At 75.6% G+C, this 56,447-nt stretch carries 49 protein-coding genes and 3 pseudogenes (2 of these 52 only partly in view); 23 read left to right on the top strand and 29 right to left on the bottom strand.

Annotated elements, in window-relative coordinates; genetic code table 11:
• Nucleotides 1–1,250, top strand: the 3' portion of a protein-coding gene (locus OG946_RS35145; protein WP_326799976.1) for a discoidin domain-containing protein. Its footprint begins 814 nt before the window's first position; 1,250 of the gene's 2,064 nt are visible here — the last part of the coding sequence; its start codon lies beyond the left edge, outside the window; it ends in the stop codon at nt 1,248–1,250.
• A gap of 22 nt (nt 1,251–1,272) precedes the next feature.
• Nucleotides 1,273–1,812, top strand: a complete 540-nt coding sequence (locus tag OG946_RS35140; RefSeq protein ID WP_326799975.1) for an NUDIX hydrolase family protein — start codon at nt 1,273–1,275, stop codon at nt 1,810–1,812.
• 49 nt (nt 1,813–1,861) lie between these two features.
• Here the strand turns inward: OG946_RS35140 and OG946_RS36290 are convergent.
• A pseudogene (locus tag OG946_RS36290) lies at nt 1,862–2,808 on the bottom strand (LuxR C-terminal-related transcriptional regulator); the annotation flags it as partial.
• A 34-nt stretch (nt 2,809–2,842) separates the two neighbouring features.
• Between OG946_RS36290 and OG946_RS35125 the strand changes: the two are divergent.
• On the top strand, nt 2,843–3,433 hold the full coding sequence (locus OG946_RS35125) for an MFS transporter (protein ID WP_326799972.1): 591 nt from the start codon (nt 2,843–2,845) through the stop codon (nt 3,431–3,433).
• A gap of 120 nt (nt 3,434–3,553) precedes the next feature.
• On the opposite strand, the gene OG946_RS35120 is transcribed toward OG946_RS35125, so the two are convergent.
• The 3 genes from OG946_RS35120 to OG946_RS35110 all read right to left on the bottom strand — a co-directional run bounded on the left by OG946_RS35120 (nt 3,554) and on the right by OG946_RS35110 (nt 8,535).
• On the bottom strand, nt 3,554–6,475 hold the full coding sequence (locus OG946_RS35120) for a hypothetical protein (protein WP_326799971.1): 2,922 nt from the start codon (nt 6,473–6,475) through the stop codon (nt 3,554–3,556).
• A gap of 96 nt (nt 6,476–6,571) precedes the next feature.
• The gene (locus tag OG946_RS35115; protein ID WP_326799970.1) at nt 6,572–7,606 is read right to left on the bottom strand and encodes a glutathione S-transferase family protein; all 1,035 of its coding nucleotides are present in this window, start codon (nt 7,604–7,606) and stop codon (nt 6,572–6,574) included.
• A 110-nt stretch (nt 7,607–7,716) separates the two neighbouring features.
• Entirely contained in the window at nt 7,717–8,535 is an 819-nt protein-coding gene (locus OG946_RS35110) for a GNAT family N-acetyltransferase (RefSeq protein ID WP_326799969.1), read from the bottom strand.
• Between the two features lie 78 nt (nt 8,536–8,613).
• Between OG946_RS35110 and OG946_RS35105 the strand changes: the two genes are divergently transcribed.
• A complete protein-coding gene (locus tag OG946_RS35105; protein ID WP_326799968.1) occupies nt 8,614–9,687 on the top strand; it encodes a DUF4037 domain-containing protein in 1,074 nt (357 codons plus the stop codon).
• On the opposite strand, the gene OG946_RS35100 is transcribed toward OG946_RS35105, so the two are convergent.
• Nucleotides 9,680–9,952, bottom strand: coding sequence for a hypothetical protein (locus OG946_RS35100; RefSeq protein WP_326799967.1), 273 nt, complete (start codon nt 9,950–9,952; stop codon nt 9,680–9,682). The two genes, OG946_RS35105 and OG946_RS35100, sit on opposite strands and share 8 nt — an antisense overlap.
• A gap of 3 nt (nt 9,953–9,955) precedes the next feature.
• On the bottom strand, nt 9,956–10,432 hold the full coding sequence (locus OG946_RS35095) for a hypothetical protein (RefSeq protein WP_326799966.1): 477 nt from the start codon (nt 10,430–10,432) through the stop codon (nt 9,956–9,958).
• Nucleotides 10,433–10,506: 74 nt separating this feature from the next.
• Here OG946_RS35095 and OG946_RS35090 point away from each other — a divergent pair, with 74 nt between their 5' ends.
• Nucleotides 10,507–10,848, top strand: a complete 342-nt coding sequence (locus OG946_RS35090; protein ID WP_027742643.1) for a PadR family transcriptional regulator — start codon at nt 10,507–10,509, stop codon at nt 10,846–10,848.
• Nucleotides 10,845–11,549: a permease prefix domain 1-containing protein gene (locus tag OG946_RS35085; RefSeq protein ID WP_326799965.1), complete on the top strand. Its 705-nt coding sequence runs from the start codon at nt 10,845–10,847 to the stop codon at nt 11,547–11,549. Before OG946_RS35090 ends, OG946_RS35085 begins: the two co-directional genes overlap by 4 nt.
• A gap of 169 nt (nt 11,550–11,718) precedes the next feature.
• Here OG946_RS35085 and OG946_RS35080 read toward each other — a convergent pair.
• From OG946_RS35080 to OG946_RS35070, 3 genes and pseudogenes are all read right to left on the bottom strand, one after another.
• Nucleotides 11,719–12,043 (bottom strand): annotated as a pseudogene (locus OG946_RS35080) (glycosyl hydrolase family 18 protein); the annotation flags it as partial.
• A gap of 81 nt (nt 12,044–12,124) precedes the next feature.
• Nucleotides 12,125–12,727, bottom strand: a complete 603-nt coding sequence (locus tag OG946_RS35075; protein ID WP_326799964.1) for a response regulator transcription factor — start codon at nt 12,725–12,727, stop codon at nt 12,125–12,127.
• Complete coding sequence (locus tag OG946_RS35070) at nt 12,724–13,935, bottom strand: sensor histidine kinase (protein WP_442814660.1); 1,212 nt, start codon at nt 13,933–13,935, stop codon at nt 12,724–12,726. The genes OG946_RS35075 and OG946_RS35070 overlap by 4 nt, the downstream gene beginning before the upstream one ends.
• Nucleotides 13,936–14,126: 191 nt before the next feature.
• Here OG946_RS35070 and OG946_RS35065 point away from each other — a divergent pair, with 191 nt between their 5' ends.
• Nucleotides 14,127–14,558: a hypothetical protein gene (locus OG946_RS35065; RefSeq protein ID WP_326799962.1), complete on the top strand. Its 432-nt coding sequence runs from the start codon at nt 14,127–14,129 to the stop codon at nt 14,556–14,558.
• A 45-nt stretch (nt 14,559–14,603) separates the two neighbouring features.
• Here OG946_RS35065 and OG946_RS35060 read toward each other — a convergent pair whose 3' ends face one another.
• Nucleotides 14,604–15,806, bottom strand: coding sequence for an IS110 family transposase (locus OG946_RS35060; RefSeq protein ID WP_326799961.1), 1,203 nt, complete (start codon nt 15,804–15,806; stop codon nt 14,604–14,606).
• 212 nt (nt 15,807–16,018) lie between these two features.
• Here OG946_RS35060 and OG946_RS35055 point away from each other — a divergent pair, with 212 nt between their 5' ends.
• On the top strand, nt 16,019–16,636 hold the full coding sequence (locus tag OG946_RS35055; protein WP_326799960.1) for a hypothetical protein: 618 nt from the start codon (nt 16,019–16,021) through the stop codon (nt 16,634–16,636).
• A gap of 744 nt (nt 16,637–17,380) precedes the next feature.
• Nucleotides 17,381–18,415, top strand: a complete 1,035-nt coding sequence (locus OG946_RS35050) for a P1 family peptidase (RefSeq protein ID WP_326799959.1) — start codon at nt 17,381–17,383, stop codon at nt 18,413–18,415.
• A 24-nt stretch (nt 18,416–18,439) separates the two neighbouring features.
• Here OG946_RS35050 and OG946_RS35045 read toward each other — a convergent pair whose 3' ends face one another.
• Complete coding sequence (locus OG946_RS35045; protein ID WP_326799958.1) at nt 18,440–19,720, bottom strand: MFS transporter; 1,281 nt, start codon at nt 19,718–19,720, stop codon at nt 18,440–18,442.
• 301 nt (nt 19,721–20,021) lie between these two features.
• Between OG946_RS35045 and OG946_RS35040 the strand changes: the two genes are divergently transcribed.
• From OG946_RS35040 to OG946_RS35025, 4 genes are read left to right on the top strand one after another with little or no spacing between them, the layout of a single operon-like run.
• Nucleotides 20,022–21,203, top strand: coding sequence for an ATP-grasp domain-containing protein (locus OG946_RS35040; RefSeq protein ID WP_326799957.1), 1,182 nt, complete (start codon nt 20,022–20,024; stop codon nt 21,201–21,203).
• Entirely contained in the window at nt 21,200–23,068 is a 1,869-nt protein-coding gene (locus OG946_RS35035) for an IucA/IucC family protein (RefSeq protein ID WP_326799956.1), read from the top strand. The genes OG946_RS35040 and OG946_RS35035 overlap by 4 nt, the downstream gene beginning before the upstream one ends.
• Nucleotides 23,068–24,813: an IucA/IucC family protein gene (locus OG946_RS35030; protein WP_326799955.1), complete on the top strand. Its 1,746-nt coding sequence runs from the start codon at nt 23,068–23,070 to the stop codon at nt 24,811–24,813. Before OG946_RS35035 ends, OG946_RS35030 begins: the two co-directional genes overlap by 1 nt.
• Complete coding sequence (locus OG946_RS35025; RefSeq protein ID WP_326799954.1) at nt 24,810–26,030, top strand: type III PLP-dependent enzyme; 1,221 nt, start codon at nt 24,810–24,812, stop codon at nt 26,028–26,030. The genes OG946_RS35030 and OG946_RS35025 overlap by 4 nt, the downstream gene beginning before the upstream one ends.
• Nucleotides 26,031–26,034: 4 nt before the next feature.
• On the opposite strand, the gene OG946_RS35020 is transcribed toward OG946_RS35025, so the two are convergent.
• The gene (locus OG946_RS35020; protein ID WP_326799953.1) at nt 26,035–27,018 is read right to left on the bottom strand and encodes an ArsR/SmtB family transcription factor; all 984 of its coding nucleotides are present in this window, start codon (nt 27,016–27,018) and stop codon (nt 26,035–26,037) included.
• Nucleotides 27,019–27,196: 178 nt separating this feature from the next.
• Here OG946_RS35020 and OG946_RS35015 point away from each other — a divergent pair, with 178 nt between their 5' ends.
• A complete protein-coding gene (locus OG946_RS35015) occupies nt 27,197–28,189 on the top strand; it encodes an alpha/beta hydrolase (protein ID WP_326799952.1) in 993 nt (330 codons plus the stop codon).
• Between the two features lie 67 nt (nt 28,190–28,256).
• On the top strand, nt 28,257–29,012 hold the full coding sequence (locus tag OG946_RS35010; RefSeq protein WP_326799951.1) for a C39 family peptidase: 756 nt from the start codon (nt 28,257–28,259) through the stop codon (nt 29,010–29,012).
• 54 nt (nt 29,013–29,066) lie between these two features.
• On the opposite strand, the gene OG946_RS35005 is transcribed toward OG946_RS35010, so the two are convergent.
• Nucleotides 29,067–30,530, bottom strand: coding sequence for a glycoside hydrolase family 47 protein (locus OG946_RS35005; RefSeq protein ID WP_326799950.1), 1,464 nt, complete (start codon nt 30,528–30,530; stop codon nt 29,067–29,069).
• A gap of 252 nt (nt 30,531–30,782) precedes the next feature.
• On the opposite strand from OG946_RS35005, the gene OG946_RS35000 reads away from it, so the two are divergent.
• Nucleotides 30,783–32,069, top strand: a complete 1,287-nt coding sequence (locus OG946_RS35000; RefSeq protein WP_326799949.1) for a low temperature requirement protein A — start codon at nt 30,783–30,785, stop codon at nt 32,067–32,069.
• On the opposite strand, the gene OG946_RS34995 is transcribed toward OG946_RS35000, so the two are convergent.
• Both OG946_RS34995 and murA read right to left on the bottom strand, forming a co-directional pair.
• Nucleotides 32,044–32,262, bottom strand: coding sequence for a hypothetical protein (locus OG946_RS34995; RefSeq protein ID WP_047019472.1), 219 nt, complete (start codon nt 32,260–32,262; stop codon nt 32,044–32,046). The two genes, OG946_RS35000 and OG946_RS34995, sit on opposite strands and share 26 nt — an antisense overlap.
• Before the next feature lie 151 nt (nt 32,263–32,413).
• Nucleotides 32,414–33,721 (bottom strand): UDP-N-acetylglucosamine 1-carboxyvinyltransferase, encoded by a 1,308-nt coding sequence (murA, locus tag OG946_RS34990; RefSeq protein WP_326799948.1) that lies wholly within the window; start codon nt 33,719–33,721, stop codon nt 32,414–32,416.
• A gap of 189 nt (nt 33,722–33,910) precedes the next feature.
• On the opposite strand from murA, the gene OG946_RS34985 reads away from it, so the two are divergent.
• The 3 genes from OG946_RS34985 (at nt 33,911) to OG946_RS34975 (ending at nt 37,688) form a co-directional block, all read left to right on the top strand.
• Entirely contained in the window at nt 33,911–36,214 is a 2,304-nt protein-coding gene (locus tag OG946_RS34985; protein ID WP_326799947.1) for an ATP-binding protein, read from the top strand.
• A gap of 102 nt (nt 36,215–36,316) precedes the next feature.
• The gene (locus OG946_RS34980; protein ID WP_326799946.1) at nt 36,317–36,727 is read left to right on the top strand and encodes a GNAT family N-acetyltransferase; all 411 of its coding nucleotides are present in this window, start codon (nt 36,317–36,319) and stop codon (nt 36,725–36,727) included.
• Between the two features lie 181 nt (nt 36,728–36,908).
• Nucleotides 36,909–37,688 carry an NPP1 family protein gene (locus OG946_RS34975; RefSeq protein ID WP_326799945.1) on the top strand — a complete coding sequence of 260 codons (780 nt, stop codon included), beginning with the start codon at nt 36,909–36,911 and terminating at the stop codon, nt 37,686–37,688.
• Nucleotides 37,689–37,710: 22 nt separating this feature from the next.
• Here the strand turns inward: OG946_RS34975 and OG946_RS34970 are convergent, their stop codons facing one another.
• The 3 genes from OG946_RS34970 to OG946_RS34960 form a co-directional block, all read right to left on the bottom strand.
• The gene (locus tag OG946_RS34970; protein WP_326799944.1) at nt 37,711–38,499 is read right to left on the bottom strand and encodes a hypothetical protein; all 789 of its coding nucleotides are present in this window, start codon (nt 38,497–38,499) and stop codon (nt 37,711–37,713) included.
• 77 nt (nt 38,500–38,576) lie between these two features.
• Complete coding sequence (locus OG946_RS34965; RefSeq protein WP_326799943.1) at nt 38,577–39,938, bottom strand: serine/threonine-protein kinase; 1,362 nt, start codon at nt 39,936–39,938, stop codon at nt 38,577–38,579.
• Nucleotides 39,925–42,102 (bottom strand): protein kinase domain-containing protein, encoded by a 2,178-nt coding sequence (locus tag OG946_RS34960; RefSeq protein ID WP_326799942.1) that lies wholly within the window; start codon nt 42,100–42,102, stop codon nt 39,925–39,927. Before OG946_RS34960 ends, OG946_RS34965 begins: the two co-directional genes overlap by 14 nt.
• 157 nt (nt 42,103–42,259) lie before the next feature.
• On the opposite strand from OG946_RS34960, the gene OG946_RS34955 reads away from it, so the two are divergent.
• Together OG946_RS34955 and OG946_RS34950 are read left to right on the top strand one after the other, a co-directional pair.
• Nucleotides 42,260–42,748 carry a glutathione peroxidase gene (locus OG946_RS34955; RefSeq protein ID WP_326799941.1) on the top strand — a complete coding sequence of 163 codons (489 nt, stop codon included), beginning with the start codon at nt 42,260–42,262 and terminating at the stop codon, nt 42,746–42,748.
• Between the two features lie 99 nt (nt 42,749–42,847).
• Nucleotides 42,848–44,305, top strand: coding sequence for a hypothetical protein (locus tag OG946_RS34950; RefSeq protein WP_326799940.1), 1,458 nt, complete (start codon nt 42,848–42,850; stop codon nt 44,303–44,305).
• A gap of 14 nt (nt 44,306–44,319) precedes the next feature.
• Here the strand turns inward: OG946_RS34950 and OG946_RS34945 are convergent, their stop codons facing one another.
• Nucleotides 44,320–45,537 (bottom strand): MFS transporter, encoded by a 1,218-nt coding sequence (locus OG946_RS34945; RefSeq protein WP_326799939.1) that lies wholly within the window; start codon nt 45,535–45,537, stop codon nt 44,320–44,322.
• Entirely contained in the window at nt 45,534–46,793 is a 1,260-nt protein-coding gene (locus OG946_RS34940; RefSeq protein ID WP_326799938.1) for an ATP-grasp domain-containing protein, read from the bottom strand. Before OG946_RS34940 ends, OG946_RS34945 begins: the two co-directional genes overlap by 4 nt.
• 100 nt (nt 46,794–46,893) lie before the next feature.
• Between OG946_RS34940 and OG946_RS34935 the strand changes: the two are divergent.
• A pseudogene (locus tag OG946_RS34935) lies at nt 46,894–47,839 on the top strand (helix-turn-helix transcriptional regulator).
• Nucleotides 47,840–48,093: 254 nt separating this feature from the next.
• Here OG946_RS34935 and OG946_RS34930 read toward each other — a convergent pair.
• The 5 genes from OG946_RS34930 to OG946_RS34910 form a co-directional block, all read right to left on the bottom strand.
• Nucleotides 48,094–49,137 carry a serine hydrolase domain-containing protein gene (locus OG946_RS34930; RefSeq protein ID WP_326799937.1) on the bottom strand — a complete coding sequence of 348 codons (1,044 nt, stop codon included), beginning with the start codon at nt 49,135–49,137 and terminating at the stop codon, nt 48,094–48,096.
• A 15-nt stretch (nt 49,138–49,152) separates the two neighbouring features.
• A complete protein-coding gene (locus OG946_RS34925) occupies nt 49,153–50,073 on the bottom strand; it encodes a DUF6895 family protein (RefSeq protein WP_326799936.1) in 921 nt (306 codons plus the stop codon).
• Entirely contained in the window at nt 50,070–50,831 is a 762-nt protein-coding gene (locus OG946_RS34920) for a hypothetical protein (protein WP_326799935.1), read from the bottom strand. Before OG946_RS34920 ends, OG946_RS34925 begins: the two co-directional genes overlap by 4 nt.
• A 63-nt stretch (nt 50,832–50,894) precedes the next feature.
• Complete coding sequence (locus OG946_RS34915; protein ID WP_326799934.1) at nt 50,895–51,077, bottom strand: hypothetical protein; 183 nt, start codon at nt 51,075–51,077, stop codon at nt 50,895–50,897.
• Nucleotides 51,078–51,309: 232 nt separating this feature from the next.
• On the bottom strand, nt 51,310–51,963 hold the full coding sequence (locus OG946_RS34910) for a class I SAM-dependent methyltransferase (protein WP_326799933.1): 654 nt from the start codon (nt 51,961–51,963) through the stop codon (nt 51,310–51,312).
• Between the two features lie 579 nt (nt 51,964–52,542).
• Between OG946_RS34910 and OG946_RS34905 the strand changes: the two genes are divergently transcribed.
• Entirely contained in the window at nt 52,543–53,136 is a 594-nt protein-coding gene (locus tag OG946_RS34905; protein WP_326799932.1) for a VOC family protein, read from the top strand.
• 170 nt (nt 53,137–53,306) lie between these two features.
• On the opposite strand, the gene OG946_RS34900 is transcribed toward OG946_RS34905, so the two are convergent.
• The 4 genes in view from OG946_RS34900 to OG946_RS34885 are tightly spaced (at most 41 nt apart) and all read right to left on the bottom strand, a layout consistent with a single transcriptional unit that may run on beyond the window.
• On the bottom strand, nt 53,307–54,395 hold the full coding sequence (locus OG946_RS34900) for an acyl-CoA dehydrogenase family protein (protein ID WP_326799931.1): 1,089 nt from the start codon (nt 54,393–54,395) through the stop codon (nt 53,307–53,309).
• Nucleotides 54,395–55,330: a VOC family protein gene (locus OG946_RS34895; protein WP_326799930.1), complete on the bottom strand. Its 936-nt coding sequence runs from the start codon at nt 55,328–55,330 to the stop codon at nt 54,395–54,397. Before OG946_RS34895 ends, OG946_RS34900 begins: the two co-directional genes overlap by 1 nt.
• Before the next feature lie 41 nt (nt 55,331–55,371).
• A complete protein-coding gene (locus OG946_RS34890; protein WP_326799929.1) occupies nt 55,372–56,115 on the bottom strand; it encodes an enoyl-CoA hydratase/isomerase family protein in 744 nt (247 codons plus the stop codon).
• 22 nt (nt 56,116–56,137) lie between these two features.
• Nucleotides 56,138–56,447: the 3' portion of an acyl-CoA dehydrogenase family protein gene (locus OG946_RS34885; protein ID WP_326799928.1), read on the bottom strand. 944 nt of this gene lie beyond the right edge of the window; 310 of the gene's 1,254 nt are visible here — the last part of the coding sequence; its start codon lies off the right edge, out of view; it ends in the stop codon at nt 56,138–56,140.

Raw genomic sequence — 56,447 nt, 5'->3', positions numbered from 1 at the left:
AGCTGTACGGCATGGGCGTGCGCAGCATGTTCCTCTGCCACAAGTTCGACAACGCGCTGTGCGGCGTGCGCTTCGACTCCGGCACGATCGGCGCGGCGGTCAACATCGGGCAGTTCCTCTCCACCGGCACGTTCTGGACCACGGAGAAGTGCACCGGCCGGCAGCAGGACAACCCCATCGGCCTGGCGGACCCGCCCGCCGAGGCGGCGAAGCTGCTGCCCGCGGGGGTGTCCGTCCCGTCGTACGACCAGGAGGCCCGGTGCAACACCCGCGGGCTGAGCGAGCTCGGCGAGTACGCGGTGCGCGGGATGATGGAACGCAACATGATGCTGGAGCTGGACCACATGAGCGTCAAGGCCGCCGGCCGGGCGCTGGACATCCTGGAGTCGGAGTCGTATCCGGGCGTGCTGTCCAGCCACAGTTGGATGGACCTGGACTGGACCGAGCGGCTCTACCGCCTCGGCGGCTTCTCCGCCCAGTACATGAACGCGGCCGAGGACTTCGTGGAGCAGGGCCGGCGCGGCGCGGAGCTGCGCGACAAGTACGGCGCCGGATACGGCTACGGCACGGACATGAACGGCGTCGGCGGCTGGCCCGCGCCCCGCGGCGCCGACGCCCCGGACAAGGTCGCGTACCCCTTCAGGAGCGCCGACGGCGGCTCGGTCCTCGACCGGCAGGTCACCGGCGAGCGCACCTGGGACTTCAACACCGACGGCGGCGCGCACGCGGGCCTCGTACCGGACTGGATCGAGCAGATGCGGCTGCACGGCGGCGGCGACGTGGTCGAGGACCTGATGGCGGGCGCCGAGTCGTACCTGACGACCTGGGGCGCCACCCAGAGCCACGAGCGGCCGGCGAACCTCGCCGCGGGCGCCGCCGCGACGGCCAGCTCCACCGAGTTCAGCCTGCTGACGAGCTACGCGCCCGGCCGCGCCGTCGACGGCGACCGCGGCACCCGCTGGGCCAGCCACTGGAACGACGACCAGTGGCTGCGCCTCGACCTCGGCGAGAGCCGCCGGATCGGCCGGGTCACGCTCGACTGGGAGCGGGCCTACGCCAGGGCGTACCGCATCGAGGTCTCCGCGGACGGGAACGCCTGGCGCACGGTGTGGGTCACGGACAGCGGTGACGGCGGACTCGACACCGCGGTGTTCGACCCCACAGACGCCCGCTATGTCCGCGTCGTCGGCGTGCAGCGGGGCACCGCGCACGGCTATTCGCTCTACGAGGTCGGCGTCCACGCCCGCTGACGGTTCGGCGTAAGATCGGCCAATGGCTGACTTGACCGAAACCACACCCGGCTGGCTGGCTCCCGAGGAGCTGGAGTCGGCGCGCGCCCGGATGCCGGTCCTCTACGTCGACGCGGTGCCCGTCCGCGTCGACGACCGGGGTGAGGTCACCCACGTCGGCCTGCTGCTGCGGATCGGCCCGGACGGTGCGGTGAGCCGGGCCCTGGTCTCCGGCCGGGTGCTGCACCACGAGCGGGTCAGGGACGCGCTGCTGCGGCATCTGGAGAAGGACCTCGGCCCGGTGGCGCTGCCGCGGGTGCCGTCGTCGCCGCAGCCGTTCACGATCGCCGAGTACTTCCCGACGCAGGGCATCACCCCGTACCACGACCCGCGGCAGCACGCGGTGTCGCTGGCCTACATCGTGCCGGTGGCGGGCGACTGCCGGCCGCGGCAGGACGCGCTGGACTTCGTCTGGTTCACGCCCCAGGAGGCGGTCTCTCCCGTCGTCCAGCAGGAGATGCCCGGCGGCCAGGGCCACCTGCTCAAGCAGGCACTCGCGCACGTCGGATACGTCTCTTCCTGAACGCCCCTCCTCCTTAAGCCCCTCCTCCTTAAGCCCCCGGGCCGCCGCCTCAGCCGTCCCCCGGCCCGGCCAGCTCCACCCGGGCCAGCTCGGCCCGGGACGCCACACCCAGCTTGGGGTACGCCTGGTACAGGTGGTGCTCGACGGTGCGCGGGCTCAGGAAGAGCCGCGCGCCGATCTGCCGGCTGCTCAGCCCCTGCGCCGCCAGCCGGGCCACCTGCAGCTCCTGCGGGGTGAGCCGGTCGGCGGGCCGGGCGCGGGCGGCGTAGGCGGTACGGCGCCGGGCGCGCTCCGCCGCCGCCGCGATCTCGGCGGCGGCGCCCGCGTCCGGGGCCGTGGTGGCGACCGCGAGGTGGTGTGCGCGGCAGTCGGGGTCGCCGGTGGCCCCGGCCAGCGCGCGGTGGGCGGCGATCCGGGCCGCCAGCGGCGCGCCCCGGTACGCGGCGGTGGCGATCAGCGGGTGCCGGAAGGCGACCGCGGTGCCGGTGGTGTGCAGCAGCCCGGAGCGGTCGAGTTCGTCGAGTCCGGTGCCGAGCGCCTCCGCGGCGCGCAGCAGCGGCAGGTCGCCGCGGGCCTCGGCGGCGGCGAGCACCGCCATCAGCCGGGCCCGCTCGGGCAGGCCGTCGAGCCGGGCCCGGAACCCGGCGAGCACCCGGTCGGCGACGGCAGCGGCTCCCGCGCCCCGGGGGCGGCGCCCGGCCAGGACCCGGCCGCGGCGGCGAACTCCAGCAGCGCCAGCGGGTTCCCCGCCGACTCGGCGACGATCCGGTCGCGCAGCTCCGCCGCGAACCCGCGGTCCGCGATCAGGTCCGCGGCGTCCCGGGCGCCGAGCCGCGGCAGCGGCAGCTCCGCCAGGCCGTGGCCGGCCAGCCCTTCGTCCCGTACCGCGAACACCATCGCGACGCCCTCGGCGGCCAGCCGCCGCGCGGCGAACAGCAGCGCCTCCGCGGACGACCGGTCGACCCACTGGGCGTCGTCGACGAGACAGAGCAGCGGCCTGCCGTACTTCCTGACGATCCACTTCCAGAGCGTGCTGGGCTTCAGCGCGCTGGAGACCGGGCTCGCCTTCCTCGGCCCCACCCTGGCCATCACGGCGGGCAACTTCCTGAGCGAAAAGCTGGTCCACCGCTTCGGCAACCGCGCCTCGCTCACGGGCGGCACCCTGCTCAACGCCGCGGGCGCGGCGCTGCTTGCGCGGGGCTTCCGGGCGGACGGGTCGTTCCTCACCGTGCTGGCCGGGATCGTGGTGGTCGGGCTGGGCATGGGCGTCACGTACGAGTGCATGTGGATCGCCGCGGGCACCGGGGAGGCGGAGGAGGAGCAGGGCCTGGCCTCCGGGGTGGCGTCCACGGCGCTGCAGATCGGCACGGCCACGGGGATCGCCGTGCTCGTCGCCGTCGCGAACCGGGGCGTCGACGGGCGGGCCGGGCAGGCGCTGCGGGAGGCGACGGCCGCCGGGATGCGGGACGCGACGTTCGTGCTGGCGGTCGCCCTGCTGCCGGCGGTCCTGGCGGCGCTGGCCCTGCCGCGCGGGAAGGCCCGCCTGGTCGCGGCGGGCGCGCCGGAATCCCGGGAGCAGTCGGAGGAGGAGGCGGCGCGCGGGGCGGGGCAGGTGTCGTGAGCGGCGGCCGCGGTCCTACGGGCCGGGCCGGCGGGTCCGTGGCGCGTGAGGGCTCACGGCCGGGAGTCGGGGCCGCCGGGTGGCCGGGTGCCCGGGGGCCAGTGGATCGGGAGCGCTGGGTCAGCGGTGGGCGCGGGCCCAGAGGGCGGGCCAGCCGGCGGCGGCGAGCCAGGACGCGGGGGCCCGCAGGCCGTCGGCCGCGACGCCGTCCCAGAACGCCGCGGTGTCCGCGCCCAGTTCGCGGGCCGCGGGGAAGGCGCGCTGCCAGGGGCCCTCCGGGTCGTCGAGGCTGGTCGCCGGGAAGCCCGGCACGGTGACGGCGCGCGGCTCCGCGACGACTGCCAGGGATATCGCGGGCGCGCGGCTGGTGACGGCGACGGCCGCCGCGCACAGCAGCGCGGCCGGCGGGCGCCGCGAGACCGCGCGGGCCAGCGCGGCGTCGTCCTCGTGCAGCAGGTGCCCGAGCGCCTCCCGGACCCGCAGGCCCATGAGCCCGATCGCGTACGCGGGCGCCACCGCGGGGCGCCGGACCAGGCCGCGCAGTGCCTTGGGCAACGGCCCGGCGCCGTCGAGGAGTTCGAGCTGCTCGAAGCGGTCGCGCAGCGCCGGGTCCAGCGCCGCCACGGCGGCGGCCAGCGGGCGGACGCCGGTGGCGGCCCACAGGTCCGCCGGGCGCACCGTCCCGTCGTCCAGGGCACGGCGGCAGGCGTGGGCCAGCGACGCGGGGCCGAGGCGGCGCAGCCGGGTCAGGGCTGCCGCGGGGGCGGCGGCCGCGGTGCCGGTACGGGCGCCGCGTACGGCACCGGCGGGGGCGGCCGGCACGGTGGCGGCCAGCGCGGCGTAAACCGCCGCCGTCCGGTCCGTGACCTGCTCCGCCCACGCCGCCTCCGCGAGCCGGGCCAGCTCGGGCCCGGCGTCCGCCACCAGCCGCGGCGCCGCCCGCCCGCGGCGCACGGGCGCGGCCGGTGTCTCGTCGCCCGGCGCGGGCGCCTGCTCCGGCGGCTCGGCGCCGGGCAGGGTGGCGACCCAGCGCCGGAAGCGCTCCTCCAGCGTCTGGTCGGCGGCGTCGTTGAAGCGGCCGGCGAATTCGCCGACGAGCCAGCCGCGTTCTGCGGGGCGGGCCGGGCGCAGCTCGGCGTTGACGAGGATGCGGCCCTTGTCGTCGTGGAGCGCGGCCAGCGCGCTGCGGCCCTTCAGCGCGGCGTCGACGTAGTACGGGGTGGCGATGCAGTTGCCCATGTAGTCCGCCCACTCGGCGAGGGTGCGGGCGCTGCGGGCGAGCCGGAAGCGGGCGCGGGTGCCGGGCACGAGGGTGGCGTCGACCGCGGCCAGCGGCGGCGGCACGGGGAACTCGCCGCTCAGCGCCTCCGCCACGTCGACGTCCGCGCGCAGGCTGTCGACCAGCCCCGCCCAGGTCTTCACGCCCTTGCCCAGGGTGCCGCCGAGGGCGACGAGCTGTGCGGCGCCGGAGACCGCGAGGCTCACCGAGTCCAGCCGGGGCACCAGCGGCTCGGCGGCCGGCGGCGGATCGTGGTCCAGACCGAGCGGGCCGCCGTGCGGGGTGACGGCGGCGGCCTCGTGGCCGTACAACTGCGCGAGCGCGTCGGCGAGTTCCGCGTACCACAGCAGGTCGCCCAGCACCTCGGCGTCGCGGGGCGCCGCAGGCTCGCCCTGCGCGCGCCGGGCGCGCAGCCGGGCGGCGAGGGTGTCGCGGGTGCCGAGGCGGCCGAGCACCCACGGCGGGCTCTCGGCCCACTCCTCGGGCGGGCGGACGGGGCTGTAGCCGGTCGTGCGCCGCCAGCCGCGGAGGTCGCCCGCCGCCCAGTCGTGCAGCACCTCCTCGGGCACCGGCAGCTCACCGCGGAGCAGCCGGTCGACCTCCTCGGCGGCGACCAGCGCGTAGTCGCGGGCGCGCGCCAGGCGCGGGCGCACCTGCGTCTCGTACGGCACCTTGGCCGGGCCGTGCTTGAGCACCTGCCGGTGCAACTCGCGGGCGTGGCTCGCGGGCCGGGCGGGCAGGCCGGTCAGCCCCGGGACGCGGCGGGCGGCGCGGGCCGCGGCGTCGTCGCCGGTGGCCGCCACGGCGGCGGCCAACTGCGCCTCCATGTGCGCGAGTCCGACGGCCGGGCCGTGGTCGGTGACGGCGACGGCGGTGCGCAGCAGCACGGTTGCGGCCTGGGCGTCCTGCACGATCCGGTGCAGCAGGGCGTGCCAGTAGGCGTCGCTGGGCGTCCACCACGCCGCCGCGAGCAGCGGTGTCCCGCCGGGCGGCCCGTCGTGCGGCGCCCACCGGAACACCAGCTCCTCCTCGAACTTCGCCCGCCGCGTGCGCAGTTCCGCCACCCGGTCCTGGCGGCCCTGGGTGGCGAGCAGCCGCTCGCGGCGGGCCTGCCGGGCGCGGCCGTCGAGTACCCGGTCCCACAGGTCGGTCAGCACCGCCGGGCGGCGGGGCCGCGGCAGCGGCGCGAGCACGCGGCCCAGATGCTCCGCGAGTACGGAGGGGGCGCCGCCGTCGACGGGGTCGACGCCCGCGGGTGCGTCGAGGGCGAGGACCTGCTCGACCTGTTCGGGGCCCAGCACGTCGCTGGCGGCGGCCGCGAGCCGGACGGCACCCCAGCGCTCCTCCGCCACGGCCCGCGCGGCGGCGGCGCCGACGCGCTTGGTCGCGGCGGGGCCGAAGAGCGCCACCATGGCCGCGGCCCGGTCGCCGAGCCGCCCGGCGTCCTCGCGGTCCAGCGCGCGCAGCGCGGCGAGGACGGCGTCGCGCTTGTCGCCGCGGGCGCCCGCGAGCCGCGCGGAGCGGAAGCCGCCGCCGAGGTCGACGCCCGCGCCGGCGGCGACCGCGCCGCCCGCCGCGACCAGCCGCTCCAGCGCGGCGACGGCGGCCCCGGCGGGCTCCTCCCCCGCCTCCGGCGGACCGAGCGCGACGGGTGTGCCAGCGGGGGCGTCGGCCTGCTCCGCCAGCCGTACGGGCACGCCGGAGCGGGCGGCCCACGCCGCCTGTCCCGTGGTCACCACGCCGTCCGCCAGCCGGAATCTCATCCGACACAGGATGGCGGAGGCAGCCCCGCGCCGCCAACGTCATTTCCCGGGCGGGCGGATGGCGCGGCGGCCGGTGCGGGCCGGGCGGCCGCCGAGTCAGGGGCGGCCGGCTGCGGGGACGAGCTCCCCCTCGGGCGGCGGGGCCGGCGGGGTGCCTTCGCCGAAGGGGTACCCGCCCAACTGCTCGCGGTGGTGCGGGGTCAGCCAGCCGGAGAGGTCGGGCCCTGCGGGGACGACGCCGGTGGGGTTGATGCCCGTGTGGACCTCGTAGTAGTGGCGCTTGATGTGGTCGAAGTCGACCGTGTCGCCGAAGCCCGGCGTCTGGTAGAGGTCGCGGGCGTACGCCCACAGCACCCGGTCTTCCGCGATCTTGTTGCGGTTGCACTTGAAGTGGCCCTGGTAGACGGGGTCGAAGCGGACCAGGGTGGTGAACAGCCGGATGTCGGCTTCCGTGATGGTGTCGCCGACCAGGTAGCGGCGGCCGGACAGCCGCGCGGACAGCTCGTCCAGTTGCCGGAACACGTCGTGGTACGCGACCTCGTACTCGTCCTGGGTGGTGGCGAAGCCGGCCCGGTAGACGCCGTTGTTGACGTTCCGGTAGACGCCGTCCATCACCTCGTCGATCTCGTCGCGGAGCGCCTCGGGGTAGAGGTCGGGCGCGCCCTCGCGGTGCAGGGCGGTCCACTCGGTGGCGAAGTCCAGGGTGATCTGCTGGAAGTCGTTGGTGACGAGCTTGCCGCTGGGCACGTCGACGATCGCGGGCACGCTGACGCCGCCCGGGTAGCCGGTCTCGCGCGCGTCGTACGCCTCGCTGAGGAAGCGGATGCCCAGCACCGGGTCGCGGTCGCCGGGGTCGAGGGTGAAGCGCCAGCTCCGGTCGTCCTGGATCGGGTCGGTGACCCCGATGGAGATCGCGGGCTCCAGGCCGAGCAGCCGCCGGGAGATCAGGGTGCGGTTGGCCCAGGGGCAGGCGCGGTTGACGACGAGGCGGTAGCGCCCGGCCTCGACGGGCCAGCCGTCCTCGCCGGCCGCGGTGATCCGGTCGGCGAAGTGGCTGCGGGAGCGCTTGAAGCGCTTCCTGCCGTACTCCGTGTTCCCCTGACCTGCCCCGTCGCTCGGGCTGCTGCTCATCACCGGCTCCTTCGTCGACCTGCCTGACACCACCGGCCCCATTGTCCAGTGCGGCCCCGCCCGCTGTCAGGCGATGGGGTGCCCGCCGGGCGCGTCGCCACACGGCCGGATCAGGGCTTTGCTCCGGCGGTGCGGTAGTGGTACGTGCACAGCTCGCGGAACCCGGCGCGTGCGTAGAGCCGCAGGGCCGCCGGGTTGCCGCGCTCCACCTGGAGGTACAGATGCGCCGCGCCGTGCGCCCCGGCCCAGTCCGCCAGCGCGCCGAGCACCCGTCCGCCGGCGCCCCTCCCCCGCGCGGCGGGCAGGGTGGCCATGGCGAAGACGCCGGCCCAGCCGGAGTCGGCGACCGCGCGGCCCACGGCCACCGTCTCGTCGCCGTCCAGGAGGCGGGCGTACGCGGACGGTCCCGCGACCCGGTCGAGGAGCCCCCACGCGGCGGCCCCCGCGCCCCCGCCGCGGACGGCGTGCCAGACGCCGAACCACGCGTCGCCCGGGCGGTCTTCGATACGTACCCGAAGCGGGCCCCCGGCCCGCTGCCCCGGCACCTCGGCGACCGCGGCGGCCTGGAGGGACACCGGGTGCGCGCGGCCGTAGCCGCGCCCGGCGAGCAGGCCGTCGAGCCCAGCGGGGCAGGCGGCCGGGGTGATCTGGAACCGCGCCGTGCCCCCGTGCCGGGCGTAGAACTCCTCGGCGCGCGCCACCCGGCGCGTCAGCTCCGTGGCGACAGACGCATCAGAACCGTCGAGCCCGTCGGGTCCGTGCGGCAGCACCGAGGCCACCCACCACGAACTGCCCGAGTCGTGCCGCAGCCACCAGCCGTCCGCGTGCTCGACGAACTCCGCGGGCAGCGCCCGCGCCGCCCGCTCCTGCAGCCCGCGTACGGTCTCGGCCAGGGCGGCGCCCGTGCCGGGGGACTCCGAGGGGATCATCCGGGCACTCTAGGGCGGCCGGTGCGGCCGAAGAAACACGGTGGCAGCGGGCCGCCGCGGTCTGCGAGGGTGACGGCGATGAACGCCGCATTCCGTCCCGGTCTCGCGCTGGCCCGGGACTTCCACGCCGAGGCCGTCGCCCCTCTCCTGGACCGGGTGCTCGCCGGGACGCCGTACGCGGCCGCGCTGCTGGGCTGGGGCTCGGAGGTGCAGGGCTTCGACTCCCCGCGCTCGACGGACCACGCCTGGGGCCCGCGGCTGCAGGTGTTCCTCGCCCCGGCCGACCACCGGACGCACGCCGCGGCGCTGACCGCGCTGCTCGACCGGGAGCTGCCCGAGCGGTTCGGCGGCCACCCGGTGCGCTTCGCGTTCCCCGGCGGCACGGCGCCGCGGCACTGGGTCGACGTGCTCGACACCGGCGCGTACTTCGCGGAGCAGCTCGGCGAGGTGCCGGACGGCGGGCTGTCGGTGGCCGGTTGGCTGGCGGCGCCGTGGCAGGTGCTGCGGGAGCTGACGGGCGGCGCGGTGTTCCACGACGGCGCCGGGGTGCTCACCGCGTACCGGGAGCACCTCGGCTGGTACCCGGACCCGGTGTGGCGCTATGTGCTGGCGTGCCAGTGGCAGCGGCTGCACCAGGAGGAGCCGTTCGTCGGGCGCTGCGGTGAGGTCGGGGACGACCTGGGGTCCGCGGTGACCGCCGCCCGGCAGGCGCGGGAGCTGATGCGGCTGTGCCTGCTGATGCGCCGGGTCTACCCGCCGTACGGCAAGTGGCTCGGCTCCGCCTTCGCCGCGCTCCCGGAGGCGGCGGAGTTGGCGCCGCTGCTCTCCGGGACGCTGGCGGCGCGCGGCTGGCGGGAGCGCGAGCGGCAGTTGTCGCCCGCGTACGAGCGGGTGGCGCGGCTGCACAACGAGCTGGGCCTCACGGAGCCGCTGGCGCCGGAGGTGCGCCCGTTCTACGAGCGGCCGTTCCTCGTCCTGGGCGCCGAGCGCTTCTGCGCCGCGCTGCTGGCCACGGTCGGCGACCCGGAGCTGGCGGCGCTGCCGCCGGTGGGGTCCGTGGACCAGTACGCCGACAGCACCGACCTCACGGCGCACGGCTTCGCCGCCCGCCGCCGCCGCTACCTCGCCCGGCTCGGCGGACCCGTCAACTGACGGGCGGGGCCGGCGGTCGCCCGCCGCGCAGCCGGCGCAGCACCAGCAGTCCGCCGACGCCCGGGACGACCGCCCGCGGCCGGGTGCCGGGGGTGGTGTGCGCCGGGGTCGTCGCCCAGGTGAGGGCGATGACCGCGAGGTAGGCGGTGCCGTGCACGGGGCCGCCGAGGGCGGTGACGGCGTCGGTGTGCACGGTGACCAGGTTGACCAGCAGGGCCGCGAGCGTGACCAGTTCGACGGCGGCGGCGATCCGCAGCGCGCGCACGGCTCAGGCCCCCGTGGTGGAGCCGGGGCGGACGATCATCAGCACGACGACGACCGCCCACAGCAGGTTGAAGACCCCGGTGAGCATGGCCAGCCGGCCCGCCGCGGGTCGCAGCCCGTCACCCTCCACGGCGGGGGCGTCGCCGCTCACCCGGGTGAGCAGGCGCTGCTGTCCCGGCAGGATCGCGAGCGCGAGCAGGGCCGCGGCGCCGGTCGTCAGCACGATCGAGGCGAGCAGCCAGGCGTCGGTCAGCACCCCGAGCTGCGCCCCGGTGGCCACGCCGAAGGCGGGCACGGCCAGACCCACGACGGCGTAGGCGCGGCAGACGCGGTGCAGGAACGCGGGTGTCCGGTCGCGGTGCGGGGGGCCGGCGGCGGCCGACTCGCGGGCGATCCGGGGGAACACCGACGCCGCCACGGCGATCGGCCCGATGGCCAGGATCGCCGCGAGCACATGGATGGACAGCAGGACCTTCGTCACCGCACCCTCCCGGTGGTCTATATGTTGGCTACCAATACATAGCACACCAACAACAGGAGGTAGGGTGGGCGCCCATGAGAGGCGATCCGGTACGCGGACACTTGGACGGACTGCTGCTCGCCGCGCTCGAAGGCGGCCCGCTGCACGGCTACGCGATCATCACCGCCGTGCAGCAGCGCAGCGCGGGCGCGCTGGAGCTGCGTACGGGCACGGTCTACCCGGCGCTGAACCGGCTGGAGCGCACGGGCCTGCTACGCAGCACCTGGGAGTCGGTGGGCGAGCGGCGGCGCCGCTGTTACGAGCTGACCGACGCGGGCCGCCGCGCGCTGGCCGACGAGCGCACCGCCTGGCGGGAGTTCACGAGCGCGATCGGCTCGGTCCTGGACCCGGGCCGCGCGCCGAGGCCGGCGACGTGACGGCCGCGGAGCACCACGGCGGGGGCGCCGAGGGCGCCGCCGCCCCCGGACACGGCGCCGTCGAGGACCACCTCGCCGCCCTGGACGCCGCGCTGCACGGCCCCGCCCGCGTCAAGTCCCGGATGCTGGCGGAGGTACGCGACGGGCTCACCGACGCCGCCGACGCGCACGCCGAGGCGGGCGCGCCCTCCCCCGCCGCCGCGGCGGCCCGCGCGGTGCGCGACTTCGGCACCGTGGCGGAGGTCGGCCCCGCGTTCCAGCGCGAGCTGACCGTCGCGCAGGCCCGGCAGACCGCCCGGATCGTCGCGCTCGTCGTCCCGTTCCTGATGGCCTGCTGGTATCTGGTCGGGGCCACGGCGGAGGACGCCGGCGGGCGGCTGCCCGCAGCCGTCCACGTGCTCGCCGCCAACCTCGGCGGCCTCGCCGCGCTGGCGGCGCTGCTCGCGGCCGGGTCGCTGGCCGCCACCGGCGCCGTCGCCCGCCGGGCGGCCACCCCGCGGCAACTGCCGCTCGTGGTGGCCTGGACCGGCACCACCGCGGCCGTGGCGCTCGCGGTCAGCGCGCTCACGCTCACCGCCGGTGCCGTGCTGGCGCAGGACTGGCCGGCGGGCGCGCTGGCCGGCGCGGTCACCCTCGTCGCGCACACCCGGCTCGCGGCCTCCGCCCGCGCCTGCCGTCGCTGCGCGCTGCTCGCGCGCTGACCGTCCGGTACGCGCCCGTACGCGGACGCGATCGCCCGGCGCCCGGCGCAGCGCCGGCGCCCGCGGCGCCCGGACGGCGCGGCGCGGGCGGGACGGCGGGCCCGGCCGCGGGGCTGCGGCCGGGCCCGGTCCGTACGGCCGGTGGCGTACCGTACGGACCCTCCCCGATCTACGGGAGTCCGCGGTCCAGCGCGTTGAACAAGGTGCCGTTCGGCAGGTCTCCGGACATCTCCCAAACCATCCCGCCGAGCAGCCCCTTCTGTCTGATGTACGCGGTCTTCTGGTCGATCGCCCAGGTGTCGTCGAAGGACCACCACTGGCCGTTCGGCCCGGTGTACCCGTACGTGGCCACGGACTGGGTGTCGTGGTGCACGGTGCACCATGGCGACCAGGTTGTCGTAGCCGCGGTTGCCGGCCTCCTCCTGGAACTGGCCGGGCGCGGCCCCGTTGGCGCTGTGCCACTCGCCGTTGGCGCCGCCATCGGCCAAGGACTGGACCAATCCCCCTAAATTTCACCGTCCCTTGACCCGCTCGGGGCTCGATTCACCCCCGGGCGGGGGCCGTCGGCGCACCGCTCAGATCCAGCCCTGCTGCCAGGCCCGGTGCGCGGCGGCGTGCCGCGAGTTCGCGCCGAGTTTGGCCATCGCGGCGGAGAGGTAGTTGCGTACGGTCCCGGGCGCGAGGTGCACCTCGGCGGCGATCTCCGCGACCGACGCGCCGGTACGGGCCGCACGCAGCACCTCCAGCTCCCGGTCGCTGAGCGGGCAGTCGTCCTCGGTCAGCGCGGCGGCGGCGATGTCCGGGTCGACGTAGCGGCGGCCGGCGGCGACGTCCCGGACGATCTCCGCGAGCCGCGCCGCGGGGGTCGTCTTGGGCACGAAGCCGCGGACCCCCGCCGCCAGCGCGCGGCGCAGCACGGCGGGCCGGGCGTGCCGGGTGACGATGACGACCTGGGTGGGCAGTTCCGCGCGGATCTCCCCGGCGGCCGTGAGCCCGTCGGTGGGCGGCATCTCCAGGTCGAGCACGGCGATGTCGGGGCGGTGCTCGCGGGCACGCAGCACCGCGTCGGTGGCGGTGGCCGCCTCGGCGACCACGTCGAGGTCGTCCTCCAGCGCGAGCAGCGCGGCGAGAGCGCTTCTGAGGAGGTCCTCGTCGTCGGCGAGGAGCAGCCGGATCACCGGGCGGCGCCGTTCGCCCGGCCCGGCAGCGAGGCGACGACCTCGAAGCGGTCGCCGTCGCGGGCCCAGGTCAGCTCGCCGCCGGCGGCGCGCAGCCGCTCGGCGAGACCGGGCAGGCCGGAGCCGGATGGCCGGGAGGCAGCGGATGGTTCCGAGGCGCCGTCGTTGCTGAACCGCAGCCGCGCGAGACCGCCTGCCAGCCGGTAGTCGACCTCGGCGCGCCGGGCGCTGCTGTGCCGGAGCACGTTGGTGGTGGCCTCCCGTACGACCAGGCCCAGCAGATGACGCGCGGGCGCGGCGCGGCCCGCGGCGACCGCCGCGGGGTCGAGCGTCATCCGGGCGTCGATGTCGGCCGCGGCGAGCACCCGGGTGGCGTTGGCGATCTCGTCGTCGAGCGTCGTGCTGCGGTAGCCGTGCACCACGGCGCGGGTGTCGTGCAGCGCGTCAGCGGCCAACTGCCGTACGTCGCGCATCTCGGCGGCGGCGCGCGCCGGGTCGCGCTCGGCGAGCCGGGCGGCCAACTCGCTCTTGAGCGCGATGACCTGGAGGTGGTGCCCCTGGATGTCGTGCAGGTCGGCGGCGAACCGCAGCCGCTCGTCCTTGACCGCGACCTCCGCCTCCAGCCGCCGCGCCCGGTCAAGCCGCCCCGCGACGTCCCAGGCCCACAGCGGCCCGAGCAGCATCCAGACGCTGAACGCGACCAGCCCCGCCGGGAAGAGCGCGGCGTACAGGAACTCCCCGTCCCCGGCGGCGAGGGCGACGCTGCCGCCCGGCAGCGTCGCCAGCGCGACGGCCCCGCCGACGAACGCCAGCCGGCGGCGGCCGGTCAGATACGTGGCGCCGATCGCGACGGCGATCGCGGGGGCGAGGCCCCACAGGCCGTAGTTCTGCCGCAGCAGCGGCATGACGGCGAGCACGGCGGTGGCGGCGAGGTCGGCGAAGAGCCAGCCGCGCGGCGGGCGTACGGGACCGGCGCCGTCCGGGTCCTGCGGTGCCAGCCGGGCGCTGAGCAGCACCGCACCGGCCACCGCCGCGACGGCGAGCGCCGCCACGGCCGGTACCGGGGCCCACGCCGGCACGTCGCCGTCCAGCAGCCAGCCGCCGTACAGCGGCAGCAGGCACAGCACGGCCGTGCCGGGCACCGCCCACCACGTGTACCGGCGGAAGCCGGTCAGCCCGGTCCCGCGTTCGCTCACCCCGTCGCGCACGCCGACATTGTGGCAGCAGCCGCACGCCCGCGGCCCGTGCCGTACGGCCCGTACCCGCATGACAGATGTCATGCGCGGAGGTGACGGCGGCACGCCCGGACGTGCGGCTTCGGCACTACTGGCGGGCCCGCCGCGGCGCCAGTCTGGAACGGCGCCGGGATACCCCGGCCCCGTACCCGAAGGAGACCGCAGTGCAGACACCCGTCGAGACCGCGGCCCGGCCCGCGGCGCAGCAGGGCCACGGCTGGTGGCACTTCGCGCGCCACTACGTGGAGATGGTGGTGGCGATGGCCGCCGGCATGCTCGTGCTCGGCGCGCTGGTCCGCGGCGGGCTGGCGCTCGCCGGCTTCGAGCTGTCCGCGGAGCGCCACCCAGAACTGGCGAGCCTGGAGATGGCGTTCAGCATGTCGGCGGGCATGGCGCTGTGGATGCGCCACCGCGGCCACGGCGTGCGGAACACGGCCGAGATGTGCGGCGCGATGTTCCTGCCCGCGGCGGTGCTGTTCCCGCTGCTGTGGCTGGGCGCGGTGCCGCCGGACTCGCTGCCGGTGCTGGAGCACCTGGCGATGCTGCCGCTGATGCTGCTGGTCATGCTGCGCCGCCGCGCCGAGTACGGCGCCTGACCCCGCCCGATCCCCCTTGCGTACCGAGGAGTCTCAATGATGAAGTCAAGCCGTCTGCGTGGCCGGCGGGGCGGGGGTGAATGCTCGGTTGTCGCGCAGGAGTGCCCACAAGACGCTGGCGCGTCGGCGGGCCAGGGCGATGACGGCCTGGACGTGTTTGCAGCCTTCGCCGCGCTTCTTGAGGTAGAAGTCCCGGTTCGGGCCTTCGCGGATGATGCTGGTCTGCGCGGAGAGGTAGAACACCCGTCGCAGGCGGCGGCTGTAGCGCTTGGGCCGGTGCATGTTGCCGGTGCGCCGGCCGGAGTCGCGTGGGACGGGCACGAGGCCGGCTGCGGAGGCGAGGTGGCCGGCGTCGGTGTAGGCGGTCAGGTCGCCGGCGGCGACGATGAACTCGGCGCCGAGGATCGGGCCCATGCCGGGCAGGGACTCGATGATCTCGGCTTGGGGGTGGCTGCGGAACACCTCACGGATCTGCTTGTCGATCTGCTTGAGCCGGTCGTCCAGGGCCAGGATCTGCGTGGCCAGGTCGGCGACGAGCTGAGCGGCGACGTCCTCGCCGGGCAGCGCGGTCTGCTGTGCCTGGGCGGCATCCAGTGCGGTCTCGGCAACGGCGTCGGCGCCGCGCACGCTGCGGTTGGCCAGCCAGGCCGTCAGTCTCGCCCGGCCACGGCGCCGGATCGCGGCCGGTGTCTGGTAGCCCGTCAGCAGGACCAGCGCACCTTTGTGTGCGGAGTAGTCGAAGGCCCGTTCCAGCGCGGGGAAGACGCCGGTCAGCATGTCGCGGAGCCGGTTGATCATCCGCACCCGGTCGGCGACCAGGTCGGCGCGGTGGGCGGTCAGCAGTGCGAGGTCGGCGGCCAGCTGCGCGGGCACGTCGATCGTGGCGAAGTCCCGGCGGTGGCGGGCGGTTTCGGCGATGACGTAGGCGTCACGGGCGTCGGTCTTGGCCTCGCCCCGGTAAGCCCCGGCCATGCGGTTGACCGTGCGGCCGGGCACGTAGACGGCCCGCTGGCCGTGGGCGGCGAGCAGAGCCAGCAGCAGCGCGGAGGACGTGCCGGCAATGTCCACCGCCCAGCAGACCTCGTCCGCCAGGCCGAGGATCTCCCCCAGCGCGGTCAGGATCGCGGACTCGTCGTTGTCGATCTTCTTCGACCACAGCGTGGCGCCGGTGTCGTCGACCACCGCGGCCCAGTGATGGCCCTTGCCCGCGTCGATACCGGCCCAGACCCGGACCTGTCGCTTACTCACTCGCCCCTCCTCGTTCCGTACAGCATGCCGCCGGCCCGAGGAACACCCCGCTGTCATCTCCGTAATCAGCGACCGCACACAGCGCGCACATCTCAATCAGCAGCCAGGGCGCCCCGGAGAACCGGACGGCCACTCCTTGGAAGCCACTGAAGGCAAGAACCCATAAGCCACATCCGGCCCTCCCGGGCCGCCCAACAACTTACGGAGTTCCCATGTCCGTGACGACGTACCCGAAGCCCCCCGCCGGCGAGAGCGCCCCCGCCGGGAACGGCCCCGCGCGGGCGCTGCTGCGCCGCTGGCCGACGGCGCTGGCGCTCGCGCTGACCGTGCCCGGCCTGTTCTCCGGCGGCGACGGCGACCCGGGCGGCGCGGTCGACGCCTTCGGCGAGGCGCTGCCCCTGCTGCCGCTGCTCTACCTGATCGTCACCCAGGCGGGCCGGCCGCGCTGGACCTGGCCTACGCTCGGCGCGGGCGTCGCGGTGATGGTCGCGCTGCGGACGACGGGGCTCGTGGCGCCGTCGACCGTGCTGGTGGCGGTCGCGGCGGGCCTGCTGCTGTGGGGGGCCGTCCGCGGCACGCCGCACGGCGGGGCCGTCTTCGGGCTGCAGAGCGCGGGCGCGGTGCTGTTCTGCGGACTCGCGCTGGCGGGGCTCGCGGTGGACCCCGGCCTGGGGCGGTATCTGGTGGCGGCGGGCTGGCTCTTCCACGGCGTGTGGGACTTCGTCCACCTGCGGATGCGCAGGCTCGACGGGATCGTGTCCCCGACGTTCGCCGAGTGGTGCGGGGTCGTGGACGTGGTGATCGCCGCCGAACTGCTCTTCGCCCACTGACGGTACGGGCCCGGTGGCGCGGCGCCCCCGCCGCCGGGTCCGGCATGTCCGCATACGGTCACGGGAGGGGTCCCCGGCCCCGCGTGTGAGCCTGGGGCGCCGGCGAGCGGACCGCGGTGGTCCGTCGCGGCCTTCGGTGATCCGGCGGTGCCCGCGGAGGGGAGTACGGCGTGGCAGGGTGGCGGGAACGGCTGTTGTCGAGGCCGGGTGCCCGCGCGCAGCAGCGCGGCGGGATCCAGTCGCCGGCGATGACGCCGGACGGGCGCCGCGTGATCGCCGGAGGCGGCGACGGGCTGCTGCGCATCCGGCGCCTCGCGCCGTGGAAGCTGCTCGGCGAGATCGACACGTACGCGAACATCGTCAAGTCGGTCGCGGTGACACCGGACGGCGAGCGCGTCGTGGCCGGCGGGCCACGGCACGGTGGGGGTGTGGGAACTCAGGACCGCCGAGCCGGTCACCGGGCCGCTGGACGTGCACCGGCACACGGGCGAATGGGGCATCGCGCTCTTCGTACACGCCGCGCTCACGCCCGGCGGATCGTCACCGGCGGCGGCGAGGGGAAGGTGCACGTGCTCGCCCTGGAGAGCGGCGTCCCGGCCGCGCGGTCGATCCAGGCGCACAAGCTGGTCGCCGCGGTGGCGGTCTCCCCGGACGGCCGGCGCTTCGTCACCGCGTCCCGCAACACCGGCGTGTGCAGGTGTGGAACATGCCGCCGCCGGCGAAGGAGGCGTAGCCTGCGGCTTCATGGACGAACTCGCCGCGCCCGCCGGGCGCCGCGCCCGGGACCTGGGGCTGGTGGCGGGCCGGCTCCCGGCCGGTCCTTACGGAGCGATCACCGACGTGCCGGGCGTGCGCGTGGGGCACGTGACGCTGCGCGAACCCCCGCTGCTGCACAGCGGCGTCACAGCGATCGTGCCCGGGGACGTGCACCCGGGGGCGCCGCTGCCCGCCGGGGTGTTCGCCGGGAACGGGTACGGCAAGCTGATCGGCAGCACGCAGCTCGCCGAGCTGGGCGCGCTGGAGACGCCGGTGCTGCTCACCTCGACCCTGTCGGCGTTCCGGGCGGCCGACGCGCTCGTCGGCTGGATGCTGGAGCGGCCCGCGTGCGCGGACGTGACCAGTCTCAACCCGGTCGTCGGCGAGTGCAACGACGGCCTACTGTCGGACATCCGCGCCCGGCCGGTACGGGAGGAGCACGTGCGCGCCGCACTCGACACGGCGGCCGGCGGCCCGGTCGCCGAGGGGTGCACGGGCGCGGGCACGGGCGTGGCGGCGCTGGGCTTCAAGTCGGGTGTGGGCACGGCGTCGCGGCTGGTGGAGACCGGCGGGCGGGGCGCGTGCGTCGGTGTCCTCGTCCAGGCGAACTTCGGCGGCACGCTGCGCGTCCTCGGCCGCACCGTCACTCCCGCGGACCTCGGCGTCCCCGGCCCCGGAGCCGCGCCAGAGGCCGGCTCGTGCATGGTCGTCGCGGCCACCGACGCGCCGCTGGACGCCCGGCAGTTGACCCGGGTGGCGCGGCGGGCGGTCTTCGCGCTGGCCAGGACGGGCGCGGCGTACGGGCACGGGAGCGGCGACTACGCGATCGCCTTCGGCGTACGGCCCGGCGGCCCGCCGCCGCCGGACGCCGCTCTCGACCCGCTCTTCGAGGGCGTCATGGACGCCGTCGAGGAGGCCGTGCTCAACTCCCTGCTCGCCGCCACGACGACGACGGGCCCGGCGGGCCGCACCCGGTACGCCCTGCCGGCCGGCCGGCTGCTCCGCCTGCTCGGCCCGCGCTGAATACCGGGCCGGGACGCCGGAGCCTCAGCGGTCGCGGTCCGCGCATGCGGCGTCGTCCGCCGGTTCGGGGGCGCGCCACGGGGCGGTCTCGGGGTCGTTCTTGACGTCCGCCACCGCGGGGCGGCGCTCGCCCACCGCGGGGGCGAGGAAGATCGCCGTGGCGACCAGCGCGAGGACGGCGATCATCGCGGAGCGCAGCCCGTAGTGGTCGCCCAGGAAGCCGAGTCCCGGCGGGCCGACCAGGAAGGCCGCGTACGCGATCATCGCCACCATGCTCACCCGGGCCGTGGGGTTCGGGCCGGAGTCGCCGGCGGCCGAGATGGCGACCGGGAAGCCCAGCGAGGCGCCGAGACCCCAGAAGAGCACCGCGGCGCCGGCGGCCGCCGGATGGTCGACGAAGATCACCACGACCAGCCCGAGGGCCGCCGAGATCGCGCTGGTGCGGATCACCAGATAGCGCCCGAAGCGGTCGATGAAGAAGCCGCCGCAGAAGCGGCCGACGGTCATGGCGGTGGCGAAGCCCACGTACACCAGCGAGCCCAGCGCGGCGTCGAGGTCGTGGCCGTCGACCATCAGCAGCGGCAGCCAGTCGGTCGCCGCGCCCTCGGCGAGCGCCATGGCCAGGACGACCGCGCCGATCAGCAGCAGCCGGGTGTCCTTCCACAGCGGTCGGCCGCCGGCCGCACCCTCGCTCCCCTCGGCGGCGTCCGCCTCCGCGGCCGTGGCGGTCCGCTTGCCGACGCCGCCCGGTACGTCGCCGAAGGAGGCGAGGAAGACGGCGAGCGCGACGCCGGACATGATGATCAGATGCCACTGCACGGGGAAGCCGGCGGCCGTGGCCAGCATGCCGAGGCTCGCGCCGAGCACGGTGCCGAGGCTGAAGAAGCCGTGCAGCGCCGTCATCACGGACCTGCCGAGCAGCCGCTCGACTTCCGCCCCCTCCACGTTCAGCGCGACCTCGCCGGAGCCGCCGCCGAGGCCGAACACGAAGAGCCCGGCGGTGACGAGGGCCGCCGACGAGGCGAGCGCCCCCGTCCCCACCCCCGCGACCCCGAGCGCGATCAGCACCGTGCCGCCGCCGATCACCGGCCGGGTGCCCATCCGGGCCACCAGCGCCCCAGAAGTGGCGATGCCGATGGTGGAGCCCACGGACAGACCGAAGAGGATCAGGCCCATCTCCGCGGTGGACGCCCCCAGCTCGTCGCGGACGTCGGGGGTACGCGTCACCCACGACGAGAGCGACAGCCCTGGTATGAGGAACATCAGGGACAGCGACAGGCGCCGGCGGCGCGAGGCGGTGGCCATCGGGGGCTCTCTTTCGAAACGGTGACTCGTCAGCGCCGGGGCGACGGCCGCGCGGGCATGGCAGGGGAACCGTGTCGCGGCACGGCTCCTCCCGCAGTGTCGTTCCGACCCCGCCGCGGGCTCAAACCCATTTCGGTACGTGGACTCCCGCGGCCGCCGCGCGGCCGTACGGCGCCGGGGCGGCGCGGACCCCCGGCGGGTTTTCCCGCCCCGTGCACCGGCGAGTGATCGACAGAGTAAGGTAAGCCTTACCTCTGCCGCGGTGGCGGGTGCTTCCAGGAAGGTGTCAGGTCAGGATTCCGTGCGGTTATATCTGCTGGCGCGCAACCCCACCGACTCGGTCACGGACGGCTTCCTCCCCGCCGCACGCCGCCTCGGCCTCGACGTCACCGTACTCACCGACCAGCCCGCCGCCCACCGGCTGCGCGCCCCGGAGCCGGAGACCCTCGGCTGCGACGTACGCGACTTCCGCGCCGTGATCGCCCGCATCTCCGCCCACCACCGGCCGGACGCGGTCTTCACCAACAGCGACCACCTGCAGACGCAGGCCGCGCTCGCCGCCGGCTACTTCGGGCTGCCCGCCAAGAGCTGGCGGGCAGCCCACGCCACCAAGGACAAGGCCGAGATGCGCCGCAGGCTCGCCGCCGCGGGCGCCGATCCGGTGCGGGCGGCGGAGCTGCCGGCCGGGGCGGACCCGGCGGCGCTGGACGTGCCGTACCCGTGCGTGGTCAAGCCGCGCGAGGGCGTCGCCAGCGAGGACGTGGTGCTGGCGGCCGACGCGGCGGAGCTGGTGCGGCGGTGCGCGGAGATCCGGGCGCGGCGGCCGGGCGAGGCGCTGGTGGTGGAGGAGTTCCTGGCGGGCGAGCTGTACACGCTGGAGACGCTGGGCGACGGCCGCGTACGCCACCTCCTCGGCGGCTTCCACACCGAGCTGTCGCCGCCGCCGTACTTCGTCGAGGAGCACATGTCCTACGTGCCCGCGCACCCCGGCCCCGTCACGGCCCAGGTGCTCGGGCAGCTCGACGCGCTGGGCGTCGGGTTCGGCGCCTGCCACACCGAGTTCGTGGTGAGCGCGGGCCGGGCCCGGCTCGTGGAGGTCAACTACCGCGCCATCGGCGACCAGTGCGACCTGCTGCTCGCCCGGCTGCTCGGCATCCCGCTCTTCGCGCACATCCTCCGCACGCACCTGGGCGAGCCGCTGCCCGCGGACCTGGGGACGCGGACCGACGGGCGGGCCCGGCTGTCCTACCCGTGCGCCCGCGCCGCCGGAACGCTGACGGCCGCGCCGGGTCCCGCGGACCTGGTGGTGGACGGGGTGGAGCTGACGTACCGGCCGCTGCGCGCGGTGGGCGAGCGGCACGAACTGCACCGCACCAACCGCGACTTCCTCGGCGTGGCCCGCGGCATCGGCACCGACCAGCGGCGGGTGGACCGGGTGGTGGCGGACTTCCTGGCCGCGCAGCGCTGGGAGATCACGCCGTGACCGGGGCCGCGCCGGGCTCCACGGGCGGCGTGGACGGCGAGGAGGCGGAGCTGACGCTGCGGGTGCTGAGCACGCTGCTGCGCGAGGACGCCGCCGGGCTGCGCACCCGTACGACGGCGCACGACCGGGCGGACGGGCGCTGGCTGCGCCTCGCAGACCCCGCAGGACCCGGCGCGCTGCTGCTGCCCGTGGCGCCGGACGGCTTCCAGGGCACGTACGGCGCCCGCCTGCCGCTGCTGCTCCGCGAGAGCGGCGACGCGACCGCCGAGATCACCGGGCTCGACGCCGTCCTCGACGCCCTGGCGGGCCGCGCCGGGCCCGAAGACCGCGGCGGCTTCGCCGACTTCGCCGGGGAGTGCCGGCAGGCGCTGGCCGCGGCGCGGCTGCACAGCGCCTCCCGGGACGCGACGGCCGCGGCGCTCACCGCGCGGTACGGGGCAGAACCGGCGCGCTGGACCGGGCACGCCGGCACCCTCGCGTACGACACGCTCGCCGCCCGCCTCGACCACCCCGTCTACCCCGCCTCGCGCGGGCGCGCCGGCCTCGGCGAGGCGGAACTGCGCGCCTACGCCCCCGAGTTCCACCCCCGCTTCGCCCTGCGCTGGCTCGCCCTGCCGTACGACGCCCTCACCCTGCGCGGCGCCCTCGACCCGGGAGCCGCGCCGGACCCGCCCGCCGCCTGGCCCGCCCCCTCCGCCCTCGGGCTGCCGGCCGCGCTCGACCGCACCCATCTCGCCCTGCCCGTCCACCCGCTGACCCTCGGCGCCCCGCTGGACGGCGCGCTGCGCGCCAGCGGCCTGGCAGAACGGGCGGCGCTCGCCCCCGTTCCGTACCTCGACGTGGTGCCGACGCTCTCGATGCGTACCGTCGCCTCGGCCGCCGACCCCCGGCTGCACCTCAAGCTGCCGCTGGCCACCGCCACCCTCGGCCTGCGCAACCGGCGCACCGTCAAGCCCGCCACCCTCGCCGACGGGGCGACCGTCCAGCGCCTGCTGGAGGCCGTCGTCCGGCGCGAGCCGCGCTTCCGCGGCACCGTGCTGCACGCCGACGAGACCGCCTACGCGCACGCGGACCACGACCTCCTCGCCGCGCTCTGCCGCCGCCAGCCCGCCGGGCTCGACGGCGCGCTCGTCGTCCCGCTGGCCGCCCTGCTGGCCCCCGCCCCCGGCGGCCGGCTGGTCCTCGACCACCTCGCCGACCGCTGCCACGGCGGCGACCCCCTCGCCCTGCTCGACGACCTGTTCACCCTGCTCTTCGACTTCCAGACCACACTCTTCGGCTACGGCGTCGCGCTGGAGTCGCACCAGCAGAACGTCTCGCTCGTCCTCGACCCGCCCGGCCGCACCGCGAACGGCCGCCCGCGCGTACGGCTGCTGTTCAAGGACGACGACGGGCCGCGCATCCACCACGCCCGGCTGCGCGCCGCCCTCGGGCCCGACGCGCCGGGCCCCGGCGACTTCGCCGACGCCCGCACGCTGTGCGACGGCGACGGTCCGGTCGCGGACGTCTTCGCCACGATCACCGTCCATCTGTGCGCCGGGGCCTACGCGTTCGGGCTCGCCCGGCACGGCCGCGCCCCGCTCGCGGCGCTGCTCGCCCTCGTACGCGACCGCCTCGCCGAGGCCGTCGGCCGGCTCGGCACCGGACCGGGCGAGCCGGGCGCCGTGCTGCGCGCGCACGTGCTGACCGCCGGGCACCTGCCGGTGAAGGCGATGGTCACCGCCGGGACGCTCCTGTCCAAGGAGCGCTCGGGGGCGGCCGACATCAACAAGCACTACACCACAGGACCGAACTACCTCCGCGCCGCCGCCCCCGGGCCGCGGCCCGGCACCGTCCCGTACCCGTCCACCGGCTGGAACCGTTGATGCCCCTTACCGCCTCACCCGCCACCGTGCCCGCGACGGCCTCCCCCGCCGGCCTGCCGACCGCCGACGAGGCCGTGGCGCACACCCTGCTCAACTGCCTGCTGCGGGAGGTCTGCGGACCCGCGCGGCAGGCCACCGTCGACGGCGGCCGGCTGCTGCTGCGGCTGCCCCGCCGGGGCGTGCTGCTGCGCGTGGCGGTGCGCCGCACCTCGCTGCTGGGCGCGCACCGCTTCCGCGGTCCGGCCGCCGAATGGCGCGACGGCGACTGGGCGGAGGCCGGCTGGCGGCGGCTGGCGGAGCTGGTGCAGGACGAGCTGTCGGCGCGTACGGGCGTGCGCAACGACGAGTTCCTGGAGCAGGTCGCCGCCAGCCACCGCGGTACGGCCGACGCGCTGGCGGCCGTACGCGAACGGTCGGCGCCCGCGGCCGGCGCCGGGCCGCTCGCCGCGTATCTGGACTCCGAGCAGTCGCTACCGCTCGGCCACCGCTTCCACCCCACGCCCAAGGCCCGCGACGGCGGCACCGCCGCCTGGTCCGCGTACGCCCCCGAGGCGGGCGGCGCCTTCCCGCTGCGCCACCTCGCGGTACGGGCCCGTCTGGCCGCTGAGGAGACCGCGCGGCCCGGCGCCGCCGCCCCGCTCGACCGGCTCCGCCCGGTCCCCGACGGCTACCGGCTGCTGCCCGTCCACCCCTGGCAGCACGAACTCCTCGCCGGCCACCCGGCGCTGCGCGCCGCCCTCGACCGCGGCGACGTACTGGACCTCGGCACCGGCGGCCCGCCGTGCACCCCGACCGCCTCCGTGCGCACGCTGCACACCGGGGACGGCTTCCTGAAGTTCAGCCTCAACGTGCGCATCACCAACTGCGTGCGCAAGAACTCCCGTTACGAGCTGTCCGGCGCGGTCGCCCTGACCCGGCTGCTGCACCCCGTGCTCGACGCCCTCGCCGCCCGCCACCCGGCCGCCGCCCTGCTCCGCGAACCGGCCTACCGCAGCCTGGCGCTGCCGGGACCCGGCGGCGCGCCGGACCCGGCGCTTCTCGAAGGCTTCGGGGTGATCGTGCGCGACGGGCTGGCCGGTGTGCTGCGCCCCGGCGTCACGCCGCTGCTCGCCGCCGCCGTCGCCGACGAGTACCCGGCGGGCCCCGCGCACCTCTCCCGGCTGCCGCCCACCGCCGCCCCGCAGACCGCCCTCGACTGGTGGTCCGCGTATCTGGAACTGCTCGTCCCGCCCGTCCTCGCCGCCTACTTCGACCACGGCGTGGTGCTGGAGCCGCACCTGCAGAACGTGCTGCTGTGCGTCGACGCCGAGGGGATGCCGGCGCAGGTGGTCTTCCGCGACCTGGAGGGCACCAAGCTGCTCCCCGACCGGCACGCCGTCGCCCTCGCCGCGCTGCCCGCGGAGGTGGCGGGGCCGATGACGTACGACGCGAGCCGCGGCTGGCACCGGGTGGTGTACTGCCTGCTGGTCAACCACGTCGCCGACATGCTCGCCGCGCTCGCCGACCTGCACCCGCGGGCCGAGGCCGCGCTGTGGGCGCGGGTCCGCGCCGTGCTGCTGGACTGCGCCCGCGATCTCGGCGACCCGCCCCGGCTGCGCGCCCTGCTCGGCGGGGCGCCGCTGCCCGCCAAGGCCAACCTGCTGACCCGCTGGGGCCGCCGCGCGGACCGCGAGGCGGGCTACGTCCACCTGCCGAACCCGCTCGCCGACCCGCCTCCCGACTCGCCCCGCCGGAGCCACCGTTGACCGCCCCGACCCCCGCCGTGCTGGCCCGCCTCGACGCCCTGGCGCCCGGGGAGCTGCCCGCGTACGTCTACGACCTGGCGGCCCTGCGCACCCACGCGGCCGCCGTACGCGCCGCGCTCCCGGCGCCCGTCGAGCTGTACTACGCCGCCAAGGCCAACCCGGAACCGGCGGTCCTGGCCGCCCTCGCGCCGTACGTCGACGGCTACGAGGTCTCCTCCGGCGGCGAACTCGCCCACGTCGCCGCCGCCGTGCCCGGCCGCCGCCTCGCCTTCGGCGCGCCCGGAAAGACGCCGGACGAGCTGGCCGCCGGACGCGCGGCGGGGGTGCACCGTGTGCACGTCGAGAGCCTGCACGAGCTGCGCGTGCTCGGCGCGCAGACCGCGGACGCCGCGCCGGACGCGGGGACGGACGTCCTGCTGCGCGTCAACCTGCCCGTCGCCGACGGCTCGCTGGCGGGCAGCGCGCTGGACATGGGCGGCCGCCCGTCCCCCTTCGGCCTGGATCCCGCCGACGCCGGGGAGGCCGCGCGGCTGCTCGCGGGGGGCGCGTACCCGCGGCTGCGGCTGCGCGGCGTGCACGCGCACCTGGCCAGCGGGCTGGACGCGCCGCGGCTGCTCGGCGTGGCGCGCTCGGTGGTGGCCGGGGCGCTGCGGCTCGCCGGGCGGGCCGGGCTCGGCGCGCAGGGCCTGGAGGTCAACGTCGGCGGCGGCATGGCCGTCGACTACGCCGATCCCGAGGGCCGGTTCGACTGGCGCGCGTACGGCAGCGGCCTCGCGGAGCTGGCCGTGGCGCACCCCGGTCTGACGCTGCGCGTCGAGCCGGGGCGGGCGCTGACCGCGTACTGCGGCTGGTACGCGACCGAGGTGCTGGACGTCAAGCGCAGCCACGGCGAGGAGTTCGCCGTGGTCCGCGGCGGCACCCACCATCTGCGCACCCCGGCGACGAAGGGCCACGACCAGCCCTGCACCGTCCTCCCCTCGCCCCGCCCGTGGCCGCACCCCTGGCCGCGGCCGGCGGCGCGCGGGGCGGAGGTCACGGTATCCGGGCAGTTGTGCACGCCGAAGGACGTGCTGGCGCGGGGCGTTCCGGCGGCGGGGCTGCGCGCCGGCGACCTGGTGGTGTTCTCGCTGGCGGGCGCGTACGCCTGGAACATCTCGCACCACGGCTTCCTCATGCACCCGCACCCCGGCTTCCACTTCCTCGGCGGACCCGGGTGAGGGGTCAGCGGCCGAGGAGGTGCCGGCCGCGGCCGGTCAGCCGGTGCACGACGTGCGCGCCCGCGCGCTCGCTGCGCACCAGCCCGGCGCCGCGCAGCACCGTCAGATGGCCGCTGACGGTCGACGCCGGCATGCCGAGGCGGGCGGCGACCCACCCGGTGGTGGCGGTGGCGGCCAGCGCGTCGAGCACCCGGGCGCGGGCCGTGCCGAGCAGCGCGGCGAGCGCCGGCGGCGGCCGCCCCGGTCCCGGCCCGGCCGGGTGGCGGCGTACCGGATAGACCACGACCGGCGGCAGGCTGGGGTCGGCGATGGCGATCGGCGCGGTGTGGCAGAAGAAGGACGGGATGAGCCGGACGCCCCGGCCGCGCAGCCGCAGGTCGTAGTCGACCGGGTACGGCGCGGTCAGCACCCCGCCCCGCCACCGGAACGGCCGCAGCGTGCCCAGCACCGCGGGCATCCCGCCGTCCAGCGCGGCCGTCCGCCACTCGCGGTCCGCGGCGATGGTGGCCTCCACCTCGCTCCACTCCGGCACGATGAGCCGCGCGTGGAACTGCCGTACGGCGTCCGCGACCCGGCCGAGCTGCGCCCGGTCCCCCGCCGCAAGCCGCCGGGTCCATGCGGGCAGCGGCCGGTGCCGGGCGGCCTCGCGCAGCTCGCGGGCGAGCCGCCGGCCGGGCGTGGCGAGCAGCGTCTCCAGCGCCGCGGACAGGCCCTCCTCGGACTCGACCGGGGTGAGGAAGTCGGGGAAGTACGCGGCGTCGGCGGGCGCCAGGTCGCGCAGCAGCCGGCAGGCGGCGCGCAGTTCGCGGTCGTGCAGCCGCGCCGCCGCGCGCCGCCGCCACGGGCGCAGCCGGGCGGGCAGCCGGGCCGGGGGCGTGCTGAGCACGTGCAGCCCGAGGATCGCCTCCCACATGGGGTCGGCGGTCCCGGTCAACTGCACGTGCCGGAAGTCCCGGTCGCCGAAGTGGATGCGGAGCGTGCCGGCCATTCCGTCACGCTAGGCCCTCCAACGCCGCGGCGGCCGTGGGCTTTTCGACCGAGCCGGAAAAGCCCCGCCCGCCGCGCCGCGGGCCGCCGCCTACGATCCGTGGCCTGACACGGGAGCGCACCGGCCCGGGCCGGCGGACCCCGGCCCGGCGACACGAATCGACACGGCCCAGGAGGTCATGGTGAGCGAGACCCGTCCCACCCGCCGGCGCGTGCTCAGGGCCGCGGGCGGCCTCACGGCGGCGGTGGCAGCCGGCGGCGCCGGCATCCTCGCCGCGGCGGCGCCCGCCGGCGCCGCGAACGACGGCTTCGGCCTGCGGATCACCGAGCGCAACGAGTCCGACCCGCGCATGTGGTACTACCGCTTCGCGACCGACGCGATCGGCTGGGACCCGGGCGTCAACGTCCTGCTTCCCGACGGCTACCACGACAGCGGGCTCCGCTACCCGGTGCTCTACCTGCTGCACGGCGGCGGCACCGACGCGGACTTCATCCAGTTCGACCGGCTCGGCATCCGCGCGCTGACCGCCGGCAGGCGCGTCATCGTCGTGATGCCGGACGGCGGCCACGCCGGCTGGTACTCCAACCCCGTCTCCTCCAACGCCGGGCCGCGCAACTGGGAGACGTTCCACATCGCCCAGTTGCTGCCGTGGATCGACGCCAACTTCCGCACGTACGCGGAGTACGACGGGCGCGCGGTCGGCGGGTTCTCGATGGGCGGCTTCGGCGCGCTGAAGTACGCGGCCAAGTACTACGGGCACTTCGCCTCGGTCAGCTCCCACTCGGGCCCGGCGAGCCTGCGCCGGGACGCCGGGCTCGTGGTGCACTGGGCGAACGTGTCGTCGGCCGCCGTGGAGCTGGCGGGCGGCACGGTCTACGGCGCGCCGCTGTGGAACGAGGCGCGGGTCAGCGCCGACAACCCGATGGAACGGCTTGGCAGTTACCGCAACAAGCGGGTGTTCCTGGTTGCGGGCACCAGCCCCGACCCGGTGAACTGGTTCGACACCGCCAACGAGACCCAGGTCCTGGCCGGCCAGCGGGAGTTCCGCGGCGCCCTCGCCGGCGCCGGCATCCCGCACGAATGGCGCGAGGAGCCCGGCGGGCACGTCTTCCGCCCGGAGATGTTCCGCCAGGACCTCGACGGCATCATCGCCCGGCTGCGCAAGGCGTAGCAGCCGGATCCGGTACGGGCCCGTCCGCGCCCGTACGCCCCCACGACCCCCCACTCCAGGAGACCCGATGCGTCAGCACCGCACTCCACGCGCTCCCCGCTCCCGCCTCGTCCCGACGGCCATCGCCACCGCGCTCGCGGCCACCGCCGCCTGCGCCGTGCTCGCCGCCCCGGCCACCGCCGCGCCTGTCCCCGCCCCCGGCCCCACCGTGGCCTCCGTCCTGGCGCGCGGCACCGCCTCCGGCACCGCCGTCGTCAGCGGCCAGAACCGCCCCGGCACCCGGCTGCACGTCGACGGCGAAAGGACCGCGGCCGCCCGTACGCTGGACGTCGACTACCAGGTCCAGGAGACCGGTTACTGGTGCGGCCCGGCCGCCACCCGCATCGCGCTGTCCGCGCGCACAGCCCCGCCCAGCCAGGGCGCGCTGGCGACCCAGCTCGGCACCACCGAGGCGGGGACCGACCACATCAGTCAGGTCACCGGCGTGCTCAACGCCAACCTCGGCACCGGCTGGTACGAGACCAAGGAGATGCCGAACGACCCGCCCACGCAGGCCCAGCGCGACCTGCTGTGGCAGGACATCGTGCTCGACGTCGACAACGGCTACCCCGTCGTCGCGAACATCGTCGCGCCGCCCGGCAACCAGCCGCCCGGCTACCCGCCGGACCAGACGATCTACCACTACTTCACGGTGATCGGCTACGACGACGCCCAGCGCACCGTCCTCATCGCCGACCCGGCGTCCTTCGGCGGCAACCAGATCTACTGGCTCTCCTTCGACCAGCTCGCCACGCTCATCCCGCCGAAGGGCTACGCCGCCTGACACCCCGCCGGGTGCGCCGGGGCCCGTCCGCGGGAGGGCGGGCCCCGGCGGCTCTCACAGGCGGCGGGGCAGGCCGCGAAGGATCTTGCCCTCGGTCGACAGCACGTAGTCGCCGCCGTCGAAGCGGCGGGTGCGCGCGAACATCAGGTACAGGTACTTGAAGTTCTCCGCGAAGGCGTAGGCGGGGAACAGGTCGCCCTGGCGCATCGGGGAGGTCGTCACGTCCTCCAGGATCGTGTAGCCGCCGGGGACCCGGGCGTGGGCCTTCATGCCCTCGAAGTACTGCCACGCCGTGCGGCGGTAGAAGTCGTCCTTCGTCAGCCAGTACAGGTCGAAGGCGCCGTTGACGTACTCGGGCCGGAACTGGTTGCCGCGCGAGGTCGGGGTCATGGTGCCGTAGTCGATCTCCTCGGGCAGCACGGGCCAGCGCTGCAGGACCGACTCCCACGACCGGTGGTAGCGCTCGCCCAGGCGCCGGTCGCCGCCCTTGGCTACCAGGCCGCCCCAGAACGACGCCAGCTCGGACTGGCGGCGCCCGGTGGTCTCGCCGGTGGCGAAGTCGACCTGGCGGTACCAGACATGGCCGTCCCACTCCTCCACCAGGTGCTCGGTCATGGCGCCGTTGAGCAGCCGCCACCAGCGCAGGCAGTCCCGGTCGCCGAACAGCTCCCAGGCGCCCCACAGATACTCGTAGAAGGAGTCGACGGGCGGGTTGGGGCCCTGGTCGGTCGGGTCGGTCCAGCGGCCGGTCTCGACGTCGAGCCGGGTGCCGAGGAGGTCCAGCGAGGAGCGCCGGTCGAGCACGGCGCGGTAGGCGCGCTTGGCCGCCTCGTAGTACTTGCCGTCGCCGGTGAGCTTCGAGAGCATCCCGAACTCCAGGATGTTCGTGCCGATCTCGGCGAGCGGCGGGGTGGTGCCGTGCACCTCGCCGGTGCGCAGGTTGGCGCGGGTGTACGGCATGCCGGTGGGCGACTTGGTGAACGCCGGCAGCAGCCGGTCGGTGAAGTCGACGCACAGGTCGAGCAGCGACTGCCGGCCGGTGACGAGATGGCCGGCGAGCAGCCCGCCGACGACGCGGATGATGGCCTCGAAGACGTGGAAGTCGGCGTCGATGTCGAAGTCGAGGTTCTGCTCCAGCCAGTCGGTGGCCTCCGTCAGGTCGTCGTCCAGCTCCATCACGTACAGGGTGTCCAGCGCCTCGATCACGGACAGGCCCACGGGGTGGCCCGCGGCGAAGAACTCGTTCGAGGTGCCGGAGACGGGCCGTACCTCGTCGTGGCCCCAGGCGGCGGCGCGGTAGCCGTTCCAGGCGTGCAGGAACTCGGCGCGGATCTCGCGCGCGGCGTGCGCCCCCGCGGGTACGCGCACGGCGGCCGCGGGGTGCGCGGCGGGTCCCGGCACGGCCCGCGCGGGCGCGGCCTGCGCCAGGGCGCCGGCGCCTGCGGCGGACGTCGCGGCGGCGGCTGCCAGCAGCCGGCGGCGGGAGAGAGGGGTGCGGTGGTGTGCGGCGGTGCCCATCGATGCTGCCCCTTCGCGGTGTGGACGCGCCCCCCGACGCGCCTGACATCGTTGTCACGTGCGGTCGTGAATCGAGGCTAGCGGGGCTCGGGGCGGTGTCAATGGTGCCCGCGGAGTGTCGCGTTGCCCGCGGGACGGGTTCGCCGTGGGCGCCGGGTGCGCCGCGCGGTCCGTACGGCGGCGGCGTACGCGCCCACGGCACCCCGCGCGAGCCCCCGCGGCGAGCGCCGTCCGATGGGGCATCATCGCGCCATGACCGACTCCGCAGCCGCCGCGGGCGGCGGGCGGGTGGCACACGGCCGGGTGCCGATGACGGGCCGCGACCCCGGGGAGCGCGGCCGGGCCGTCACCCCGCTGGAGCTGCTGTTCGACCTGACGTTCGTGGTCGCCGTCGGCACCGCCGCGTCGTTCCTCGCCGAGATGTCCGCCGGCGACCACGCCTGGCGGGCGGTGGTGGCGTTCACGCTGGCGATGTTCGCCATCAGCATCGCGTGGATCAGCTTCAGCTGGTTCGCGTCCGCGTTCGGCACCGACGACTGGCTCTTCCGGTCGCTGACGATGCTGCAGATGATCGGCGTCGTCATCTTCGCGCTCGGCCTGCCGGCGATGTTCCATTCCGTCGCGGAAGGCCACCACCTGGAGATCCGCGCGATCGTCATCGGCTACGTCGTGATGCGGATCGCGATGGTGGCGCAGTGGTGGCGGGCCGCGCAGGAGTCACCCGAATACCACGACGTGTGCATGGCCAACATCCGCTGGACCGTGATCGCCCAGGCCGGCTGGCTCGTGGTGGGGTTCACCAGGCTGTCGTTCGCGCTGGTGATCGTCGCCTACGTGGTGTTCACGGCGCTGGAGCTGCTGCTGCCGGTGTTCACCCAGGGCGGCGCTGGCGGGACGCCGTGGCACCCGCACCACGTCGCCGAGCGGTACAGCCTCTTCGCGATCATCACCCTCGGCGAGGGCGTCGTCGGCACCGTCGCCTCCTCCGGCAGCCTCCTCGGCGGCCCGAACGGCACCGAGTGGACCGCGAACGCCGTGGCCGTCGTCGTCGCCGGCGTCGGGCTGACCTTCGGCATGTGGTGGGTGTACTTCACCACGCCCTTCGGCGACATCCTGGTGCACCGGCGCGCCCGCGGATACCTCTTCGGGTACGGGCACATCCCCGTCTTCGCCGGCATCGCGGGCGCCGGCGCCGGGCTGCACGTGGCCGGGCTGTACCTGGAGCACCACGCGGCGATCGGCGAGACGGCCGTGGTGCTCTCCCTCGCGCTGCCCGTCGGCCTGTACCTGCTCGTCGTCTACGCGCTGCACACCCTGCTGCTGTCCGCCAGGGACCTCTTCCACGTGCTGCTGATCTCGCTCACGCTCGCCGTGCTGGGCGCGGCGGTGCTGCTCTCCGTCGCCGGGACGCCGGTCGCGGTGTGCCTGCTCGTCGTGATACTCGCCCCGTTCGTCACCGTCATCGGCTACGAGACGGTCGGCCACCGCCACCAGCAGCGGATGCTGGCGGCGCTCAGAGCCCGCCGTTCCCCGTCGTGAGCAGGAACTTGCCCACCGCCACCAGCAGCCCGAAGAACACCGCGACGCCGATCAGCACCACGGAAAGGCCGCGCGCCGCGCGCTGCGAGCGCCCCGACAGCCGCCGCGGCGAGTCGGCGGCCTGCCGGAAGCCCGCGGCCACCACCCCGGCCCCGCCCAGCAGCACGGCGGCCGCCACCCACCACCACTCCACGTGAGTCCCCTCCCGGTTCCCGTCCCCGAACACGCCCCGCACCCGGCACCCGCACCCGGCATCCGGCCCCGCGAGCCGCGGGTTCCGTACGCCGGGACCGCGCATCCCCCGGTGCACCGCCTCCCGCGGCCGCCCCTGCTCCTCGCCGCCGCTACTCCTCGCGGCTGCGCAGCTCCAGGCCGAGCGCGCGGAACTGCTCGACGGGCCGGTGGTAGCCGCGCTCGATGTGGTGCACCCCGCGCAGCGTCGAGCCGCCGGTGGCGACCGCCGCCGCCAGCACGGCGGAGAACCCGGCGCGGATGTCGGGCATCGTGACGTCACCGCCGCGCAGGCCGCTGACGCCGCGCACGACGGCGGAGTGCAGCGCGCCCGTGTCGTGGTAGCGGCAGGCGGGGCCGCCCAGGCAGGTGTCGTACACCTCGATCTCGGCGCCCATGCCCTGCAGCGCGGAGACGTACGCCAGCCGGTTCTCGTACACCGTCTCGTGCAGCACCGACATCCCCTCGGCCTGCGTGAAGAGCACCATCAGCGGCGTCTGCCAGTCGGTGGCGAAGCCCGGGTGGGTGTCGGTCTGCACGGCCGCGGCGCGCAGCGTCCGCGGGGCCGAGGCCGTGATCCACTCGTCGGTGATCTCGAACCGGGCGCCCATCCGCGCCAGCGTGGTGATCGGCGTCACCAGCCGGTCCTGCGGGCAGCCGTGCACCCGCACCTCTCCCCCGGTGACCAGCCCGGCGACCAGGTAGGAGAACGCCTCGATCCGGTCGCCGCCGAGCCGGGTGGTGGCGCCGCCGAGCGCGTCGACGCCCTCGACGACGATGCGGCGGTCCGGATAGAGGGAGATCCGCGCGCCCATGCGCTGCAGGAACAGCGCCAGCTCGACGATCTCCGGCTCGGTCGCGGCGTTGCGGATGACGGTGCGGCCCTCGGCCCGTACGGCGGTCAGCAGCACCGTCTCGGTGGCGCCGACGCTGGGGTACGGCAGGTCGACGCGGGTGCCGCGCAGCCGGGCGGCCCTGGCGTGGATGCCGTCCTCGGCCAGCTCCACCTCGGCGCCGAAGCGGCGCAGCGCGTCCAGGTGGAAGTCGACGGGACGGCGGCCGATCGGATCGCCGCCGACCATCGGCACGAACGCCTCGCCGGTCAGGTGCAGCAGCGGCCCGAGCAGCAGGATCGGGATCCGGTTGAGCCCGGTGAACGCCTTGTCGACGCTCGGGTCCGCCACCGGCGCCGGAACGACGGTGACCTCGCCGTCGGTGCGCTCGACCTTCATGCCCACGTGCTCCAGCATCCGGGCGGTGATGCCGACCTCGCCGACGTCGGGCGCGTTGCGTATGGTGCTCGGCCCGGAGCCGAGCATCGCGGCCACCATGTGCTTGCTCACCGCGTTCTTCGCCCCGCGCACGGTGACGTCACCGCGGAGCGGTCCGGACGGCTCGATCTGCCACAGCTTCCCAGTCACCCGTGCAGCCTACGACTGCGCCCCCGGGCCCCGCCCCCCGGCCCCGCACCGGCTCCATTACCAGCTTCGGGCCGCGCCTTCGTCCCGAACGGGTGAGGGCGGCCGTACGGCCTGCACGCTGTGCAGCTGTCTGCGTACGCTGAGGTGGGATCGCGACCACGACGTGGACGGACTGCCCCCGGGGGTGCCATGGGATTCGGCTTCGGCCAGCGGCGCGGCGGAGAACTCCCGGTGGAGCTCACCGGCTTCGTCGGCAGGACGGAGGAGATCACCCTGATCCGCGCCGAGTTGGCGCGGTCGCGGCTCGTCACGCTTGCCGGCCCCGGCGGGGTCGGCAAGAGCCGTACGGCGATGCGCGCCGCCGCCGGGCTCCCCGCCCGCTTCCCCGACGGCGTATGGCTGGCGGAGCTGTCGGGGCTGCGGGATCCCGAGCTGCTGCTCACCTCGCTCGCCGCGGTGCTGGAGCTGCCGGAGCAGCCGGGCATGGGCACGCTGGACGCGATGGTGGCGCATCTGCGCGAGCGGACGCTGCTGATCGTCCTCGACACCTGCGAGCACCTGCTGGACGCCTGCGCGATGGTCTCCGACGTGCTGCTGCGCGAGGCCCCCGGCGTCAGCGTGCTGGCCACCAGCCGGCAGCCGCTCGACGTGCCGGGCGAGCGCTGCCTGACGATAGCGCCGCTGGACCCCGCCGACTCGCTGGAGCTGTTCGTGCAGCGCGCGGCGTCCGTGGTGCCGGGTTTCGCGGTCACCGACGCCAACCGCGAGCAGTTGCTCGCACTCGTCGGCCGGCTCGACGGGATGCCGCTGGCACTGGAGCTGGCCGCGGTACGGCTGCGGGCGGTGCCGCTCGCGGAGCTGGCCAGCCGGCTCGACCGCCGCTTCGAGGTGCTGACCGGCGGCCGGCGCACCGCGCACACCCGGCACCAGACGCTCCGTACCGCCATCGGCTGGTCCCACGAGCTGTGCACCCCGCACGAGCGGCTGCTGTGGGCCCGGCTGTCGGTCTTCGCCGGCCCCTTCGACGTCTCGGCCGCGGAGCGGGTGTGCGCGGGCGGCAAGCTGGCGCGCGAGGACGTGCTGCCGGCGCTGATCGGGCTCGTCGACAAGTCCGTGGTCCAGCGCACCGGCGAGGACGGCGACCGCTACCGGCTGCTGGACTCCATCCGCGAGTACGGCGCCGACTGGCTGGCCCGCGCCGGCGACGTCGAGGCGGTGCGCGAGCGGCCTCTGGCGTTCATGCGGGAGTTCGGGCAGCGCTTCTGGGACGAGCTGCTGACCCCCGCGCAGCTCGGGCTGCACGCGGCCGTACGGGACCGGATCGCCGACATCCGGCTGGCCATGGCCTACGCGTACGGCACCCCCGAGCGGGCCCGCGACGGTCTGTGGCTGGCGGCTCAGCTCGCGCCGTACTGGCGCGCCGTGGGCACCCTGTCCGAGGGCCGGCACCGGATCGACAAGGGGCTCGACCTGGCCCCCGCGGTCTGCGAGCAGCGGGCCTGGGGCCTGCTGATGACCGGGATCCTCGGGATCTGGACGGCCGACCTGCCGACGGCGGCGGAGCGCTTCCCGCTGGCGCGGGACGCCGCGGAGCAAGCGGGGACGGAGCGCGTCAGCCGGTTCGCCGACGCGTATCTGGGGGCGCTGACAGCGCTGGACGGTGGGGTCGAGGGCCTGGCGGCCCTGGCGGCGCTGGCGGAGGCGCGGCAGCGGACCATGGCGGCCAGGGACGGCCTGGGGAGGGGGGTCGTGCACTACGAGGAGGCGCTGCTGCGCGCCGTGCTGGGCGACACCGCCGAGGCGCTGCGGCTCTGCGAGGCGGGCCTCGGGTATCTGGAGGGCACGGGCGACCGGCAGTTGTTCGCCTCCACGCTGGTGGTCCAGGGCGCCATCCAGTGGCTCGCCGGGGAGTACGAGACGAGTCTGGAGCCGCTGCACCGGGGGCTGGAGGCGGCGAGCGAGATCGGCGAGGCGCTGATCGTGGCGCTGGCGTGCCTGGCGCTGTCCTGGCACGCCGCCCGCGAGGAGCGGTACGTCAGGGCCGCCTGGCTGCTCGGCTACGCGGAGAACACCCGGCGGCTCAACGGCGACCCGGTGAGCATGCTGCCGTCGCTGCTGGAGGAGCAGGAGTCGGTGGAGGAGGCGGTGGCGGAGGCGCTGGGCGCCGAGGAGTTCGGCCGGTGGCGCGGGCGCGGGGCGCGGCTGCCGGGGGCGGCGGTCCTCGCGGCGGTACGGGCCGACGCGGACGAGCCGCCCGGCGCGGCGGCGGACCACGCGGCGACGGCGCTTCCGGAGGCGGACGGCAGGACCGCGGCGCCCGCCCTGACGCGGCGGGAGCGCGAGGTGGCCGCGCTGGTGGCGCAAGGGCTGTCCAACCGGGAGGTCGCGGAGCGACTGGTGATCTCCAAGCGGACAGCGGACGCGCACGTGGAGCACATCTTCGCCAAGCTGGGGATCACCTCGCGCCGCGAGATCCCCGCCGTCCTGGAGTAGTTGCCGCTGCCCCGGCGGCGCCCCGGCCGGTACGGCGCCGGCCGGCGGGCGTACGGCCGCTGCCCCGCGCCCGGCGGCGCCCCGCGCCCGTACGCTCGGCCCATGACGATCACGTACGAGTGGCGCGGCGAGTTCGACAACGCCGACGTCAACGTCCTGCACGCCGAAGGCTTCCACCACCGGGTCCTGGACACCGACTGGCGCGCGCAACTGGACCGGCACAGCCTCGGCTGGGTGTGCGCCCGGGACGGCGGCGCGCTCGTCGGCTTCGTCAACGTCGCCTGGGACGGCGGCGTGCACGCCTTCGTCCTGGACACCGTCGTGCCCGCGGCACGGCGGCGCGAGGGCATCGGCGTCGCCCTGGTCGCGGCGGCGGTGGCCGGTGCCCGCGCGGCCGGGTGCGAGTGGCTGCACGTCGACTTCGACGACGAGTTGCGCCCGTTCTACTTCGACGGCTGCGGCTTCGAGCCGACGCCCGCGGGCCTCATCCCGCTGACCGGCCGACCCGGCTGACCGGCCGGCCGGCCTGCGCGCACCGCGGCGACGGCGCGGCGCCACCGCGCGGCCACCGGCACTTCGCCCGACCGCCGCGTCACATGTCGCCCATGGGCGGCTTTGCGCCGTTGCCCGGCCGGTGACCGTGGCCGGAGGATGGCGGTCGTCGGGGCTCCACGAAGCCGCCTGGGGAGGCCGCATGAGGTCGAGCAGCCGGATCCGCCGCGTATCCGCCGTCCTGGGCGGCGCGTTCACGCTCGTCGTCGCCGTACCGCACGCCGCCTCCGCGGCGGCCGCCGCACCGCCGCAGGCGCTGCCGGCCAACGCGGAGGGCCTGGAGCAGACCTTCCAGCCCGCGTACGACTACGACACCGACGGCTGCTATCCCACCCCGGCCATCGGCCCCGACGGCACGGTCAACCCGGGGCTGGAGCCGGGCGGTGCGCTCGACGGCGGCTGCCGCGACGCGGCGGACCTGGACAACACCAACGGCTACGCGCGCGCGAAGTGCAACAACGGCTGGTGCGCCGTCGTCTACGGCCTGTATTTCGAGAAGGACCAGGCCCTGCCCGGCACGGGTCTCTTCGGGCACCGGCACGACTGGGAACACGTCGTGGTGTGGATCCGGAACGACCAGGCGCAGTACGTCTCGACCTCCGCCCACGGCGACTTCGACACGTACCCCCGCGACCAGATCCGCTGGGACGGCACCCACCCCAAGGTCGTCTACCACAAGGACGGCGTCGGCACCCACGCCTTCCGCCCCGCCACCGGCAACGACGAACCGCCGGAGAACCACCACGGCGGCTGGCAGTTCCCCGACCTGGTGGGCTGGAACGGCTATCCCGCGGGGCTGCGCGACAAGCTCTCCACGACGGACTTCGGCAGCGCCAACTTCGGCCTCAAGGACTCCTCCTTCGTCTCCCACCTGGAGAAGGCCCTGCCCGCGGGCGTCCCGTTCGACCCCGGCGCCCCGTAACCCGTCCGAGGGCCCCGCGGGTTCACGGCCCCAGCAGCGACAGGTCGTCCTTCGTGATCGTCGCGGTCTCCAGCAGGTCGGTGATGAGGTTGTGGTTGAGCGCGTTGCCCACCGGCGGCGGCACCTCCTTCGCCAGCAGCCCGTGCACCCCCTTGCGGCTGAGCTTCCGCCGCACGCCCGAGACGAGGTGCGCGGTCGTCTTCTCCGTCCAGTTGCGGTGCGGTTCGCGCCGCTTCAGCTCGTCCGCGACCTGGGCCCAGGTCAGCGGGTGCGGCTGCGGGTCGCCCTGCAAATAGCGCTGGGCGAGGCAGACGATCACGAGCCGCTCGTCGTCCTCGAGGTCGCGCTCGTCGCTGAGGGTCGACTCCTCCTGCAGGGTCGGGCCACCGGCCGCGCCGCCGGGCCTGGCCGCGGAGATCCGTACCTCGAGCAGGTGGTCCTGGCGGGGCGAGACGACGAACAGCGGGGTGTAGCCGGCGGGCAGGAACGCCTGGTCGCCGCGGTGCACCAGCCGGGAGTCGGGGAAACGGATGGGCCGCTTCCCGGTGTTGGTCAGGACCCAGCGCGCGTACTGGCGGGTCAGGATCCCCTGCCGGCGGCTGACGTGCTGGTCGCCGCCGCCGACGCAGACGTGCACCTCCGGCTCGTTGCGCCCGAACACCACCGTGAAGCCCGCGTCGGGCGCCACGCTCATGCCGCCGTTCGCACCGAGCACGAACAGCGTCTCCGGCTGCGGCGGCACGTCGGCGGGCGGCAACCCGCGGCTGAGGCTGCCGACTTCCTTCGGCAACAGAATGATCTTGCTCGCCATGGCGGGTGCCCCCTTCTCCGGGTAACTGCGCCTCACCGTAACCATGCCCGCCCCGGAGGGGTCCCGAGCCCGGGAGACTAGGCGTTCGAGTCGGCGGGCGGGGCGCCCCAGGCGATTTCGCCGCCGGCGTTGACGCTGTGCGGGCCGGGACCGCGCATGGCGGCGGGGAGGCCGGGGTTCGGCGAGCGCTGGGACATCCTCTCAACGCCGTCGACGTGGATCTCGTAGGTGACCTCGCCGTAGTGGGACAGGTCGATGCTCCAGGCGGCCTTGCCCTTCTCCCGGGGGACCTCGACGGTCTTGCGCCAGGGCAGCGCGACGTCCTTGAGCGTGACGGGCTCGCGGTTGACGGCGTACGTCATCTCCTCGACGGGTCCGTCGCCGGTCAGGGCGATCTCGACCGGGACCGGCTCGGGCGGCGGCGGCGCGGGTTCGGGTTTCCGGGCGGGCGGGGCGGAGTCCTCCGCCGCGGGGCGGGCGTTGTCCCGCGTCCCGGGCTGCGGGTCGTCCTCGCGCAGGCTGAGCAGGACGACGGCGCCGGCGCCGGCCGCGAGGGCCGCAGCGCCGCCGAGGAGCAGGCGGCGGCGCGGGGAACCGGCCGGTGCCAGTGGCGGGTTGGCGGCCTCGCCGGCGTGCGCGTCGATCGCCGCGAGGACCGGCGCGGGCAGCCAGGCGGCGCCGGGCGGCGGGGCGCCGGGGTCCGCGGCGAGGCGGGCGCCGAGCGCGGCGGGCGTGGGGCGTTCCGACGGCTCCAGGCGGCGGCAGTCGGCGATCAGTTCGCGCAGGGCGGCGTCGTCCCCGGGGCCGGGCGGGTCGCCGGAGTCGCTGCCGCCGCGGGCGCAGGCGTACGCGAGGGTGGAGCCGAGCGAGTACACGTCGGTGGCCGGCCCGACCACGGCGCCCGCGACCTGCTCGGGCGACATGAAGCCGGGGGTGCCGGCGACTTCCGCGGGCTGTGCCGCGGCGGCGATGCCGAAGTCGACGAGCCTCGGCCCGTCGGCGGTCAGCAGCACGTTGGCGGGCTTGACGTCGCGGTGGACCACCCCGGCGCGGTGCACCGCGACCAGCGCCTCCGCGAGCCCGGCGGCCAGCCGGCGTACCGAATGGGCGGGCAGCGGCCCGAACCGCTCCACCGCCTCGTGCAGCGACACGGACGGCACGAATTCCGTCGCCATCCACGGCACCCGGCCGCCGGGGTCGGCCGCGACGACCGGCGGGCTGTGCACGCCGCCCGCGGCGGCGGTGGCCGCGACCTCCCGTACGAAGTGGTCCCGCGCCTCAGGACGTCCGGCCCGTTCGGCGTGCACGACCTTCACGGCCACCAGCCGCCCGCCGCGGGAGCGGCCGAGGTAGACGACGGCCGTGGCGCCGGCGCCCAGGCGCGCCAGGATGCGGTGTCCGCCCAGGGAGCGGGGGTCGTCGTGCTCAAGGGGCTCCACTCGTGCCTCCGTTCGGCCGGCGTGCGGTGGGGGGTCTGAGTGCTTGTACGTACCCGTCCGGGAGGGCGGCGAAGACCAGCCCGGCGGGGCCGGCGGCGACGGCGTGGACGTACTCGGCGCCGTCGTACGTCCACAGGACGTCTCCGCCGGCCGGGTCCAGAGCGTACAGCCGCGGGCGGCCGCCCGTGGTGCCGTCTTCGGCGACGCTCCCCCAGACGTGCACGGCACCGCCGGCGAGGCCGGCGAACTCCGCGTCCGGCAACGACCAGTCGGGGTCTCCGGTGTCCGCGTGCCACGCGTGGAACCGGCGGTCCTCGGTGAGGTAGAGCATGCCGTCGCCGGCGGCGTGGACGGTGCTGGGGTACTCCAGTTCCTTCTCCCAGGCGACGGCTCCGTCCGCCGCGGCGAGGGCGACGAGGCGGAGGTAGGCGTCGCAGACGAAGACGAGGCCGTCCGCGGCGAGCACGGCGGTGGAGTTCTCGGACGGGTGGCTCCAGCGCTTCCCGCCACCGGCGGCGTCGAGCGCGTGGACCTCCTCGCCGTCGTCGGCGACCACGAACCCGGAGCCGGTGGCGAAGGAGAAGGCGGTGGTCCCGTCGGACCAGCGCTCGTCGCCGCTGCGGCTGTCCAGCGCGACGATGCCTCCGGTGCCGAGGTAGGTGAGGCCGTCGGCGGCGGCCACGGCGTGGAAGATGCCGAACTCCTCCGCGTACGTCCAGCGTTCGCCGCCCGAGGCGGGGTCGAGGGCCAGGACGCGCGGGGTCTCGGCCCCCCGCGGACCGACGAGGTAGGCGGCGCCGTCGCCGGTGACGAACCCCCCGTCGCCGCCGGAGCCCCAGCGGCGGCGCCACAACTCGTCGCCGGTACGGGGATCGAGGGCCTGCACGCCGCCCTTCTCACCGCCGTGGGCGAACACCACGCCGTCGGCGACGTCGAGGCCGGTGGTGCTCTCACCGCGGTAGCGGGCCCGTACCCGCCAGACCTCCGCCGCCTCGGCGGGCGGCGCGGCCCTGGCACCGGAGTCCGTGCGCGGGCGGCGGTCGCCGGAGGGCGGGGAGTCGTCGAACGCGTCCAGCAGCGGGCGCGCGAGGGCCCCGGCTCCGGCGACCCCCGCGGCGGTCAGCGCGACGAGCAGGGCGCGGCGGCGGGGCCGCGGCGCGCCGCGGGACTCGCCCTCCTCCGCCGCCTCCCCCACCTCCCCCGTGCCGGTCGCGGCCGTCTCGGCGAACGGGTCCGCGGTCGCCTCCCCGGGCCGTACCGCCCCGGCCGCGCCTCCTCCCGGCCACGGCGCGCGGGCGCTGCGGGCGTCGATCTCCTCGGCGAGCGCGGCGGGCAGCCAGCGCGTGCCGTGCACGCTCTCCGCGGGCTCCCCCAGCAGATCGAGCACCGCCGCCGCGGCCGGCCTGCGGCGCGGCTCCGCGCGCAGGCAGGCTGCGACGACGCTCCGCAGTCTGCGGTCCGTCACGCCCGCGAGGTCGGCCTGCCCGCGCTGGATGCGCTGCAGCGTGTCGATCCGGTTGCCCGCGTCGAACGGCGCCCTGCCCGCGGTCGCGTACGCGAGCACCGAGCCGAGGGCGAACACGTCGGCAGGCGGCCCGGCCCGGCCCCCGGCGGCCTGCTCCGGCGACATGAACCCGGGCGTGCCGATCAGCGCGCCGTCCTGGGTGAGGGTCGCGGAGTCCTCGGGGCGGGCGATGCCGAAGTCGATGACGCGCGGGCCGCCGGGCGTGAGCATGATGTTGCCGGGCTTGAAGTCGCGGTGCACGAGACCGGCGCCGTGGATCCCGGCCAGCGCCTCCGCGAGCGCCGCGGCGAGCAGCCGCACCACGGCGGCGGGCAGCGCGCCGAAGGTCCCGACGGCCTCGTCCAGGGAGAGCCCCGGCAGATACGCGGTCGCCAGCCACGGCGGGTCCGCGTCCGGGTCGGCGTCGACGAGCGGTGCGGTGTACGCGCCCGTGACCCTGCGGGCGGCGGCGACCTCGCGGCGGAAGCGGGCGCGGTAGCGGCCGTCGCCGACCAGCCGGGGGCGTACGACCTTGACCGCGACGAGCGTCCCGGCGGGCGAGCGGCCGAGATAGACGACGCCCATCCCGCCGGCGCCGAGCCGCTTCAGCACGCGGTACCCGCCGATCTCCCGCGGGTCGCCCCAGTCCAGCTCCGCCAACGCCCCCTCCCCTCCGCACCAGGACCACCGTGCCGACCAGCCGAAGCGTAGGCCCACCGGGTGCCCTTCCGTTCATCCGCAGATGGCAGACTTGCGGCGGGTGCGGGTGATGCCGTAACCGAGGCGATGACCACACGCGGAGAGGACCTGCTTGCCCATGAGCGTCTACGACGTCGAGCTGCGCACCCTGGCCGGCGAACCCGCCTCGCTGGGGCAATTCCGGGGCACCGCGGTGCTCGCCGTCAACATGGCGTCGAAGTGCAGTCTCACGCCCCAGTACGCGGGCCTGGAGAAGCTGCACGCGCAGTACGCGGCCCGCGGGTTCGCGGTCGCCGGGTTCCCGTGCAACCAGTTCGGCGGCCAGGAGCCGGGCACGGCCGAGGAGATCGCGACGTTCTGCTCGGCGACGTACGGCGTGACCTTCCCGATGTTCGAGAAGATCGAGGTCAACGGCCCGGACCGGCACCCCCTCTACCGGGAGCTGGTGCAGACGCCGGACGCGGACGGCGCGGCGGGCGACATCCAGTGGAACTTCGAGAAGTTCCTGCTCGACCCGGAGGGCAGGCCGGTCGCCCGGTTCCGTCCGCGGACCACGCCGGACGACGCCGCGCTGATCGCGGCCGTCGAGGCCGTCCTGCCGCGCTGACGGAGCCTCCCGTACGCGGGCGGCGGATTGCCAACGAACGTGCAACGATCGCCCGTTCGGCTGGCCGACCGCCGTTCGCGCGCTGCGACAGTGGCGCACATGATCCGTCGCGCTACGCTCCCCGCGCTCGTCCTGTGCCCCCTGCTCGTCCTCACCGCCTGCGGTGAGGACGAGGCGGGCGGCGGGCCGTCCCCCACGGCGGACGGCGCGCCGGAGCCCGGCGTGCCCGCGCCTCCGGCCGCGAGCCGGGCCCCGGCGCCCGGCGACGGCTCGAAGGACCCCGACGACATCAACGGCGACGGGCACCGCGACCTCCTCGTGCCCGTCTTCCTCGGCGACGACCCGCAGAACGCAGAGGAGCGCGTCGCCGTCGTCTACGGCTCGGCGGACGGCCTGGACCCGGAGACCCGTACCGTCTACGGACGCCGCGACCTCGGCCTGCCCGCCCTGCCCGCCGACTTCCCCGCGCCGGACCTCCTCCGCGCGGCCGACGTGACCACCGCCGACCTGGACGACGACGGCTTCCCCGACTTCGTGACGACCTCCTCCGAGACCGCCGAGCGCCAGGAGGACCTGATGGGGAAGCCGGAGACGCCGTACGTGACCTTCGGCGGCCCGGAACAGCCCGCCGCGAAGCCCGAGGCGGTGCCGCTGCGGCTGCCCGGCGTGGCCGGCGTGGAGCCTGGCTCGCTGGTGCGCGGGGACTTCGACGCCGACGGCCACCACGACCTGGCGGTGCCGGAGCGGGCCACCCCGGGCGCGAGACTGGTCGTGATGTACGGCCCGTTCAGCCGGGCGGGCGAGCCCGCGCGCACCGACACGAGCCTGCCGTACGAAGAAGGCACGCTCTCCGCCGACGGGATCGACCCCACCGGCGAGCCGCGCGCGACCGCGCTGCTGCTGCAGGGGCTCAGCGACGGCGGGCAGGACCCGAACACGCTCTACCCGACGCGCCCCGGCACCGGACTGACCGGCGAGGCCCGCGAGTTGACCGCCGGCAGCGGTTTCGCCTTCGGGGACTTCGACGGCGACGGACAGCGCGACGTCGCCGTGGGCGACGACGGCGGCCGCAACAACGAGCCCGGATACGAGACGGAGGCGCCGGAGGTCGACGGCAAGGCCACGCTCTACCCCGGCAGCGGCGACGAGCCCGTCGTCCTCGACCTGCCCGAGCCGCCGGCAGGCGAGGACTCGTACTACGGCCCCGGCGGCTTCGCCGCCGCCGACCCGGACGGCGACGGCCGCGACGCACTGCTCGTCGCGACGTACGACGGCGCCGTGCTCCTCGACGGCGACGAGCGCACGCCCGTGCTGCGCGAGGGCCCGGCGCGGACCGCGGACGGCAAGCGGACGAAGGCGAAGGACCGCAACGCCCGGCCGGTGGGCGCCGCGGACTTCGACGGGGACGGCGGCGACGAGCTGATCCTCAACTGGGCGCCCGACCCGCTCTTCGCGCTCTACGGGGAGAAGCCCGCGTACTGGTGGATCACCGAGGGCGCGACGGACCGCGACGCGGTGACGTTCGCCACGACGGAGTTCGCGCCCCGCCGCTCCTGAGACCGGCGGGGGCGTCAGCCGGCCGGGGCACGGCGGCGCGGCAGGCAGAGGTACGCGGACAGCGCCCCGGCGGCGGGGACCAGGCTCCACAGCGCCCAGGGCCCGACGGCGTACGCGGCGCCGCCGAGGAGCGGCCCGGCACCGGTGCCCACGGTGTACGCGGCGCCGTGCAGGCCCTGGTAGCGGCCGGTCATGTGCGGCGGGGTCAGGCCGCCGAGGTACGCGTACGCGACGGAGCTGGTGATCATCTCCCCGCACGTCCACACCACGACTGTCGCCGCCAGCAGGGTCATGTCCGTCATCAGCCCGGTGAGCGCGAGCCCGGCGCCGACGAGGAGGTTCCCGGCGGCGAGGACGTACTCCGGCCGGTAGCGGGCGACCGCGCCGGTCGCGGGCAGTTCCAGGGCCAGCACCAGCAGGCCGTTCAGCCCGATGAGGAGGCCGAAGTCGCGGGCGCCGAGCCCCGCGTCGGTGACGTGCAGGGGCAGGCCGACGGTGGACTGGATGTAGACGAACTCGGCGACCGCGGTCATCAGCAGGAAGCGCAGCAGGGTGCGGTCGGCGAGCGCCCGGCGGTATCCGGCGGCCCGTTCGGCCGGCCGGTCCTCCGCCGCCCGCGGGCGGGGCGCGTCGCGCAGCAGCGCCGCCACGACCACGCCGAAGAGCAGGCAGGCGGCGGCGTTGCCGAGGAAGAGCTGCGTGTACGAGGCGCCGGCCAGCACGCCGCCGACGACCCCGCCGAGCGCCGCGCCGGTGTTCATCGCGGCCCGGAACACGCCGAAGGCGGCGAGGCGTTGCCGGTTGGTCGTCACGGAGTCGAGCAGCGCCGCGGCGGCGGCCGGGCGGTAGACGTGCGAGGTGACGCCGATGAGCCCGACGACGGCGACGATGGCCGACAGCGGTCCGAGGTACGGCACGGCGGCCGTCAGTCCCGCGGTGGTGACGCCGGACAGCACGATGGTCCAGCGGCGGCCGAGGGTGTCGGCGAGGTAGCCGCCGAGGGTGTTGCCGAGCACGTTGCCGAGGCCGGAGACGCCGAGCACGAGGCCCGCGGCGCCGGCGGAGTGACCGCGCTCGGTGAGGTAGAGCACGATGAACACGGGCAGGAAGTTGCCGACCCGGTTGACCAGGATGCCGAGGCTCACGATCCACACCCGGCCGGGCAGGCCGCGCAGGGCGTCGCGGAACGGCTGCTCGGCGGCGTCCGGCCGGCCCGGCGGGGCGGCGGTCACGGGGCGGGCTCGGTGCGTATCCGGACCGCGGCGGCCAGGCGGCGGGCGTGGGCGGCGGCCTCGGCGGCGGTGGCGCCGCGGGTGAGGACGTGGCCGGCCTTGTCCTCGTTCCAGGTCAGCGGGGACACGACGGCGCCGGGCCGCACGCCGAGCCGGAGTTCGACGCAGGCGGGGTCGGCGCGCACCTCGTCGGCGCCGGTAACCGCCACCACGCGGCCGGGTTCCGGGGTGAGGAACCGTACGGCCGCACCGCCCCGCGGCTCGGGCGCGGCGGTCAGAGGCGCGAGGACGCCGAGCCCGGCGGCCAGGGCGTGGCTCTCCATGTCGACGCCGTAGGCGATCTCGGTCAGCTCGTTGATACGGTCGCCGCCGACGCGGTTGTGGGACTCGACGATCCGCGGGCCGCGGGAGGTCAGCTTGACCTCGGTGTGCCCGGGGCCGTTGCGCAGCCCGACCGCGTCGAGGAAATCCGTGACGAGCCGCGTGACGTCGCGCAGCGTGCCGGGCGCGACCGCGCTGGGCTGCGCGTGGCCGATCTCCACGAAGCCGACGCCGCCGGTCTCCTTGTCGGTCACCGCGACCACCACGTGCCGGCCGTCGAAACTCAGGGTCTCCACGCTGATCTCCGGCCCTTCGAGGTACTCCTCCATCAGGAACTCCTCGAACGAACCGGCGTCGGAGAGGTCGCGCGCGGTCCAGTCGCCGTCGAGCGCCCGGAAGCGGTCGGCGACGGTGTCGGCCGCGGCCCGGTCCCGTACGTGGAACACGCCCAGGCTGCCGGACTCGCGGACCGGCTTGACGATGACCGGCAGCCCGTGGGCCGCGGTGAACTCGCGGACGTCGGCCGCCGACCGGCCGACCGCGGCGGCCACCGGGCTCACCCCGCGCTCCGCCAGGCGCCGGCGCATCCGCCCTTTGTCGAGCAGCAGCTCCACGGTCTCGACGGACTCGCCGCCCAGCCCGAGCGCCTCGTTGATCCGCGCCGCGGGCAGCAGCCCCAGCTCGAACAGCGACACCGCCGCCCGTACCGGATACGCCGCGTGCAGCGCCCGCACCAGCGGCAGGAGCCGATCGGTGTCGGCGTAGTCGAGCAGCAGCGCCTGGTCGACGTACGGCCAGTGGCCGCTGCCGTACGCGTCCGGGTACTGGACGTGCACGACGTCCAGGCCGAGCGCCCGGGCCTTGCGCACCTGCGCGAGCCTGCCGCCGACGACGAGTACACGGGGGCGTGCGGCGGCGGACCGTGGGATGTCCATGATCGGTTTCCCTGCTTCCTGGGGTGGGACGCCCGACACGCTACGACCGGTTCCGGACAATCCACTTCCGGAATACGCAAAGGCCGCCTAACCTGCCCTGATGCCGACCGACCTCAGCCCCACCGCGCGGGCCCTGCGCACGATGGAGATCCTCCGCGCCCGCCCCGGCGCGACCGCGGACGAACTCGCCGTGGAGCTGGGCGTCACCGAGCGGGCGGCGCGCCGGTACGTCGGGATCCTCCGGGAGGCCGGGGTCCCGGTGGAGTCGGCCCGCGGCCCGTACGGCGGCTACCGGCTGGGGCGCGGCGCGCGGCTGCCGCCGGTGGTCTTCACCGAGGCCCAGGCCCTGGCGCTGGTCATGGCGGCGCTGGACGACGCGGACGAGCTGGTGGGCAAGGCGCTGGACAAGGTGATCCGGGTGCTGCCCGGAGCACGTCGGCCGGCAGGCGGCCACGCTGCGGGACCACGCCGCGGCCGCCCCCGACCCGAACTCGGCCCGCCCCGACCCGGCGACGACCGGCGCGCTGGTCGCGGCGTGCGCGGAGCGGACGAGTGTGCGGGTCACGTACCGCAGCGAGGCGGGACGGGAGTCGGAGGGGCTGGTCGACCCGTGGGCGGTGGTCGTACGCCACGGGCGCTGGTATCTGCTGTGCCGCTCCCACCGCGCGGACGCGATCCGCACGTACCGCGTCGACCGCATCGGCGAGGTCCAGCGGACGACCCGCGCCTTCGCCCCGCCCGACGGCCTCGACCCGGTCTCGGTGCTGGAGGAGAACCTCGGCGCGGGCTGGGAGTACCCGACCCGGGTGGCATTCGACGCCCCGGCGGCGGAGGTCGCGCGCTGGGTGCGGCCGCCGATGGGCCGCCTGGAGGCGGCGGGCGACGGCTGCGTGCTGGTCGGCAGCACGAGCGCGCCGACGATGTACGCGCGGGACTGGCTGGCCCGGATGCCGTTCGCGTTCCGCGTCGAGGGCGGACCGGAGCTGCGCGCGGCGGTCGCGGCGCTGGCGGCGCGGCTGACGGAGGCGGCGGAGACGGAGGCGTAGCAGGAGTCACGTCAGCGCGCCGACGACGAGGGCGAGCAGGGCGGTCGCCACGGTGAGGGTCGCGCCGAAGGCGGCCCAGACCTGTCGCCCTCCGACCGGGCCCGCTGGCCCCTGGACGCCGCCTACCTCAGCCTCGACCTCGCCCCCCGCACACCGCCGTCACCGACGGCGGCGCCATGGCCGCGGGCACGGGCCACCGCATCGAGCACTTCCCCCCGAAGGCACCGTCACCCGCACTACACGCCCCCGCAGCGTCATTTGGCCTCTCCGAGCGCCAGCGCCCGCAGCAGCAGGTACGCCGACTGGACGAATCGGCTACGTAACGTGACCCCCGAGTTGGTCAGGGCCACCACGCACACCTCCCGTTCCGGGCTCAGACCCACGAACGCCGTGCAGCCGCGGGTCGCGCCGCTGTGGAAGTACAGCGTCGCCCCCGCCAGGGTGCGGACGCTCCACGCCAGGCCCGACTTCTCCTCGTCCCCCGCCGGCAGTTCACGGATCCGTACGACCTCCGCCAGCGGAATCCGCAGCGACCGCGGCGCGTCCGAGCCCTCCGGGTCGAGGTGCGCGCGGAGGAAGCGGATCAGGTCATGGGCGCTGGAGCGCACCGCCCCCGCGCCGGGGAGGGCCGGGATGGCCCAGGGCGGGCGGCGGCGGCCGTGCCAGTAGCCGACGGCGTAGGCGGGGTCCGGGGCGGCCGGGGCCGCGGTGCCGGTGTCGGTGAGGTCCAGCGGGTCGAGGACGCGCTCGCGGAGCATCGATCCGTAGTCCGTCCCTGCGCCGTCGGACAGCAGCCGGCCGAGCAGGCCGATGCCGAGGTTGGAGTAGCGCATGAGGGTGCCGGGCGGGTGGTGCACGATGGCGCGGCCGAGCGCGGGCAGCAGCATGTCGGGGGTGAACGACCGGTACGGGTTGGCGAACCAGGACGGCAGCCCCTTGAGCAGCAGCCCGGGCGGGAGCCGGGGCAGGCCGGAGGTGTGGGTCGCCAGGTGCTCGTAGGTGATGGCCCTGCCGTGGCCGCGCGGGAGGGCGGCGTACGGGAGCCGTTCCGCGATCCGCCCCGTCAGGCTGACCTCGCCCCGCGCGGCGGTGTCGGCGAGCAGCAGCCCGGTGAAGGTCTTGGTCACCGAGCCGACTTCGAAGCGCGTGCGGTCGGTGACCGAGGCGGTGCCATTACGGTCGATGCCGCCGCGGCACAGCGCGCGGTACGTGCCCGTCGCGAAGACCGCGACGACGACCGCCGCCCGCGGTTCCGCGGCGGCGGCCACCGCTTTGAGGGGTTGGTCGCGGAAGTTCACGTCGCCGCCGCCCGGCTAGGCGCCCAGGCGCGAGAGCACGAGAGACGCGGCAGCCGTGGCGACCACTGCGGTGTGGTAGTGGTCGTCGAACCGCCCGTCCTCGCCGGCCACCTCGGTCCGCCCGTCGCGCGGGAGCAGCCCGTCGTCGTGCTGCGCGGCGGCCAGCCGCCGCCAGGCGGCCGGTTCGAAGGACGGCTCGGGCATGCAGGCGTCGACGATGAGGAGTTCGGCGACGAGGTCCCACTCCTCGATCTCCAGCCACACGTCCGTCCACACCGGCAGCCAGGTCGCCAGATAGTCGCGCAGGCGGGGCGGCAGGGCCTGCGGTTGCGCGCCCCAGTCGGTGAGATGGAAGACGGTGTGGGTCACGTGGTATGCCGTCATCCAGTCCATGGTCCACGCCTCGGGCGTCGTCCCGAGCCAGGTGGCCGCGGTGCGCGCGGTCCAGTCGGTGCGGTCGGCGGGGCCGATGATCCGGGTCGCGTTGGCCACCGCCATGCGGCGGTTGGGCAGGTGCTCGTACTCGCGGTACGACGTGAGGGACGTCAGGTGGGCGAGCAGCGCCTGCAGCGGCTCGTGCCGGTGGCCGGCGCGGTGGAAGTGGACGTACGTCTCCAGCGGGTCGGTCATGGCGGGGAACCGCAACTGCCGCTCGTAGAGCAGGTCGCCGCGGCGGAGTTGGTCCCAGGCGAAGTCGAGGAGCTCGCCCGCCGCGTCGCGCTCGGCGTCGGGGAGCGAGGCGTCGCGCATCACCAGGGACGCGGCCAGTGCCAGCTCGGCCAGCGGCTTGTAGACGCTGTCGGGCTCGGCCAGCTCGGCTGTCGCGCCGTCGGCGAACGTGCCCAGCGCGCGGTTGCGGTGCAGCCAGCCCAGCGCCCCGGTGCCCAGCCGCAGCGCCGCGGTATGCACCGGATCCACCGGCCCCGGGGCGGTCACCGCAGGCCCCCTTCGGGCCCGGCCAGGAGTCTTCCGGCGATGGCGAGGTCGAGTGCCGTACGGGCGCTGGGGGCGCCCCACAGGCGCAGGTGCTCCAGCGCCGTCGGGACGTCGAGGGCGGGCGAGGCGCCGCGGCTCTGGGCCAGGGCGAGCCAGCGTACGAGCCGGGCCGCGGTGGGGTAGTCGCGGCGCATCAGGGAGCGGACGGCGCCCTGGCTGAGCGCGCGGACGTGCAGACAGGCCCGCTGCTGGTAGGGCCCGTCCACCTCCGGAAGCGCCAGCGGGGCGAGCCGCGCCATGCGCTGCGACCGCTCCTTCCACGTCAGCTCGGTGCCCTCGGCGTCCTCGACGATCCCGGCGATCTCGACCACCTCGGTGATCGCGGCGCGCTCGGAGTCCTCCTCCGCGTACGGAACGGCCGCCCGGGTCCCGGCCGCGCCGCGGGCGAGCAGCGCGGCGGTGGTGCGGTCGCGCCAGCGGGCCTCGGTGCTGTCCCCGGGGCGGGGCGGGAAGACCCGCAGGGCCGATCCCAGGGTCTCCCGGTCGTGCCGCGGCAGCGGCTGGCGGCAGAAGAGCGCCGGCGCGAACAAGTCGGGACCCAGGACGCGCACGGCGGCCAGCGCGGTGGTGTCTGCCGGCCGGTCCGCGTCGGACACCGCCGGCAGCGGAACCTGGGTGCCCCGGAGGGCACCCAGGACGCGCCCGGCCAATTGCTCCACCGCTCGGGCGTAGTCGGCCCCCAGTGCGGCATTCGACATCGGGCGCTCACCTTCTGCTGTCGGTCACAGACGTGATCGTGCGGGTTTCAGGTCCGCGGACCGTTACGAGGGACGCGACTCCTTCGGGACCCTCGGGGACACGAGCCCCAGGAGCAGCAGGACGCCGGTGCCCTGCGGGGTGTACACGGGCGCGTCGCTGAACGGTGCCTCCGGCTCGTCGACCAGCGCCGTGAACGCGGCCCTCTCGGCCACGCCGGCCCGAGCCGGGGTCGTCTGTACGGACATCTTGCCTCCAAGAGTCGTCCCCTCGCGGATCGCGACGGGAGGGAGTGACTGCGCCGCGCCAGTGACGAGCGCGACAGGTGCGGCCGGTGGTCACCCATCCGGCTCACTGCACCAACGTCGGTGTCCCCTCCCCGCCCGCCACTTAGATCCCACGAGGATGGAGACCACACGATGGGTGCTCCCGGAAGCACTGAGGTTTAGCAGGCCGAACGGGCCGCCGGAGGCGGCCCGTTCACACCCTGCCTATCAGGACGTAACGCTCGTCGGCGACCGGCCCGCCCCACAACTGCTCGTCGCCGACGAGGTCTTCGACCCGTACGTCGGCCACCAGCGGCCGCACCGCTCCGGCCAGCGCTTCCGCCCCGACGCCGCCGCTCCACGGCAGCACTCCCGTGCCCGCCCCGTACGGCTCGGCGGCCGGCTCTGCGCCGCCCCAGCGCCCCTCGACCAGCACGAGCACCCCGCCGGGGCGGAGCCGCGCCACCCACTCCCGTAGCGCGGCCTCGGGCTCCGGCAGGGTCCACACCAGATGCCGGGAGAGCACGGCATCGAACTTCTCGTCTCCCGTGGGCGGAACGGAAGCGTCCGCCACGAGCAGCCGGGCCCGCAGCCCCGCCGCCGCCACCTTGGCCCGCGCCTGCCCGACCATCCGCGGCGCCAGGTCCACACCGGTGACCCGGTGCCCGGCGGCGGCCAGCAGACAGGTCAGCGAGCCGGTCCCGCAGCCGGCGTCGAGCACGTCGGCAGCGGGCCGCGCGATCCACGCGTCCAGCCGGGCAGCCCAGGCGGCCCGCGTGGCCCCGTCCCGCAGCCCGTGATCGGGCTCGTCGTCGAAACTGCCTGCCTGACCGTCCCAGTAGGCGCCGATGGCGGCGGAGTTCGTCATACCCGGATCGTCGCACCCGCCACTGACATCGCCGCCGGGCTGCGTGCACCGGCGCACGACAGGCTCACCCGACGGCGCACCCGCACCCCGACCGGCCCTCCTGCCTCCCGGCCACCGGCGGGGCGGGACGATCCCCCCGGGGTCGGCCGGTGGCGGGGCCCATCCACGGCACGCCGCCACGCAAGGTGCCGCGGACGCCCTGCCGGCCGGCGAGGCCCCGGGGTGTGGCGCGAGAGTACCCGGTGAGGGTGACGTCGAGGACGTGGCGATAGGCCGGGCCGAATCCGAAACCCCAGGTCAAGGCGCTGGTGTATGTGACGGCGTTCGGCCAGGACAGGGCGAGAGCGTGACATCGCCGGGTAGCGAGTTCCGCCGCCTGGAAGAACATCCCCTCATGAGCCGTTATAGCCACTCAGGAGCGCCGTGCGCACCGGACACGGTGACCGACCGAGGCCACCGAGAAGGCCGCACGGGCCACCGCCCGCCGAGCCGCCCCCTCGCCCGCAGGGGGGCCGCGGCTGCGCCCCCGGAGAGGGAGCCGCTCCCCGCCCACCGACCCAGAAAGCGCAGATCATGGACATGAGACTCGAAGTCGTCGTCATACCCGTCGCCGACGTCGACCGGGCCAAGGACTTCTACCTCGCGCTGGGGTGGCGCCTCGACGCCGACGTCACCCCGGACGCGCGCTTCCGGGCCGTGCAGGTGACTCCGCCGGGCTCGTCCGCTTCCGTCGTCTTCGGCACCTCCGTGACGTCCCAGGCGCCGGGCTCGGCGCAGGGCCTGCACCTGGTCGTCGACGACATCGGCGCCGCGTACGCCGAGCTGACGCAGCTCGGGGCCGGGCCGAGCGAGGTCTTCCACCACGCCGACACCGACGTCCGGGTTCCCGGGGCGGATCCGGAGCACCGCGGCTACGGCTCGTTCCTCTCGTTCAGCGACCCGGACGGCAACGGCTGGGTCGTCATGGAGATCGCCACGGGGCTCCCCGGACGCGAGGACTCCCCGGCCCGCGACGCGGACGAGGAGCGGGGATCCGAGCGCTACCGGCACCTCCCTCCGCGTATCGCGCTGGACGACACGATCGCCACCCAGCCGGCCACGCCGAGGCACGACCCCGACAGCGGGCGCGACCGTGACCGCGACTTCCTCCTGCACTACGCCGCCGGCGACTGAGCCCCGCCCGCCGAGCCGCCGGAGACGGAGGAAGGGACCTTGCCCACCTACCGGGCTCTCCGCCACGGCGGCGGGACAAACGACATCACCGACACGGCGGGGACGCCGCAGGGTCCTTCCACAACCACGTCGACAGCACGGAGTCGATGGCTGTCGCGGTGATGAGCCGCTCAGGCGGGCCAGCCCAGGTGGTCCGCCACGCGGTCCCAGTGGTGGTCGGGGTCGCCGAAGGCCAGCGCCCACGCCGCCATCTGGCCGGAGAAGAAGTGCAGGTCGTGCTCGTGCGTGAAGCCGATCGCGCCGTGCACCTGGTGGCCGGTGTCGCAGACCCGCCGGCACGCCTCGCTCACCCACGCCTTGGCCATCGGCACCTCCGCGGCGGCGTCCAGCCCCTCCGACAGCCGCCAGATCGCCTCGTACGCCATGAAGCGCGAACTCAGCACGTCGATGGCCATGTTCGCGCAGTGGTGCTGGACCGCCTGGAAGGAGCCGATGGGCCGGCCGAACTGCTCGCGCTCCGCGGCGTACGCGACCGTCAGGTCGAGGACCCGCTGGGCCGCGCCGACCATCGCGGCGCAGGTGGCGGCGGCGCCGTACGCGTCGATCGCCTCGGCGACCTCGCGGCCGGCGGTCAGGGCGCGGTCGCGGGGCACCCTCACCCCGTCGAAGCGGACGTGACACGGCCGGTCGGCGCCGATGGCGTCGAGCCGCTCGCGTACGACGCCGGGCGACGAGGCGTCCACCAGCAGCGCGGGCCCCTCGCCGGGCACGACGAGCAGGTCCCCCGCGGCGTGCGCGTACGGCACGAACTGCGCCGCGCCGTCGAGCACGAAGCCGTCGTCCGACCCGACCGCGGCGATCTCGCCGCCCGTGCCGTCCCAGCGGCCCGGCACGGCGCTCATGACCCGGCCGCGGGCGATCGCCCCGAGCCACCGCGCCTGCTGCGCCTGTGTGCCGAACCGGGCGAGGGGCAGCCCGCAGCACGCCACCGTGGCCAGGAACGGGCTCGGCACCAGGGCGTACCCCATCTCCTCCACGACCAGGCACAGCTCCAGGAACCCGGTGCCGACTCCGCCGTGGGCCTCCGGCAGCGCCAGTCCGGTCCAGCCGAGCTCGACCATCTCCTTCCACAGCGCGGCGGAGTAGCCGGCGGGCTCGTCGGCCACCGCGCGGGCCCCGGCGATCACGCTCCGCGACTCCAGCAGCCCGCGGGCGGTGTCCTTGATCAGCTCCTGGTCCCCGGTGAGTGTCAGGTCCATCAGTCCACCGGCGGGATCTTGTCGGACCGCACCCACACGCCGGGCCGCTCCTCCCAGAAGAGCTGCACGAGCACTCCTCCGGTGTGCTTGGGGTGGATGAACGTGTCGCGCCAGGCGGCGCCGTCGGTGCTGCCCTCGTTCTCGCCGAACGTCGGCACGCCGTGGTGCGCGCAGGCCGCCGCCGCCCGGTCCCAGTCGGCGACCTCGAACGTCACGTGGTGCGCGGCGGCGCCGTTCCTGTCCCAGAACCGCTCGATGAACGAGTCCTCGCCGCGCGGCATGATGACCTCCCAGCAGATCGTCGATCCGGGGATGTTCAGCACGAGGTCCGCCATGTCCGGGTGCTCGTCCTCGGGCGTCCGCCAGACCTGCACGAAGCCGGCGAGCCGCTCGTACCAGCGGGCCAGCTCGTCTCGGTCGGGAAACGCCTGGCAGACGTGGTCGAGGGCGGCGATGCCGAGCGAGGGCGCGTCCGGGGGCTCGGCGGTCACCGGTACGGCGGGACCGTCGCCGCACAGGGCGAGACCGCCGGGACCGCGCAGCCGGAACAGCACGCCGGGGCCGCGCTCGGGCGGCGACAGCGACGCCTCCAGCCAGCCGCCGGCCCCGCCGGCCGCCGGCTTGACGCCGAGCGCCTCCAGTTCGGCGCGTACGGCATCGAGGTCGGGGACCTCCGCGGCGACGTGGTGCAGCCCCGGGCGGCCGCCCTGGCCGTCGAGGAACTCCTGGATCGCGGACCGCTCGCCGGCCGGCGCCAGCACCTCCCAGGTGTGCCCCGGGTTCCCGGGCAGCTCAAGCCGTACGCCGCGGCAGCCCTCCGCGGGGTTGTCCCAGCTTCGCGTGCGGCGGAACCCGAACAGGCCCTCCAGCAGCGCCACCTGCGGCTCCAGCTCCGGCGCGACCTGGCCGATGTGGTCGATCCGGTAAATCCGCACAGATCCTCCTCGCTCGTTTCGACTCTCGGGCCGGGCAGCGCTCAGCTCGGGTGCGGTTCGATCCAGTCGTACTCGTTGGTGACCAGTTCCTTGACGAGGCGCAGGTTGTACCGGTTCATCGCCGCGATCCGTTCGGCCAGTTCGCCGACCCGCTTGTCGAACTCGTCCGCCGGATACACGTCGTTGACCAGGCCGATCCGCTGCGCCCGCGCGGCGTCGAGCCGGACGCCGGTGAAGAGCAGCTCCTTGGCCATCGCCTTGCCGACCCGGCGCGGGAGCCGCTTGACGCCGCCCCAGCCGGGCGCGGACCCGCCGAACTCCGGCTGGTCGGGGTCGCCGTCCTCGGTCATCTTCGGCCGGTACGGCGGGCGGGCGGACAGCGTGATCTCGACCAGGCCCATCTTCGCGTCGTCGGAGGCGACGATGAAGTCGGCGGCCAGCGCCAGCTCAAGACCGCCGCCGACGGCGTAGCCGTGCACCGCCGCGACGACCGGGACGGACAGCCGTTCCATCATCGCGAACGTCTTCTCGCCGAGCCGGCCCTGCTCCACCCGCTCCTGCTTGGTGAGCTGCTCCGACCAGCCGAGGTCCATGCCGGCGCAGAACGCCCGCTCGCCGGCCCCCCGCAGCACCACCACGCAGACGTCCTCGTCGTCGTCCACCTCGCTGAAGAACCGGCGGAGTTCGCGCATCGTCGTCGGGGTGAGCGCGTTGAGCTTCTCGGGCCGGTTCAGGGTCAGCCAGGCGACCCGCTCCTCGATCTTCAGGTCGAGGGTCTCGTACATGGAGAGGATTCCTCCTTGGTCGTTATCGGCTGCGAGGCAGGTTCAGGCCCCGGGTGGCGATGACGTCGCGCTGGATCTCCGACGCGCCGCCGAGGAAGGTGGATGCGACGGAGTCGCGCGACATGTGGGTGAAGACGCCGCCGAGCGGGGCGTCGCGGCGCTGCCAGAGCTGGGCGGACCGGCCGAAGGCCGAGGCGCCGGTACGGGCCAGGCGCTGGTGCAGCTCCGCGCCGAAGAGCTGGTTGACCGACGCCTCGTAGCCGGGCACGCCGCCTGCCGCCTGCTTGGACACGGTGTAGCGGGCGAGGTTGTACTGCACCCGGATCTCGGTG

Source organism: Streptomyces sp. NBC_01808 (assembly GCF_035917395.1).
GTDB lineage: Bacteria > Actinomycetota > Actinomycetes > Streptomycetales > Streptomycetaceae > Streptomyces.
This window is presented reverse-complemented; position numbering and strand designations above follow the sequence as displayed.

Excerpts from the sequence above, each read along its gene's own strand:
- OG946_RS35140 (WP_326799975.1), top strand. The coding sequence starts at position 1,273 with ATGGCTGACTTGACCGAAACCACACCCGGCTGGCTGGCTCCCGAGGAG.
- OG946_RS35120 (WP_326799971.1), bottom strand. The coding sequence starts at position 6,475 with ATGAGATTCCGGCTGGCGGACGGCGTGGTGACCACGGGACAGGCGGCG.
- OG946_RS35115 (WP_326799970.1), bottom strand. The coding sequence starts at position 7,606 with ATGAGCAGCAGCCCGAGCGACGGGGCAGGTCAGGGGAACACGGAGTAC.
- OG946_RS35110 (WP_326799969.1), bottom strand. The coding sequence starts at position 8,535 with ATGATCCCCTCGGAGTCCCCCGGCACGGGCGCCGCCCTGGCCGAGACC.
- OG946_RS35105 (WP_326799968.1), top strand. The coding sequence starts at position 8,614 with ATGAACGCCGCATTCCGTCCCGGTCTCGCGCTGGCCCGGGACTTCCAC.
- OG946_RS35090 (WP_027742643.1), top strand. The coding sequence starts at position 10,507 with ATGAGAGGCGATCCGGTACGCGGACACTTGGACGGACTGCTGCTCGCC.
- OG946_RS35055 (WP_326799960.1), top strand. The coding sequence starts at position 16,019 with ATGTCCGTGACGACGTACCCGAAGCCCCCCGCCGGCGAGAGCGCCCCC.
- OG946_RS35050 (WP_326799959.1), top strand. The coding sequence starts at position 17,381 with ATGGACGAACTCGCCGCGCCCGCCGGGCGCCGCGCCCGGGACCTGGGG.
- OG946_RS35045 (WP_326799958.1), bottom strand. The coding sequence starts at position 19,720 with ATGGCCACCGCCTCGCGCCGCCGGCGCCTGTCGCTGTCCCTGATGTTC.
- OG946_RS35030 (WP_326799955.1), top strand. The coding sequence starts at position 23,068 with ATGCCCCTTACCGCCTCACCCGCCACCGTGCCCGCGACGGCCTCCCCC.
- OG946_RS35020 (WP_326799953.1), bottom strand. The coding sequence starts at position 27,018 with ATGGCCGGCACGCTCCGCATCCACTTCGGCGACCGGGACTTCCGGCAC.
- OG946_RS35015 (WP_326799952.1), top strand. The coding sequence starts at position 27,197 with ATGGTGAGCGAGACCCGTCCCACCCGCCGGCGCGTGCTCAGGGCCGCG.
- OG946_RS35010 (WP_326799951.1), top strand. The coding sequence starts at position 28,257 with ATGCGTCAGCACCGCACTCCACGCGCTCCCCGCTCCCGCCTCGTCCCG.
- OG946_RS35005 (WP_326799950.1), bottom strand. The coding sequence starts at position 30,530 with ATGGGCACCGCCGCACACCACCGCACCCCTCTCTCCCGCCGCCGGCTG.
- OG946_RS35000 (WP_326799949.1), top strand. The coding sequence starts at position 30,783 with ATGACCGACTCCGCAGCCGCCGCGGGCGGCGGGCGGGTGGCACACGGC.
- OG946_RS34985 (WP_326799947.1), top strand. The coding sequence starts at position 33,911 with ATGGGATTCGGCTTCGGCCAGCGGCGCGGCGGAGAACTCCCGGTGGAG.
- OG946_RS34980 (WP_326799946.1), top strand. The coding sequence starts at position 36,317 with ATGACGATCACGTACGAGTGGCGCGGCGAGTTCGACAACGCCGACGTC.
- OG946_RS34975 (WP_326799945.1), top strand. The coding sequence starts at position 36,909 with ATGAGGTCGAGCAGCCGGATCCGCCGCGTATCCGCCGTCCTGGGCGGC.
- OG946_RS34970 (WP_326799944.1), bottom strand. The coding sequence starts at position 38,499 with ATGGCGAGCAAGATCATTCTGTTGCCGAAGGAAGTCGGCAGCCTCAGC.
- OG946_RS34955 (WP_326799941.1), top strand. The coding sequence starts at position 42,260 with ATGAGCGTCTACGACGTCGAGCTGCGCACCCTGGCCGGCGAACCCGCC.
- OG946_RS34950 (WP_326799940.1), top strand. The coding sequence starts at position 42,848 with ATGATCCGTCGCGCTACGCTCCCCGCGCTCGTCCTGTGCCCCCTGCTC.
- OG946_RS34940 (WP_326799938.1), bottom strand. The coding sequence starts at position 46,793 with ATGGACATCCCACGGTCCGCCGCCGCACGCCCCCGTGTACTCGTCGTC.
- OG946_RS34920 (WP_326799935.1), bottom strand. The coding sequence starts at position 50,831 with ATGTCGAATGCCGCACTGGGGGCCGACTACGCCCGAGCGGTGGAGCAA.
- OG946_RS34915 (WP_326799934.1), bottom strand. The coding sequence starts at position 51,077 with ATGTCCGTACAGACGACCCCGGCTCGGGCCGGCGTGGCCGAGAGGGCC.
- OG946_RS34910 (WP_326799933.1), bottom strand. The coding sequence starts at position 51,963 with ATGACGAACTCCGCCGCCATCGGCGCCTACTGGGACGGTCAGGCAGGC.
- OG946_RS34905 (WP_326799932.1), top strand. The coding sequence starts at position 52,543 with ATGAGACTCGAAGTCGTCGTCATACCCGTCGCCGACGTCGACCGGGCC.
- OG946_RS34900 (WP_326799931.1), bottom strand. The coding sequence starts at position 54,395 with ATGGACCTGACACTCACCGGGGACCAGGAGCTGATCAAGGACACCGCC.
- OG946_RS34890 (WP_326799929.1), bottom strand. The coding sequence starts at position 56,115 with ATGTACGAGACCCTCGACCTGAAGATCGAGGAGCGGGTCGCCTGGCTG.